Source organism: Janthinobacterium sp. GW823-FHT03B06, from assembly GCF_058796955.1.
This window is the reverse complement of the sequence record NZ_JBXAJE010000004.1, coordinates 469,369-527,039: the sequence shown is the minus strand read 5'-3', so window position 1 is coordinate 527,039 and position 57,671 is coordinate 469,369. Positions and strand designations below refer to the sequence as shown.

Below are 57,671 nucleotides of genomic sequence, written 5' to 3'. Positions count from 1 at the left end.
GGCCTTCGTGACGGATGTCAGCATCGGCTACGACATCAGCAAGCGCATCAACGTGACGGTGGGCGCCAACAATGTCTTCGACCAGAAGCCGGGTCAGGTGCCGCGCGAAGCGCGCAGCGCCGCCAGCCTGGCGCAGTACACGGGCGCGTATGACAACTCGGGACCGCTGGGCGTGCTGGGCGGCTATTACTACGCCCGCGCCACTGTCTCGTTCTGATTTTCCCATCCCTCTACCGATCATCAAGAACAGGAAATCCTATGTCTGAACACAATCAACACGCCGCCATCGATCTGGAATGGGCGAATCTCCTTTCGCCGCAGCGCCGCACGCTCTTGCGCGGCGGCGGCCTGGTGGCGGCGCTGGCCGCTTCCGGCCTGGCGGGGTCGGCCCTGGCGCAGGATGGCGCGGTAAAACGAGTCAATCCGCCACCCGGTAAAAGCCCATGGGGCGAGCATACGGATACGGCGCCCACGCCGCGCCCCGTCAGCGTGCGCCCCGGCGAGGAAACCTTGCCGGGCAAGCCGCGCGCCTACACGGATATCGAGAGTTATCACGCACATATCTACTTTGACGAAGACAGTTACCAGAAGGCGGCGCTGATACGCAAGTGGGCGGCCGAGCGCTTCCAGATCGAGCTGGGCGACTGGAATCTGGAGCCGCGCGGCCCCCACGTGACGCCGTCGTTTTACTTTGGCTTTACGAATGACCTGTTACCGGTGATCGTGCCGTGGCTGCAGCTCAACAGCCTGGGCCTGACGATATTGATCCACCCGAATACGGAAGATCCGCGCGCCGACCACCTGTATTACGCGCTGTGGGTGAACCGTTCGCAGCCCGTGAACGGCTATGCGATGAAGAAGCCGGGACCGGGCGAGCCAAGGGTCGAGCAAATCTTTGTCAATACGCGCCCGACGGTGAAAATCGAACGGGCATGAGCGAGACATAAAAGAAAACGCCACGCCAGTATGAACTGGCGTGGCGTTTCGATGGGTATGCCGTGTATCAGCCGTGTTTCTGGATGAATTCGCCGATCTTCGGGCAAATGATCTCGCGCCAGCGGCGGCCCGAGAAGATACCGTAGTGGCCGCATTTCGGCGCCACGAAGTCTTGCTGCATGTCGGCAGGGATGCCCGAACACAGATCATGCGCCGCCTGCGTCTGGCCGGCACCGGAAATGTCGTCCAGCTCGCCTTCCACGGTAAACAGCGCCACGTTCGTGATGTCTTGCGGACGCACCAGCTGGCCGCCCACTTTCCATGTGCCCTTCGGCAGGCTGAATTCCTGGAAAACCGTTTTAATGGTTTCCAAGTAGTACTCGGCCGGCATGTCCAGTACGGCGTTGTACTCGTTGTAGAACTGGCGGTGGCCTTCCGCCGGCTCGTCATCGCCCGTCACCAGGTGCATGTAGAACTCGCGGTGGCTTTGCGCGTGGCGGCCCGGGTTCATGGCGATGAAGCCGGCGTGCTGCAGAAAGCCCGGATACACCTTGCGGCCAAAGCCCGGGTAGTTCGGCGGCACCGCGTAGATCACGGTGTTTTCAAACCACGAGAATTTCTTTTCCGTCGCCAGGTTGTTTACTTGCGTCGGCGAGCGGCGCGGGTCGATCGGGCCGCCCATCATCGTCATGGTTTTCGGCATGTGCGGATCTTTTGCCGTCGCCATCAGCGAGATGGCGGCCAGCACGGGCACGGTCGGTTGACAGACGGAAATCACGTGCAAATCAGGCGCCAGCAGGCGGATGAATTCTTGCACATAATAAATGTAGTCATCGAGGTGGAACGGGCCTTCCGTCAGCGGTACCATGCGCGCGTCCGTCCAGTCGGTGATGTAGACATCGTGCTCGGCCAGCAAGCCGCGCACGGTATCGCGCAGCAGGGTCGAGTGGTGACCGGACAGGGGGGCAACCAGCAAAACTTTGGGCTGTTGCAAGCCAGTGGCTTCTTTTTTGAAGTGAATCAGGCGGCAAAACGGTTTTGTCACGACAACGTGTTCGCGGATGTCGACGCTCTCGCCTTGGACGAGAACGGATTTGATGTCGAATTGTGGTTTTTCGTAGTCTTTGCCAAGGCGGTACATCAGCTCGTAGCCGGCTGCGATGCGTTGCGAAAACGGGGTGTGGGCCAGAGGGGAAACCGGGTTGGTAAATAACTTGGAGGACATGTCTGCCCATTGCATCACCGGAGTGAGGAAAGAGCGTTGCAGTTCGTGCAGTTGGTAAAGCATATAGAGTCCTTGTTTGATTCCAAGCGCCAATATCGGCTCAAATATCATAATCCAATTTTACGATATTTGTTGAGGACAAAATGTGCTTTACCGCGCATAGGTCCACTGTTTGCGCATAGTTGTGACAGCGCGCCACAGTTACGTGGATAGAGCTGCAACGATGCTTTAAAAGCAAAAAAAGCAGCGTTTCCGCTGCTTTTTGTCTGTTTTTTTGCCGCCACGCCCCTGCGGGGAAGAATATCCATCCCCGCCGGAATTGCCGCCGCAGCTGCCGTGCGCTTAGCGCACCAGCATGTCGAGCTTGTCCTTGACGTCCTTGTATTGCTCCGCTTCCGGCAAGGCAGCCTTCGTCTTGGTGATCGAAGGCCAGTTACGGGCCAGATCGACGTTGATCTTGATGAAGGCTTGCTGGTCGCCCGGCACGTCCTCTTCCGCGAAAATCGCGTTCACCGGGCACTCTGCCACGCAGACGGCGCAGTCAATACATTCGTCCGGATCGATTGCCAGGAAGTTCGGGCCTTCCCGGAAACAATCTACCGGGCAGACATCGACGCAGTCGGTATAGCGACAGGCGATGCAGGATTCGGTGACAACGTGGGTCATAACAGTCCTATCAATTTGGGGGAGGTGCTGTAGCGCCTGCAGGAACCTCGGCGGCGCATACTAAAGCAAAGCATTGTATTTTAAGGCAATTCGCTATTTCTCACAAATCCCGCTTATATACAATACATATAAGCAAATTCATTTTTTGGCAGTGTCATTGCCGCGCAGAGCGGGCAATTCAGCGACTATCCGGGACGTTGCCATGAAGAACGCGGCAAGAACGCGACAGTCGCCCGATGCGGCAGGGAGCAGGGCGGGGGATGTGCTGGCTTGACGTGTGGTGTTTTTGTTTTACTCAAATCAAGATCGGCACAAATAAGTGCCGGAACACTCAGGCGCTGGCGCGTATTTGCGCCAGCAATTGCTGCCATCGTGCATTTTCAGCGCCGCCATCCTCGGCAAACGTGATGGTGCGCCGCGCGGTGGGCGCGTCGACGGTGATCTGCCAGCGGGGAATATCGGCGCCCACGTGTTCATCCGTGGCCTGCGGCTGCGTGAAAAAGCCGCTGCTGGCCAGTGCCGCTTCCAGCCTGGGGCCAGCGGGATGGGCTTGCGTATCGATCTCATACTGTTCGCTCAGGCCGGCAAAGCCGCCACTGCTGCGGGCTGAAATTTTCATGCTGCTCCTTGCTGTTGTGGGTGGTGTGGGCCGCGTCATGGCCTGCCGCTGGTGCGGCTGGCCTGAAGCGGACGCGCCGGTGCGCTGCCTTGCATGGGACTGTTTACCGGGGACCGTAACTGCGGCACCAGGCGGCCAGCGCTTCGCGCTCCGCTTCGAGCAACTGGTCCGATTCGCTGTATTCCGCATGGTTCATGGTACCGCAGCAGGCGCGCCGGTCTTGCACGGCGCCGTCTTCGTCGACGATATCGGGTGCAAACGTCATTTGCCCCTCCTCCGTCATGGCATTGGCCTTGAGCACTTCGCGCACGGTAAAGCTGTTGCGGATAAAGTCCAGGTAGGCGCCATTGCCGTCGGCCTGGGCGATCGTCAGCATGTGGCCGGCCACGTCGGCATAGGTGGCGGCCTGGTCCGGCGATGCCACCAGCGCGCGCAGGACCAGGCTGCGCAGGTAGTCGCCGCAGCGGTGCAGCACGGCCGCGTCGTCTTCCAGCTGGGGCTGGCGTTCGTGGGCAAAGATGTCGGCCAGGATGTCGTAGATGGCGCCCGTAAACACTTGCGAAATGGCGTGCACTTCCGTGCCCGCTTCCGACAATTTGATGTCATTGTCGGCATTGCGCAAGCCATTCGGCCGGCCCAGGGCCAGGCCGAACTGCTCGGCCAGGTCGGCCAGGAAGGTCTTGTCATGCAGGTCGGACTTCGTTTGCGCGATCACCGCTTCCACCTGGTCCAGCTGCGACAGGGCCAGGAAGATGGCCGTCAGGTCGCCAAACGATTCGTGCAAGCCGCCCGTTTGCGGCGGATTGTTGCTGAGCAGCCAATTCGGCTTGAGGCCATCGAGCACGGCGTGCCCCGTTTCATGCGAGACGATGTCGAGCGAGCGGCAGGTGTAGACGCGCTCGGTGGCGCCGCTGGGGATGAAGTCGCCGAACTTGAGTGCCTTGTCGCTGCGGCTGTAATACGCATTCATGACATTGGGCAAGCCATGCGGGAACACGCGCAGCGGGGCCGTGTTGCTGGCACTATTCCATTGCCAGGGCAGGGGCGGCGCCGTGTCGTTGCTGGCCAGCGCGCGCTGGTACATGGTGAGCGTCATGCGCACGATGGCAAACGTGTGCACGGCGTCGAACTGATCGGTATTGGGCGAGACGATGAAGTCGCCGAAGGCATTCGGGCTGACTTGCGCGATGCCCGGTTCGCCAAACGTGATGCGTGCGTCGCGCGGGCCTTGCAGGATCAGCCCGGGCAAAAAGGCTTTACGGGTGCCCAGGTCGCTGACGGACGGATCTTGCTTCCAGATCAGCACGCGTGAACCGACGGGCACGGCGGCCAGGTTGCGCACCGTTGCCTCCGTCAGGCGGGGCGGGCCCGGCTGCAGGGTCAGTTGCGCATTCTTGCGGTGCTGGCGGTAGGGCGCCGAGGGGGTAGGGACATAGCCGACGGGCAGGGACACGCATTTGGTCAGGACGGCTTCGACCGGCACGATGACTTTCTGGTCCATGGTAGTTCTCCAAGACACGCGCAACTGGAACTGGAATAGTCGTCCCGCTTGGGCGCATCCGGTTTGATTCCGCGCAAACGATGCGCGGGAAGGACGGGCTTTTTTGGCCGTCCGGCGCCCGCTGCGGCCGTGCCTGCCGCATGGCGGCTGGTATGATGCTGGCCGTATTGCCCCGTTTTTATAATAAAAGGATCGTTTGATGGCGGATATAAATATAGTTCAGCAACATAAGCTGACAGCAGCAAAGGCGCGCGAAGCGGCGCAGCAAGTGGCCGACAAGCTGGCCCAGGAATATGACCTGGCGTGCGCCTGGGATGGCGATGTGCTGCGCTTCGAGCGCAGCGGCGTCGATGGTTCGCTGACCCTGGAAAAAGAGCAGGCGCAACTGCAAATCAAGCTGGGTTTCATGCTCAGCGCCTTCGCCTCCACGATTGAAGGCAAGATTGCCGAGAAAATGCGCAAGGTGTTTACCGAAGCAGTTTGATGGCATTTGGCTCGCTTGTCTGGCGCCCTGTTTGGTGCTAGGGAGCGTGTCGCGGCGATGGGCGAAAAGACGATGAAAACATGTCGCTTTTCGCCTTTTTTACGTCCGACTGTACGCTGGCGAACATTGCTAGCACATTTCTATTTGGAAAGCCATTGGACTTTGATGGCTTTTTGCGTTATACTTGAGTCATATTTACAACAGCTACACCGCGTTTCACCTTCTGCTTCGCAGTACTCTCCGCTCGCTGAGTGGTGAATAATTCTTCGGGTTTTACACCCGCATCCAGTTTAAAAGTAGCTTGGTCGATTTTTTTTCGGTCAAATACATTTGGTGCCATGTATTTGCATGGCGCTAGCGTTGTTAAAAGTCCTGAACCACAGCCTCTTTTAGCACGCACACGGCACCCCGGCACCGGCTTTGGCCATCCGCTGGTCACACGCGTGTCACCCCCTGTTTCCTGTCGCTCCCGTGCGCATTGTGCGCCGTGGCGTAGCCGACGCAACAGGGTTTGCTGATTCCCGCCGCAAGCTAGCAGGCTTGCTGGGTTTCAATCCATTCGTCAAATCGAGGGAGAACCACATCGTGGCAAAACAAATCATTATCGACCATGTGTTCAAAGTGTTCGGCGACAAGCCAGAAGAAGCACTTGAACTCGTCCGTCAGGGCGCCAGCAAGCAGGACATCCTGGCCAAGACCGACTGCACCATCGGCGTCTTCGACGCCACCTTTACCATTGAAGCGGGCGAGATTTTCGTCATCATGGGCCTGTCCGGTTCGGGCAAGTCGACCCTGGTGCGCATGCTGAACCGCCTGATCGAGCCGACCGCCGGCCGCATCCTGATCGATGGCAACGACATCAATACCTTGCCGGACGCCCAGCTGCGCGCCCTGCGCCGCAAGGACATCAGCATGGTGTTCCAGTCGTTCGCGCTGCTGCCGCAAATTACCGTGCTCGACAACACTGCCTTCGGCATGGAACTGGCCGGCATGCCCAAGGCCGAGCGCCATGCGCTGGCCCAGCAAGCTTTGGAGCAGGTGGGTCTGGACGGCTACGGCGCCAGCTATCCCGACGAATTGTCGGGCGGCATGCAGCAGCGCGTGGGCCTGGCCCGTGCGCTGGCTTGCGATCCATCGATTTTGCTGATGGATGAAGCGTTTTCCGCGCTCGATCCGATTATCCGTACGGAAATGCAATCGGAACTGCTGCGTTTGCAGCAAATCAAGCGCCGCACCATCGTCTTCATTTCGCATGATCTCGACGAAGCCATGCGCATCGGCGACCGCGTCGCCATCATGAAAGATGGCCACGTGGTGCAGGTGGGCACGCCGGAAGAAATCCTGCGCAAACCGGCCAACGATTATGTGCGCAACTTCGTGCGCGGCGTCGATGCGGCGGCCGTCTTCAAGGCCAGCGATATTGCCCGCAAGAGCCAGATCGTCGTGTCGGAATCGCCGAGCCGCGGTTCGCGTGCCGCGCTGTCGATGCTGGAAGAGCAGGATCGCGCATTTGCCTATGTCGTCAATCCGCAGCGCAAGTTCCTCGGCGTCGTCTCGGCCGATTCGCTGCGCAGTGCGCTCGACGGCCATGTGGGCCCGCTGGGCCTGGCGCATGCCTATCTGCCCGACGTGCAGACCATCGATGCAGATGAGCCCGTCGCCGGCCTGTTCGGCCAGGTGGCGCAACTGCCTTACGCCGTCCCTGTGGTGGCCAATGACGGCAGCTTCCGCGGCGCCATCAGCAAGACGACCTTGCTGAAGTTCCTCGACCGCGACACGCCAGCCATAGCCGAACAACAACAGAAAGGACAAGCATGAACCCAAGCACCGTTTCCACAGTAGAACCTGTTGTTGAACAGGCCGCCCAGATCAATCCCTGGGCGCTGACGCCCCCGACCGACGCCAGCACCGCCTGGCTCGACGCCGCCGCGCCCGACGTACAGCCGGAACATGCGGGCGGCTTTCACCTGACGCAGATTTTCGACGGTTCGCTGCCGCTGGAAAGCTGGATCAACCAGGGCCTGGGCTGGGTCGTGGCCCATTTCCGCCCCTTCTTCCAGGCCGTGCGCGCGCCCATCGACAGCGTGCTGTCCGGCGTGGAAGGCGTGCTGCTGGCGGCCCCGTCGCTGACGGTGATCGCCATCATCGGCTTGCTGGCGTGGCAGTTCACGAGCCGCACCCTGGCCATCGGCACCGTGCTGGCGCTGCTGCTCGTGTCGATGCTGGGCATCTGGCCGGAAGCCATGACGACCCTGTCGCTGGTGTTGACGTCGCTGGCCTTCTGTCTGGCCATCGGTTTGCCGCTCGGTATTTTCCTTGCCAGCAGCGACCGCGCACAGAATATCCTGCGCCCCTTGCTCGATGCCATGCAGACGACGCCCGCCTTCGTTTACCTGGTGCCGGTGGTGATGCTGTTCGGTATCGGTAATGCGCCGGGCGTGATCGTCACGATCATCTTTGCCCTGCCGCCGCTGGTGCGCCTGACCAACCTCGGCATCCGCCAGGTGCGTCCCGACCTGATCGAAGCGGCCCGCGCCTACGGTGCCTCGCCGTGGCAGTTGTTGACCCGCGTGCAGTTTCCGCTGGCCATGCCGTCCATCATGGCCGGTATCAACCAGTCGCTGATGCTGTCGCTGTCGATGGTCGTGATCGCCTCGATGATCGCCGTGGGCGGCCTGGGCCAGATGGTATTGCGCGGCATCGGTCGCCTGGACATGGGCCTGGCAACGGTGGGGGGCCTCGGTATCGTGCTGCTGGCCATCACCCTGGACCGCCTGACGCAAGCGATGGGCCACCCACGCCGCGGCGTGCGCCACTGGTACCAGACGGGTCCTGCCGGTTTCGTGCTGCGCCTGGTGCGCGGCAACACGGAGAAAAATAATGTTGAACAGCAAGCAACGCTGGCCAACGCACAATAAGAAAGGATTTACATGCATCAAATTGACAATTTTAAAGTGACGCAAAAATCGCAACGCAAGTTCCAGCTGTTTTCCGCCCTGGCCATCGCCGCCATGGCCCTGACCACCAGCCTGGCCATGGCGCAGACGCCGGCGGCAGCTGCCGATGCGCTGCCCGGCAAGGGCGTCAAGGTGCAGCCGCTGCAAAGCTCTATCGCGGAAGAAACCTTCCAGACCATGCTGGTCGACAAGGCCCTGGAAAAGCTCGGCTACGAAGTGCAGCCGATCAAGGAAGTGGAATATCCGACCGCGCATATCGCCATCGCCAACGGCGACGCCACCTTCATGGCCGTGCACTGGGACCCGATGCACAAGGATTTCTATAACAATGCGGGCGGCGACGCCAAGTTGTTGCGCACGGGCCAGTATGCGGGTCCTGCGGCGCAAGGTTATCTGATCGACAAGGCGACTGCTGAGAAATACAACATCACGAATATCGACCAGTTGCGCGATCCCACCCTGGCCAAGCTGTTCGACCACGATGGCGACGGCAAGGCCGATTTGACGGGCTGCAACCCTGGCTGGGGCTGCGAAGCGCTGATCGAGAACCACATGGATGCGTACAAACTGCGCGAAACGGTAACGCACGTGCAGGGCAGCTATGCGGCCCTGATCGCCGACACCCTGGGCCGCTACAAGCGCGGCGAACCGATCCTGTACTACACGTGGACGCCGTACTGGGTCAGCGGCGTGCTGGTGCCGGGCAAGGACGTGGTCTGGCTGAAAGTGCCGTTCTCGGCCAATCCCGACAAGGTGAACACCCGCCTCGACGATGGCAGCGATTACGGCTTTGCCGTCAACACGGCGCGCATCGTATCGAACAAGGCCTGGGCGGAGAAAAATCCGGCCGCGGCCAAGCTGTTCGAAGTGATGCAATTGCCCGTGGCGGACATCAATGCGCAGAACGAGCGCATGCGTCGCGGCGAAAACACGCAAGCCGATATCGCGCGCCATACTGCCGGCTGGATCAAGTACCACCAGCAAAAGTTTGACGGCTGGATCGCGCAAGCGCTGGCGGCGGCAAAAAAGTAAATTACGGCTGATACAGGCGTAAAAAAAGTGGCTACCGATTTGGTAGCCACTTTTGCGTTAACGGCCTGTTTTGGTGGTTTTTGGTGAGTTTTTAGCCGTTTTCGGCCAGTTTCAGGTGCAAAATGGGGAAAGGCTTGCCAAAGGGGTCGCATTCCGAGCGGCTTTCCCCGATAAAACCCAGGTGGCGGTAAAAGCCGTGCGCTTGCGTGTTGTGCTCGTTGACGTCGACGGCCGTGGCGCCCAAGGCCGTGATGGCGTACTGGACCAGCGTGCGGCCGGCGCCGCTGCCGCGTTGATCGGGATGCACGAACAGCATCTCGATCTTGGCGTGCTCGACGCACAGGAAGGCATAGGCGGCGCCGTCATCGGCGCGCAGCACGTGCAGCAGGCGGTCGGCCGTCACCCTGGCCAGCTCATCGCGGACGAAGGACATGAGGAAAGCGATATCGCTGTCGGCGAGGAAATCGTGGGTGGCGCGTACGGACAAGTGCCAGACGTCGAACAAACGGGGCAGGTCGGCGGCATGGGCCAGGGAAATCGGTGATGGTGTCATGCGGAAATAATAACATTGCCCCGGGCTGTGCCGGGGCAGGGGGATGATCAGTCCTTCAAATCTTCGATCAGGTCGATGTATTGCTGCTGCGCATCTTCCTTCGACGTGCCGGCCAGGGCTGCCCAGGCGTCGAACTTGGCGCGGTTGACGAAGTCGGTCATGCCGGGGCGCTCGCCCGTGGCGTCGCCGCTCGACGCTTGCTTGAACAAGGCGTAGATTTTCAACAAGGTCATATTGTCCGGACGCTCGGACAGGGTCTTGGAATCGAGCTGCGCTTGGTCGAATTGCTCTTGTAAACTCATGATGGCTCCTGTGTGCTGATGGAATCGCTGGAAAAGTGCGGCAGGCGCGGCGGAGTGGCCACCGTGCGTGCTGCAGTGCCTGACATCATAGTGAAAAAAGCGCGCCGTGCATTAGAGGACACACTCAAAACAAAAGCGCCGCCGCTGCGTGAACAGGGGCGGCGCCAGGGACAGTCGCTCGAGCGCTGCGGAGTCGGTGCTTATACGCCCAGCAGTTCGACGTCGAAAATCAGGGTGGCGTTCGGTGGAATCACGCCGCCGGCGCCGCGGGCGCCATAGCCCAGTGCTGCCGGGATGATCAGCTGGCGCTTGCCGCCCACTTTCATGCCTTGCACGCCTTCGTCCCAGCCCTGGATGACGCGGCCTGCGCCCAGCGGGAATTCGAATGGGTCGTTGCGGTCCTTGCTCGAATCAAATTTCGAACCGGCGCTGCCGTCGTCGTTCTGCAGCCAGCCCGTGTAATGCACGACAACATTGTTGCCGGCTTGCGCTTCAGCGCCTTCGCCGACGACGGTATCGATGTATTGCAGGCCGGAAGCGGTAGTGGTGGTGGTCATGATAATCCTTGTGTAGGCGATGAAAGCTTCAGATTGTAGAGCAATGAGTTGCAAAGCGCCATTCCAGGCCCGGCGCAGGGGAAATAGGGGAATTACGGCGATGTGTGGCTGCCGCTTGCATTTAAGGGGGGAATTCACACAATAAATACAGTGTTCCACGTAAAATGCATGTTTTGTATTTAACAGTGATTTCTTCCATGTTCCGCAGTCTACGCCGCCTTGTTTTTTCCTCGCTGTGCCTGGTTTCCGCAATATCGACGGCGCAAGCCGAAGTGGTGGTGGTACTCAATTCCCGTGATGCTACGGTGCAACTGCTGGACCAGAAAACCTACGCCCCCCTGTCCACCTTTGCCGTCGGCAAGGAGCCGCACCATCTGATGGAGACGCCGGACGGCAAGTCGCTGATCGTCGCCAGTTCCGTCGGCAACGAACTGATCTTCCTCGACCCCGTGTCGGGCCAGATCCAGCGCCGCATCAGCAACATCCTCGACCCCTACCAGATCGGCTTTTCGCCGGACCAGAAGTGGTTCATCTCGAATTCGCTGCGCCTGGACCGCATCGACCTGTACCGCTACGACGGCAAGAACCTGACCCTGGCCAAGCGCATCGCGCTGCCGAAGCTGCCCAGCCACATGGCCTTCACGGCTGACAGCACCATGGCTTTCATTACACAGCAGGGCAGCAACCAGGTCAGCGCCATCGACCTGGCCACGCAGACGGTGAAATGGACCATGCCTGTCGGCCCGGCGCCGGCCGGCATCACGATGACGCCGGACGGTAAATATTTGCTGGTCGGCATCATGGGCAGCGATTACGTGGAAGTGATCGACTGGCGCACGCAAAAGACCGTCAAGCGCATCAAGGCGGGCGCCGGCACGCATAATTTCCGCGCGCTGGGCGATAATCGCATGACGTTCGTGTCGAACCGCGTGTCGAACACGATCAACATCATCGACCAGCAAACCCTGGAAAACGTGGGCACCATCAACGTGCCCGGTGGCCCGGACTGCATGGAAATCACGCCCGATGGCAAGACCATGTGGGTGACATTGCGCTGGATCAAGAAAGTGGCCGTGATCGATTTAACCACGCGCAAGGTGATCAAGACGATCCCCGTGGGCCGCTCGCCCCATGGCGTGTATTTCGCCACGCACTCGCCGCGCATGTGATGACGGGTGTGATGATGAAACGCCTGATTTCCGCGGGCCATGTGCCTGCCATGCTGCTGTGCGCCGGCACCATGCTGACGTCCGCGCATGCCGCCGTACCGGCCCCAGCAGCACCGGCGCCAGCCGCATCTTCGGCCCCGGCCGCCTGCAAGGGCACGATCTACATGACGTTCGACACGGGCAGCCAGTCGCAAGCGCAACTGATCGCCGACGTGCTGAACAAGCGCCATGTGAAGGCAACCTTCTTCCTGGCCAATGAAAAGACCACGCGCGGCGACTATTCGCTCGATCCCTCGTGGGCACCGTACTGGAAAGCCCGGGTCGCCGAAGGCCATGCGTTCGGCACGCATACGTTCGACCATGTGTACTGGAAGAAGGATCTGGCCAACGGCTTGATCCAGGTCAAGCCCCAGTTCGGCAAGGATGGCGGCAAGCTGGCGTCTTTCACCGATCAGCAGTTCTGCGAGGAATTGCGCCGCGTCGATACGCGCTTCCAGGAACTGACGGGCCGCAAGCTCGATCCGTTCTGGCGCGCGCCGGGCGGCTACACGTCGCCGCGCACCCTGGCGGCCGGCAGCGCTTGCGGCTACCAGCACGCGGGCTGGGCGCCGGCGGGGTATTCCGGCGATGAACTGCCCAGCGACAAGTATCCAAACGCCATGCTGCTGAAAAAGGCGCTGGCGAACTTGCGCAGCGGCGACATCTTCATTTCGCACATGGGCATCTGGTCGCGCAAGGAGCCGTGGGCGCCCGCCAACCTCGATGCCTTGATTTCCGGCCTGCAAGACAAGGGCTTCTGTTTTGCCACCCTGCGCGAGCATCCTGCCTACGCGCAGAAGAAGGGCCAGCCATGATGGCCGCCGACATCGTCAGTGTCGTCACCCCGGCGATCGACGCCGTGGTCGACGCTTTTGGCGTGGCGCAAGGCTGGCTGTTCCAGACCATCGTCAATCCCCTCGTCTACCACCTGGGCTTTGGCGAATTCACGGAAGAAGCGTTCGAGGGCACGGAATGGCTGCTGATCGGCCTGTGCGAACTGGTGCTGCTGTTCCTCGTGTTGCGGCCGCTCGAAGCCCTGATTCCCGCGCAAAAGATCACGGACCCGCGCGCCCGCTGGAACGACTTCATTTACACGGTGCTGCACCGCATCGGCCTGTTTTCCGTGCTGGTCTTCTTCACGCTCGATCCGCTGATGGATGCATTGGCAGGCGCCTTGCGTTTCGACAATATCCATCCATTGAATCTGGAGTCGCTGTTGCCCGGCATCAGTCCCTTGCTCAGTTTTATCATTTATTTTGTGATACTGGACTTCGTCGACTATTGCTACCACCGGGCCTCGCACCATTTCGGCTGGTGGTGGGGCTTGCACAGCCTGCATCACAGCCAGCAAAACATGAACTTGTGGAGCGATGACCGCAATCACTTGCTCGACGACTTTTTGCGCGACGTGGTGATGGCGCTGGTGGCGCTCGGCATCGGCGTGCCGCCGGGCCAGTACGTGCTGCTGGTGTCGGTTTCGCGCATCCTGCAAAGCTTGCAGCATGCGAATGTGAGGATACACTTCGGCCGCATCGGCGAGCGGCTGCTGATCTCGCCCCGTTTCCACCGCACGCACCATGCGATCGGCGTGGGGCATGAGTCGAAAGGCAAGGGCAGCATGGGTGGTTGCAACTTCGGCGTGGTCTTGCCGATTTGGGATATGCTGCTGGGCACCGCGAATTTCTCGGCCGGCTATGCGCGCACGGGCGTGCGCGACCAGCTGGCCCGTATCGACAGCCAGGGCGTGGGCCGGCCCGGGCGCAACTATGGCCGCGGCTTCTGGCAGCAGCAATGGCTGGGCCTGCGCCGCATGGTGGAATTTGCAAGAATCAAACGAAAAGGACGCCGTTGATGCGTAATGTGCTGAATTCGTATGGCCGTGCTTTCCTGTCGCAATTGCACGGCAGGATATTGCTGTTGAGCATAGCGCCGTTCATCCTGTCGCTGATCCTGTGGGGCGCCCTGCTGTATGTGGGCTTGCAGCCGCTGATCGACAGCCTGCATGCGCTGTTTACGCAATATGACTTCTTCCGCACCAGCGGCCAGGTGCTGGCCACCTTCGGCCTGGGCATGCTGAAAGCGGTGATCGTACCCCTGATCGCCATGTTCATGCTGCTGCCGCTGATGATCTTGACGGCGCTGATCTTCATGGGCCTGTTCGCCATGCCGGCCATCGGCCGGCATATCGGCGGGCGGCATTTTCCGCAGCTGGAAAAGAAGCATGGCGGCAGCCTGCTGGGCAGCGTCGCCACTTCGCTGGCGACGTTCCTGCTGTTCATCATCGTCTGGGTGCTCATGCTGCCCCTGTACGCGTTTCCGCCGGCCGCGCTGGCGGGCCAGGCCGTGCTGTGGGGCTGGCTGACCTACCGCGTGATGGCGTATGACGCCATGGCCGACTACGCCAGCGTGGAAGAGCGCCACGCCATCATGCGCGAGCAGCGCTGGCCCCTGCTGGCCATCGGCATGGTCTCCGGCGCGGCCGGCGCCGTGCCGGGCATGCTGTGGATGGGCGGCGTGATGTCGGTGGTGTTCTTCCCCTTCCTGGCGGCGTTCGCCATCTGGCTGTATGTCTTGATCTTTATTTTTACGGGTCTGTGGTTCCAGTATTACTGCCTGGAAGCACTGGCGCGTTTGCGGGGCGTACGCGGCATGACCGACGTGGCGCCGGCGGACGCTTGAGTATTTTCATCGAATTCTACGAGGGAGCTTCATGGCTATCGGATTGATCATCATCGGCGACGAAATCCTGTCGGGCAAGCGCACGGACCAGCATTTTCCGAAAGTCGTGAGCATGCTCAAGGCACGCGGCTTGCAGCTGAGTTGGGCGGAATACGTGGGCGACGAGCCGGCCCGCCTGGTCGCCTTGCTCCAGCGCAGCTTTGCCAGCGGCGACATCGTCTTCAGCTTTGGCGGCATCGGCGCCACGCCGGACGACCATACGCGCCAGGCGGCGGCCGATGCGCTGGGCTTGCCGCTGGTGCTGCATCCGCAGGGCAAGCTCAATATCCAGCAGCGGATCACGGAAATGGGCGAGGAGGCGGGCGTGCCGGCCGATTTGAACTCGCCGGAAAACCTGCACCGCCTGAAAATGGCGGAATTCGTGCAGGGCGCCGAGTTGATTCCGAATCCGTACAACAAGATTGCCGGCTTTGCCGTGCGCGAGCATTATTTCGTGCCGGGCTTTCCCGTCATGTCCTGGCCCATGATCGAATGGGTGCTCGATACGCATTACGCCCACCTGTTCAACCAGGTGCCGCACGCGGAACATGCCTTGCTCGTGTATGAAACGGCCGAATCCTTGCTCACGCCGCTGATGGTGCGCCTGGAAGCGGAGTTTCCGCTGATCAAGGTGTTCAGCCTGCCCAGCGTGGGCGATGCGCAGACGCGCCGGCATATCGAACTGGGCGTCAAGGGCGAGCCCGTGCAAGCGGCGGCTGCCTTTGCCGAGATGCGCGCCGCACTCGATACCTTGCAGGCGGAATACACCACCATCTGAGATGCCGCCAGCCCGGCGCCGGCGGCTTTTTCGCTGGCGTCCAGCCCGCCATGCATCTATGTACGCCAGCGTACGTTCCAAGACGTTGTTTTTTTGCGAAAATCTTCAATGAAGCAAGATTTTTGTGCGCGCTCGTCAGTCGTTTTCATGCCGATGTGGTGGAATGGTGAACAGGGGCCTTGCGTGTCGAACGCGCGGTCGCCTGCCTGTGCAGTAGCGTGTTTTTTTGATTCACCGGTATGGACATCATGTTAAGCAAGTTTTGTTGTGACCGGCCCTGGCTGGCCCTCGTCTTATCCTGCGCGGAGCGGCATCGTTGCCGCCTTTTCCGCGCCGTCCAAACCCAACCTTACCCCAGCATCCCATGAAAGACACAGGCGTCAATCTGGCCGCGCAAGAGCGGCCCCCCTCTGATCCAGCTCCCGAGGCGCCGCCGCCGGCGAGCCCGCCGAAGAAGCGCCGTTCGCGCATCTGGCCGATCTTTGCCATCATCGTGCTGGCGCTGATCGCCGGCGTGGCGTGGTTCGTCATGCGCGAAGTGCGCACGTCGGCCCTGCAGGCAGAGTTTTTCACGCGCCTGGACCGCCAGCTGGCGTTCAAGGTCGAGCCCGGCCCTGCACCGGCGGGCGCTATCCGCTATCCGCAGCACGGCCCGTATGACGAGCGGCTCGGCTATGCCAGCTTGCCCGACTTCATTACCAAACTCAATGCGCGCGACTACGCCGTCACGGCGCAGGCGCGCATGTCGCCGAAAATGGTGCAACTGGTCGACCGGGGCATCTTTGCCACCTATCACGAGAAAAACCGCGCGGGCCTGACCATCCTCGATTGCCGCGCCGCGCCGCTGTTCGCGGCCAGCTATCCCGAGCGCATGTTCGACGGCTTTGCCGAAGCGCCGCCCGCGCTCGTGCAAAGCCTGCTGTTCATCGAAAACCGCGAATTGCTCGACCCGGGCACGCCCAAGCGCAATCCCGCCGTGGAATGGGACCGTCTGAGCAAGGCGATCCTCGACAAGGCGCTGAACCTGTTCGGCGGCCACCGCGGTGGCGGCGGCAGTACGCTGGCCACGCAGATCGAAAAATACCGGCATTCGGAAGACGGGCGCACCAGTTCCATGCAGGACAAGCTGCTGCAGATGATTTCGGCCAGCCTGCGCTCGTACCAGGATGGCGAAAACACCATGGAAGCGCGGCGCAAGATCGTCGTCAATTACCTCAATACCGTGCCGCTGTCGGCAAAGAGCGGCTTTGGCGAAGTCAACGGCATCGGCGACGGCATGTGGGTCTGGTATGGCCGTCCGTTTGCCGAAGTGAAAACTTTGCTTAGTGGAAAAATGGACCAGCCAGGCAGCGCGCTGGCCTACAAGCAGGCGCTGAGCCTGCTGATCGCGCAGCGCCGTCCTTCCCATTATCTGGTGGCCGGCGGCGCCGACCTGGAAGAATTGACCAACAGCCATCTGCGTTTGCTGGCGCAGGCGGGCGTGATTTCGCCGCAGCTGCGCGATGCGGCCATCGCCGAGAAGCTGCGTCCGTCGACGGCGTCCGGCGTGCAATCGGAAGCATCGACCTCGTTCGTTACGCGCAAGGCCTCGAATGCCGTACGCAACCACCTGGCCACCATGCTCGGCGATCCGCGTTTGTACAACCTCGACCGCCTTGACCTGAAAGTGGTCAGCACGCTCGACGCGCAGGCGCAAAACGCCGTCACCAAGGTCTTGCGCGAGTTGCGCGACCCGGAAGTGGCGAAAGCGGCCGGCCTGACGGGCAAGGGCATGCTGGGCAATGGCGACCCCGCCAACGTGGTCTACAGTTTTACCTTGCTGCAAAAGGGCGAGCAGGCCAACTTGCTGCGCGTGCAAACGGATAACTTTGACCAGCCGCTCGACATCAACGAAGGCGCCAAGCTGGACCTCGGTTCCACGGCCAAGCTGCGCACCCTGGTCACGTACCTGGACATCATCGACCAGCTGCACCAGCGCTACAGCGGCATGGGCGCCGCCGAGCTGGGCAAGATTGCCGTCGATCCGAAGGACATGCTGTCGCAGTGGGCGATTGCTTACCTGAAACCTTTGCCTCTCGGCGAAGCGCGCAACCTGCCGGCCATGCTGGCGGCCGCCATGGAACGCAAATATTCGGGCAACCCGGGCGAAGGCTTCTTCACGGGCGGCGGCTTGCACCATTTCGGCAACTTCTCCAAGCTCGACGACAGCCGCATCATGACGGTGCAGCAGGCGCTGCGCCAGTCGACCAACCTGGTGTTCGTGCGCCTGATGCGCGACGTGGCCCGCTACTACATGTTCTCGCGCCCCGATTCTTCGGCCTCGCTGCTGGCGGACGCGGACGATCCGCGCCGTGCGCAGTACCTGAGCCGCTTTGCCGACAAGGAAGGGCGCGAATTCCTGCACCGCTTCTATCAGAAGTACCGCGGCAAGAGCGTTGACGAGCAGGAAAAGATTTTATTGGCCAGCATCCGCCCGACGCCCGTGCGCCTGGCGAATATCTTCCGCACCGTCAATCCGAAGGGCACGGTGGCGGAATTCGGCGATTTCCTCAACGCCAACCTGCCGTCGCAAAACGAAGTGCCGCCCGAGCGCGTCGCCAAGATGTACCAGCAGTACGCGATGGAAAACTGGTCGCTGGCCGACCGCGGCTACCTTGCCAATGTGCATCCGCTGGAACTGTGGATGGTGGCGTATCTGCGCCAGCATGAAGGTTCCACCCTGACGCAGATGGTGGCGGCCAGCGAAAAGGAACGCCAGGAAGTCTACAAATGGCTGTTCAACACGCACCGCAAGCATGCGCAGGACCGCCGCATCGCCAACTTGCTGGAAGTGGAAGGGTTCCTGGAAATCCACCGCCAGTGGAAGAAGATGGGCTACCCGTTTGATTCGCTGGTGCCGTCGTATGCGACCACCCTGGGCGCGTCGGCCGACCGGCCCGCTGCGCTGGCCGAATTGATGGGCATCATCATCAACGATGGCGTGCGCAAGCCGAGCGTGCGCATCGATTCCATGCATTTCGCCGCCAACACGCCGTACGACACCATGGTCAAGCGGGGCAGCAAGGTGGAGGCGGAGCAAGTGCTCTCGCCGGACGTGGCCAAGGCCGTGGCCAAGGCCATCCGCGAAGTCGTGTCGGACGGTACGGCGAAGCGGGCGAAGACGGCATTCGTCGGCGCCGACGGCGTGCCGATCCCGATGGGCGGCAAGACGGGCACGGGCGACCAGCGCTTCGACGTGTATGGCGCCGGCGGCCGCCTGATCGAGTCGCGCTATGTGAACCGCTCGGCCACGTTCGTCTTCAATATCGGCGAGCGCTTCTACGGCAGCATGACGGCGTATGTGCGGGGACCGGAATCGAAGAACTACGATTTCACCAGCGCCTTGCCCGTGCAACTGCTGGTGTCGCTGGCGCCGAGCTTGATGCCGCTGATCGAGCCGCCTGCGCCAGCCGAGGGTGTGGCCAGGCAGTGCACGAATTAACCGGCAGTATGCGGATTGAGCAAAACGCCAGCTTCCATGCTGGCGTTTTTTCTTGCTAGCCGGCAAACACGGCCGTTTTATCTTCCAGGCGCGCGTGATAGGCGGCGATGGCCGGATAATCGGGGTGCTGCATCGGAGCCATCAGCCAGCGCTTGACGGACAGGCCCAGCACGATATCGGCCAGGGTGAACGCTTCGCCGCAGACGAATGCGCCCGTACGCTGCAGCTGCTGTTCCAGCACGCCCATCATCTTGTTCCATCCGGCAATACCGGCCGCCAGCTGCGCCGCATCCTGGTGGGCCGGGCTGTGGCGCACCAGCGACATGAAGGCGTAGCGCCAGCTGTTGTTCAAATCGCCCATCTGCCAATCCATCCATTTTTCCACTTCCGCGCGGGCGCGTGGCGTGCTTGGAAGCAAGTCGTCGCGGCCCGCCTGGGCGCACAGGTAGCGGCAGATCGTGTTCGATTCCCACAGCACCAGGTCGCCATCGAGCAACACGGGCACCATGGCGTTCGGGTTCAGGGTCAGGAAAGCCGGGTCGTCGGTGGTGCGAAAGCCGCTGCCCCAGTCTTCGCGTTCGTAGGGCAGGTCGAGTTCTTCGCACGTCCACAGGACTTTGCGGACATTGATCGAGGCGGCTTTTCCAAGAATTTTCAGCATGCGGGGCTCCAGAGGGCAGGTGATCGATCTGCCACTGTAGCGGAAATGGCCACGCCGCGCATGTGAAAGTGCCTTGCATAGTTGAGGTTTTCTTGGCATCGTAGCCACCCATGAAACCTATGCGCCACCACATGTCCAAAATCCTCGCGTTCAGCCGCTTTTCCGTGCGCGATTTCCTCGCCACCGCCGGTCCCACCCTGCTGCTGGTCGGCGCATTCTGCGCGCTTGCTTACTGGCTGGTCGACCCGGCGCCGCCGCGCCAGGTGAGCCTGTCGACGGGACAGGACAATAGCGCGTACGAAGAGTTCGGCAAGAAATACGCGGCTACCCTGGCCAGGCACGGCATCAAGGTGACCTTGCAGCCATCGCTGGGTTCGCAGGAAAACCTGCAGCGCCTGAATGCGGGCAAGACCGATATCGCCTTCGTGCAAAGCGGCTCGACGGAACACGCCGATGCCGAGCGTCATGGCCTCATCTCCCTGGGCAGCCTGTTTACGGAACCCGTCTGGCTGTTCTTGCGCGAAGACAAGGCGGTCACGGAACTGACGCAATTGAAGGGCATGAAGATCAATCTGGGGCCGGAAGGCACGGGCGTGCCCAGCCTGTTCCGGCAGTTGCTGTCAGTGAATGGCGTGGAAGCGAGCGAGCTGACCGTGAGTGCCTTGCAAAACACGCCCGCCACGGTGGAGCTGCTGGAAGGGCGCATCGACGGCCTGGTGTTCAGCTCGGCGCCGGAAGCGCCGCTGATCCAGATGCTGCTGCAGACGCCGGGCATCAAGCTGTTTGATTTTTCGCAGGCGGAGGCGTACACGCGGCGCCTGCCTTTCCTCACGCATGTCGTCTTGCCGCGCGGCATAGTCGACCTGGGCAAAAACATCCCGGCGCAGGATTATCATCTGATCGCGCCGACCGCCACCCTGGTTGCGCGCGAAGACTTGCATCCGGCCCTCGTCGACCTGTTCGTGCAGGCGGCGGCAGGCATCCATGGCGGCACGGGCTGGTTCCAGCAGCAGGGGCAATTCCCGTCCGCGCGCTACACGGAAATTCCTGTCGCGCCCGAAGCGTTGAAATTCTACAAGGATGGCGCGCCCGTGCTGCAGCGCTATATGAGTTTCTGGCTGGCTAATTTCTTCGACCGCATGTGGGTGCTGGTGGTGGCGCTCGGTGCCTTGATATTGCCCTTGTCGCGCGTGGTGCCGCCCCTGTACGTGTGGCGCATCCGCTCGCGCGTGTACCGCTGGTACGGCCAGTTGCGCACGGTGGAGCAGGCGCTGGAAGACGTGCCGCCAGCGCAGCGCGCGCAAGTGTATGCGGAGCAATTGAAGCGGCTGGACCAGATCGAGGACATGGTCAACCAGATCTCGATTCCCCTGTCGTTTGCCGATGGCCTGTATGGCTTGCGCAGCCATATCAATTTCGTGCGCAAGCGCATATTGACCTTGATGGGCGAGCATCCCGAGGCAGGCGAGGCGGCCTGAGCGCTTAAGTCGCTTAAACGAGGGTGACCGACAGCTTGCGTCCAAGCAGCGCGGCGGCCCGCTCCAGCGTGGAGAGCGTCACGTCGCTGCCGGGGTCGAGCAGGCGGTCGAGCTGCGAGCGGCTCGTCTGCAACAGGTCCGCCATGCGCGTCTTCGACAGCGATTGCTCCTGCATCGCCTGCGTCAGTTGCCAGGCGATCACTTCCTTGATGGCGCGGGTTTGCGTTTGCTCAAAGATGCCTTCTTCCTTGAGGAAGTCGTCGAGGCTGCTGCCGAGATGGGGGGCGGTGGCGTTCATGTCAGTTCCTTGTAGCGTTTGCGGGCCAGCGCCAGGTCGTCTTCCGGCGTCGTCCGGGTTTTCTTGATAAAGCCGTGCAGCGCCACCAGGCAATCGCCGTGATGGCAGATCAGCACGCGCGCGATGCGGTTGCCGGGCAAGCTGCTGCGCACCTCCGACAAGCCGTGCCCGAGATGCCGGCACAGGGGCATGCCCACGGGCCAGCGCCATTGCGCATGCATCAAGTCTTGTCCGATCACATGGCGTTCCTCGATGGGGAGCGACTTGAGCCAGTCGCGCACGGGTTCGCCGCCATTGCCATTCGCGTAGAACAGCAGGGTAATCTGCCGCAAGCCGGAAGCATCCATGACGCACCTCTACGTTGTACTATATAAGGTACATTTCTTCAAGGAGAATTTGCGCCGCAGTTGAAAAAATCGGGCGCGCATGGATGGTTGTAGTCGATGACGGGCCATCGCGTGGCCCGCCAGATCAAACACGGTTCAGATAATTAAACGGCCAGTATCAAGCGGCCAGCGTCAGGCGCCCAGCCACGGCAGCCCGGCCTTGCACCAGCCGCCGATCTGCTTGCGGTGGCCGTCCGCATCCTTGTCGCCTTCAAACCCTTCAAGGATGTCGAAGCAGTTGATATAGCCGTGCTCGGTGGCCAGCTTGGCGGCATGGCGCGAACGCACGCCCGAGCGGCACAGGAACAGCAGCACCTCGTCTTTGCCGGCCTGGGCCGCCAGCTGCGCGAGGAAATCGGGATTCGGCACGCCGCCCGGGTAGGTGGCCCACTGCACCGCACCATGCTGGGTATCGGCGATGTCGACCCGGCCTACCCAGTCGCGCTCGGCGTTCGTGCGCACGTCGATGAGCTTGGCGGCTGCGTCCAGTTGCAGCAGCGCGTACGCTTCCTGCGGCGTCACGGCGCCGGCATACGGCGTACCTTCATTGGCCCGGCTGCGGGCGGTGGTCAGGATGTCGGCGGCGGTAGTCATGGCGTCCTCGATGAAAGTGGGCAGGTATGGTCAATTATAGTGCGCCATCCGCGCCCCGCAAACGGGAAACCACGGCGCCCGGCGCATGCACCACAACGAGGCATTTTTCAAGAATGCGCACAAAATGCACGATAATGGTGCGTTATTCGTTTTTTGCACTTGCATAGTGCATTCTTGATTTGATGCAAACTCAGCAGGAAAATCGCGGGCGGGAAAACTTTCATTGGGATAGCCGGTTTTTGCCTCTGGCGGCCAGGTCTCTTCTGGAGCTGGCATGGAATCTGCTATGATCCTTATGAGTTTTGGTGGCACGCAATGTTTGCTTCGCTTCATCAGCCCAGACGCACTAAGGTCGGCTCACCCCACATTCATTTAGGAGATACGCATGGCAATGACAGCCGCAGAAGTCTTGAAGATGGTAGAAGAAAACGAAGTCAAATTCGTTGATTTCCGCTTTGCTGATACCCGTGGTAAAGAGCAGCACGTGACGGTTCCCGTGTCGCACTTCGACATGGACAAATTCGAGTCGGGCCACGCCTTTGACGGTTCTTCGATCGCTGGCTGGAAAGGTATCGAAGCGTCCGACATGATCTTGCTGCCGGATCCAAACACGGCCAATATCGACCCGTTCATGGAAGAAACGACCCTGTTCATGCAGTGCGACGTGATCGAACCGTCGGACGGCAAGGGCTACGACCGCGACCCGCGCTCGATCGCGAAACGCGCCGAAGCCTACCTGAAATCGTCGGGCATGGGCGACACCGCCTACTTCGGCCCTGAGCCGGAATTCTTCATCTTCGACAGCGTGCGCTGGAAGATCGACATGTCGGGCTGCTTCGTCAAGATCGGTTCGGACGAAGGTTCCTGGTCGACCGGCAAGGATATCGAAGGCGGCAACAGCGGCCACCGTCCTACCGTCAAGGGCGGCTACTTCCCCGTGCCGCCAGTGGACAGCTTCCAGGACATGCGTTCGGAAATGTGCCTGATCCTGGAATCGCTGGGCATCCCGGTTGAGGTACATCATCACGAAGTGGCCGGCGCCGGTCAGAATGAAATCGGCACCAAGTTCTCGACCCTGGTCGAGCGCGCCGACTGGACGCAAAACCTGAAATACGTGGTGTGGAACGTGGCGCACAGCTATGGCAAGACCGCCACCTTCATGCCGAAACCTATCGTTGGCGACAACGGTTCGGGCATGCACGTGCATCAATCCGTATGGAAAGATGGCAAAAACCTGTTCGCTGGCGATGGCTATGCCGGCCTGTCCGATTTCGCCCTGTACTACATCGGCGGCATCATCAAGCACGCCAAGGCACTGAATGCGATCACCAACCCGGGCACCAACTCGTACAAGCGCCTGGTACCAGGCTACGAAGCGCCGGTGAAACTGGCGTACTCGGCGAAAAACCGTTCCGCCTCGATCCGTATCCCGCACGTGGCCAATCCAAAAGGCCGCCGCGTCGAAGCGCGCTTCCCGGATCCGCTGGCGAACCCGTACCTGTGCTTCGCCGCACTGCTGATGGCCGGCCTGGACGGCGTTGCCAACAAGATCCATCCGGGCGAAGCCGCCTCGAAAGATCTGTACCATCTGCCGCCGGAAGAAGACGCACTGATCCCTACCGTGTGCGCTTCGCTGGAAGAAGCACTGGAAGCCCTGGACAAGGACCGCGAGTTCCTGACCCGCGGCGGTGTGTTCAGCGATTCGATGATCGACGCTTACCTGGAACTGAAAATGCAGGACGTGCAGCGCATGCGCATGACCACGCATCCTGCCGAGTTCGACATGTACTACTCGCTGTAATGGCGCCACGCCGGCAACGTGCCGGTAGTGAATAAAAAAACGCGGGTGAGGCGATGGTCTTGCCCGCGTTTTTTGTTATGGCGCCACAGTGCCTTGTTGTATAGTCGGCCCAGAAACCATGCGGCATGTGCCGACAGGAGTAGAGATTGACCAAGCATTACAGAATGGCGCTGATGGCAGGATTGCTGGGCGCGGCGGCACAGGCGCACGGGCAGTTGTATGTGTGCGCCGATGCGCAAGGACACAAGACGTACACGGACAGGCGGGCTGGCGCGCATTGCCAGCTGCTCGATTTGCCGGGCGCCCTGACGGAGCCGCCACGCAAGACGGCGCCGCTGGCTGGCGCGCCTGCCCGGCCCGCCACACAGGCGGCGGCCACGGCGGCGCCTGCCGCCGGCGCGTTTCCCAAGGTCGATGGCGCCGAGCAGCGCGCGCGCGACCTGGACCGGCGCCAGATCCTGCAGGACGAATTGCGCAGCGAAGAGCAGAAACTGGCGGCGCAGCGCCTGGAATTTAACGGCGGGCAGCCCGAGCGCCAGGGCAATGAGCGCAACTATGCGAAATACCAGGAACGGGTGGCGCAGTTGAAGGACAACATCAGCCGCACGCAGCAAAATATAGACGCCCTGAAACGCGAGATCGCCAATATCCGATGAAGAGACCATGACAATAGACAATTTTTCCAGCCGTCCCGCCCATCTGGCTGGCCTTGATCTGCTCGCTTCGGCCGTGATCCTGCTCGACGGCGACGGCCGCATCAGCTATGCCAACGCGGCGGCGGAAAACCTGCTGGAAAGCTCATTAAAGGCGCTGTCGCGGCAAAAGCTGACGGCGCTGTTCCTCAATCCCGAGGAGCTGGCCGGCATCTGCGCGCAGGCGCTCGAACATAAATTTTCCGATTTGCGCCAGGACCTGAGCCTGGAACGCCTGGGGCGCGAGCCGCTGCGCGTGCACAGCATCGTCAGCGCCCTCGACGCACCGCGCGACGGCGTGCTGATCGAGCTGCGCGAAAACGTGCAGCAGCTGAAACTCGACCGCGAGGAGCGCATCCTCGACCAGAGCCAGGTCAACAAGGAGCTGATCCGCAACCTGGCGCATGAAATCAAGAACCCGCTGGGCGGCATCCGCGGCGCGGCCCAGCTGCTGGAGCTGGAATTGCCGGCCCTGCATCTGAGCGAGCTGCGCGAATACACGCAAGTCATCATCAAGGAGGCGGACCGCCTGCAGACGCTGGTCGACCGCCTGCTGGCGCCGCACCGCCGCCCGCACATCGTGGGCGACGTGAATATCCATGAAGTGTGCGAGCGCGTGCGCAGCCTGATCCTGGCCGAGTTTCCCAGCGGACTGACCATTTCGCGCGATTACGACGCTTCGATTCCCGAGTTTCGCGGCGACAAGGAGCAACTGATACAGACCGTGCTCAACATTGCGCATAACGCGGCGCAGGCGCTGGCCGAGTGCATCGAAGCGGGCGATGCGGAGCTGATTTTCAAGACGCGCGTGGCGCGCCAGGTGACCCTGGCCAAGGTCCGCTACAACCTGGCATTAGACTTGCATATCATTGACAATGGACCGGGCATCGCACCCCAGATCCGCGACCGGATTTTCTACCCGCTGGTGTCGGGCAGGGAAGGCGGTAGCGGACTGGGACTGACCTTGGCGCAAACCTTCGTGCAACAGCACCTGGGCGTGATCGAGTGCGAAAGCCGGCCTGGATACACCGATTTCAGGATCGTTCTCCCCTTGCCATAAGCGAGGCAGTATCCCACCCATGAAATCCATTGCGGGACGCACACACTAATGAAGCCAATCTGGATAGTTGACGACGACGAATCAATCCGCTGGGTGCTGGAAAAAGCCCTGGCGCGGGAAAATCTCGCCACCAAGAGTTTTGCCAATGCGCGCGACGCCATCGCCGCGCTGGAATTTGACACGCCGCAAGTGCTCGTGTCGGACATCCGCATGCCGGGCGCGTCCGGCCTGGAGTTGCTGCAAACGGTCAAGTCGCGCTTTCCCGGCTTGCCGGTCATCATTATTACCGCCTTTTCCGACCTCGATTCGGCCGTCGCGGCCTTCCAGGGCGGCGCCTTCGAATACCTGGCCAAGCCGTTTGACATCGACAAGGCCGTCGAGTTGATCCGCCGCGCGCTGGAAGAAAGCCTGCGCGAGACCAGCGTCGAATCGGGCCCGTCGGAAACGCCGGAAATCCTCGGCCAGGCGCCGGCCATGCAGGAAGTCTTCCGCGCCATCGGCCGTTTGTCGCAATCGAATGTGACGGTGCTCATCACGGGCGAATCCGGTTCCGGCAAGGAACTCGTGGCGCGCGCGCTGCACAAGCACAGCCCGCGCGCGGCGCAGCCCTTCATCGCCCTGAACACGGCGGCGATCCCGAAGGATTTGCTCGAGTCCGAACTGTTCGGCCATGAACGCGGGGCGTTTACGGGCGCGCAAACGACGCGCCGGGGCCGCTTCGAGCAGGCCGAGAACGGTACTTTGTTCCTCGATGAAATCGGCGACATGCCGTTCGACCTGCAGACGCGTTTGCTGCGCGTGCTGTCCGACGGGCATTTCTATCGCGTCGGCGGCCACCAGCCGATGAAGGCGAACGTGCGCGTCATTACGGCCACGCACCAGAACCTCGAGCAGCGCGTGCGCGACGGCCTGTTCCGTGAAGACTTGTATCACCGGCTGAACGTGATCCGCCTGCGCCTGCCCAGTTTGCGGGAGCGGCGCGAGGATATCCCCATTCTGGTGCGCCACTTCCTGGTGCAAAGCGCGCGCCAGCTGGGCGTGGAAGCCAAACGCATGAGCGAACCGACGATGCAGTTCCTCAGCAGCCTCGACTTGCCCGGCAATGTGCGCCAGCTGGAAAACCTGTGCAACTGGATCACCGTCATGGCGCCGGGCCAGACGGTGGAAATCAAGGACTTGCCGCTGGAATTGACGCAGGGGCAGGGCGATGGCGCCGCCACCGCCGCGGCGGGCGAGGCTGCGTCGCCAGCTGTTGCTCACCAGCCGGGCGGTCAGGTCTTCGAAGCGGCCGCGCCCGCCAACGGCGCGCCGCCGGGCTGGATCGGCTTGCTGGAATTGCAGGCGGCCGGCATGCTGGGCGCGGGACAGCAGGAAGTCATGGCCGTGCTGGGGCGGCAATTCGAATCGGCCCTGATCAAGACGGCGCTCAAGCATACGCACGGGCGCAAGAACGACGCCGCCGTGCGCCTGGGCATCGGCCGCAACACCATTACCCGCAAGATATCCGAACTGGGCATCGACGGCGCCAAGGACGATTGACGCCTTGCCGGACGGGGACTCTCCCGTCCGCTTTTTCTTGCGGTGTTCCTTGCACGCCACAACACCCACAGCAGGCGATAAGGTAAGCTGACGCCTGCCGGACTGTTTCGTCCGGTCTTCATTTGATTGTGGAACTGTATGCTCATAAACTGCGTGGCCTACCAGGATGGCAAAAAACTGGCCGACTTGCCGATCGACGATATCAGCGATTACGTCGAGCGCCCCGATTGCTTCGTCTGGGTGGCCCTGCTCGACGCCACGCCGGACGAGCTGAAACAGATGCAGCACGAGTTTTGCCTGCACGAACTGGCGGTGGAAGACGCGCAGCGCGGTCACCAGCGCCCGAAGATCGAGGAATACGGCGATTCCCTGTTTGCCGTGGTGAAAACCGTGGAAATGGTCGAGAATGAACTGGTGCTGGGCGAAGTCGATATCTTTGTCGGTGCCAATTACGTGCTTTCGTCGCGCAGCAACAGCTCGCAAGGTTTCCTCGGTGTCCGCGCGCGTGCCGAGCGCGAACCGCATCTGCTGCGCCAGGGCTCGGCTTTCGTGCTGTACGCGCTGATGGACGCGGTCGTCGACCGTTACTTTCCCGTGCTCGACGCGCTCGAATCGGAGCTGGAACTGATCGAGGACCGCATCTTCGACCGTGGCACCGAGCGCGACAATATCGAACGGCTGTATCAATTGAAACGCAAGGTCATGGTCTTGCGCCACGTGGTGGCGCCCCTGATGGAAGCGGTGGGCAAGCTGCACGGCGGGCGCGTGCCGCCGCTGTGCCACGATACCCAGGAGTATTTCCGCGACGTGCACGACCATTTGGCGCGCATCAACGGCACGCTCGACACTATCCGCGATACGATCAGCACGGCCATCCAGGTGAATCTGTCGATGGTGGCCATCGACGAGAGCGAAGTGAACAAGCAGTTGGCGGCCTGGGCGGCTATCTTTGCCGTGTTTACCGCATTTGCCGGCATCTGGGGCATGAACTTCAAGTTCATGCCGGAACTGGACTGGCATTATGGCTATCCGGCCGCCGTGGCAGTGATGAGCTGTGTCTGCGGTTATATGTATTACTTGTTCAAGCGTTCCGGCTGGCTATAAAAATTTCCTGCGTATCTGTATTATTAAACAATAGCCAGGGGTACAATCGCGGCAAGTCCCCTGACCAGGGCCTTTGCTGAGGATCGCCGCGCCGGCAGCTTTGCCTGCGCTTCCCGTGCCGCGCAGGAGCATTCATGAGTATTCCGTTGTTCGATGTGAATTCGCAAGAACCCCTGTTCGATCCCGAGCAGCGGCGCACCCTGGCGGAAGCGGCCCTGCGCTCGATCACCGCCTCGACGGCGCACGCCCGTGGCGACGACTTCCTGCGCATCCTCGTCAAGGACCTGGCCGAAGCGCTCGACGTGCACTATGTGATCGCCGGGCGGCTGGTGCGCATGGACGATGGCAGCGAAGGCATCCGCACCCTGGCCCTGTGGGGCGGCGATGGCTACCAGCCGAATATCGAATACAGCCTGCAGCACACGCCTTGTCAGGACGTGACTTGCCAGAGCATGTGTTTTCACGGCAGCGATATCCAGCGTCGCTTTCCACTCGATACCCTCCTGGTCGACATGCATGCGGAAAGCTATGTCGGCATGCCGCTGATCGATACCGATGGCAAGACCCTGGGCATCCTGTCGGCCATCGACACGCGTCCCATCGATGAAAACAAGCGCTTGCTGGCCTTGCTGCTGCTGTCGATCTTCTCGGCGCGCGGCGCGGCCGAGCTGCAGCACCAGGAGCGCACCCAACAGCTGGAAGAAATCGTGCGCGTGCGCACCGAGTCGCTGCTGGCGGCGCAGGCCAATCTGATCGAGCAGGAACAGATGGCGGCCCTCGGCTCGCTGGTGGCGGGCGTGTCGCATGAAGTCAACACGCCCATCGGCGTGGCGCTGACAGCCGCGTCGAGCATGGGCAGCTATGCCGACCAGCTGGTGCAGCTGCTGGGCGGCGCCAAGGTCAGCCGCACCGAACTGATCGACATTGCCGAATCCCTGAAAGGCGCGGCGGCCTTGATCGAGCGCAACCTGGCGCGTGCCGCCGACCTGATCGGCAATTTCAAGCAGCTGGCCGTGGACCAGGTCAGCGAATACGTGGCGGACCTGGCGCTGCACGATTATGTGCATGGCCTGGTGTCGGCGCACAGCCCGGAACTGCGCAAGGCGGCGCTCGGTGTGGAACTCGATATCGCGCCCGATTGCCAGGTACGCCTGGCGGCCGGCAAGCTGTCGCAGATCCTCTCGAACCTGCTGATGAACAGCGCCCGCCATGGCTATCCGCAAGGCGGCCCGGGGCGCATCACGATCCGCGCGCGCATCGAGGAGGAGGGGGAAGACGCCGCCGGGCGCTGGCTGCTGCTGGACTTCTCCGATGACGGTATCGGCCTGGCGCCGGCCGTACGCGAACACATGTTTGAACCGTTCTTCACCACCAAGCGGGGCCAGGGCGGCTCCGGCCTGGGCATGCACATCGTCTACACCATCGTGCAGCAACTGGGCGGCCAGGTGTGCGCGATCGACTGCACTCCCGGCTGTCATATACAAATCAGGCTGCCGCTGGCCAGCTGATGCCGCATGGCATCGCGGCTAGCCGCGAGCGCGCCTTATCCCTTGTCGCCCCTGCTTTTCATATGTTGTATGTACGCCATACGCATGTTGAGTTCTGTTGACACTCATATTCTTGCCGTGATTCTATGTAGTTGTCTAGTTGACTTTTAGTTGCCTAGTTCCATTTCTGTACACGTGTCCCAGCGAACTTCACGGCGCCTGATCCGGTGCCGTGCGAGGCGTTTCCTTTAGATGAACGAGTGTAATCCGGGTAACAAATCCGGAGTCATATATAACCGTACAAATGAAAAAGGGTTCACCATGCTTAAAGAAACCGTCATCTCTCGTGCAGTTCGCATCGTCTGCGCCGGTGGTATGGCAGCGGCCTTGTCCGTTGCCTCGCAGTCTGCGGTAGCACAAGATGCGCAGGGCGCCGATGCGCAAATCCAGCGCGTTGAAGTCACCGGTTCGTCGATCAAGCGTATCGCTGCCGAAGGCGCCTTGCCGGTCACCGTGCTGACCGCCGAAGCCATCCGCACATCGGGCGCCACTTCGGTCACCGATCTGGTCAAGAAGCTCTCTTCCGCCCAGGGTGCCACGAGCGAAAGTTCCTCGGTTGGGGGAAGCACCTTCGGTTTCTCCGGTATTTCCGTGCATAACGTGGGGGAGACGCGTACGCTCGTCTTGCTGAACGGCAAGCGCCTGGCCCAGTTCGGCGGCCAGACGCTGACGGGTTTCGCCGCTGGCTTCGACTTGAATTCGATCCCTATCTCGGCCATCGAGCGTGTGGAACTGCTGACCGATGGCGCCTCCGCCCTCTACGGTGCCGATGCGATCGCCGGCGTGGTCAACTTCATTACCAAGCACGATACGACGATCGGTGATGTGTCCATCGGCTACTCCGCACCAAAAAACGGTGCGCGTGAGAAACGCCTCAGCGCCACGAAGGGCTTTGGCAACCTGGACGAAGATGGCTACAACGTGGTGCTGACCTTTGGCCACGACGAGCGCGACAAGCTCGCTTCCGTCGACCGCAAGTTCGCCAGCACGGGCAAGGTGCAATTCTCGGCCAATGGCAAGCGCTATCAGAAGCAACAGTTTTCGGCCAGCCCGATTCCGGCCAATGCCACCGATGACAATGGCCAGCTGATCAGCCCTTACCAGAAGGCCAACGGCTCCTGCCCGGACAAGACGTTCCGCGTGATCGAACCGTATAACGACGGCAGCGGCCTGGTCGATGACTACTGCGGCTACGACTTCACCAAGGACCTGGAAATCTATCCGGAGCGCAAGCGTGACAACTTCATGGCATCGGGCACCTTCAAGATCGCCGGCCAGGAAGTGTATGCGGACGTATTGCTGTCACGCACGAAACAAACTTCGCGTATCGCCCCCGTGCCTGGGGCGATCGCCGTCGATGCAGGCACGCCGCTGCATGACAAGTATTTAGTGCCAGCTGGTATTACCGGCGACAGCACGGCTTTTTACCGGCTGTTCGACATGGGGCAGCGTACCTCGAAAGATACGGCCGATTTTGCCAGTGTGGTGGTCGGCACGCGCGGCATTCTGGCCGGTTGGGACTATAACGCTGCTTATAATTTTTCGGAAAGCCGCGTAAAAGGCAGTATTTCCGGCTATCCTGGCGCCATTGCTGTCAATAATCTCACATCGAGCGGCTTGCTCGATCCCTTCGTTGGCCCTGGCAAGCAGTCCACTGCGGCACAGGAAGCCATCAAGGCTGCCGCGTACACCGGTTACTGGGATGGCGGCACTTCGCGCCTGCAAACGATTAACCTGAATGGCTCGACGGAACTGCGCCGACTGCCTGGCGGCGCGATGATGCTGGGTATGGGAGTCAACATCAATCGCGAAGAATTCTCCGCGAAGCCAAGTCCGTTTGCGCAAGGCATCCTGGCCGACCCCGTGAAGGGCACCTTGTGCGGCGGCACGACAGGACTGGAGTGCGACCAGCGCTTCGGCGATGCGGCCAGCAGCCAGCCGTACAGCGCCAGCCGTACGTCGAAGGGCATTTTTGGCGAAGTCATCGCGCCTGTGCTGAAAGAGCTGGAATTGGGTGCGGCCTTGCGTTTCGATGAATTCTCGGACTTCGGTGGCGCCACCACGGCCAAGGCCAGTTTTAAATGGACGCCGGCACCCACCTTGCTGATCCGCGGCTCTGTCGGCAACGGTTTCCACGCACCGACAGTGCCGCAAGTCAACGCCCTGCAGCGCGGCTATGGTGTCACCAGCGAGAAGTACACGTGCACGCCGGCACTGCAGGCGATCGCCACGCGTCTGAACGCACAATGCCAGCCAGGCAATCGCCAGTACGACCAGCTGGCCGGCGGCAACCGCGAGTTGCAGCCTGAGAAATCGAAACAGGCGACCATCGGCTTCCGTTACGAGCCGATCAGCGCCATTACCCTGGGCGCCGACCTGTGGCATGTGCAGATCCGCGATTCCTTCGGTCAATTGACCGAACAGCTGGTATTCGGCAATCCGTCCAACTTCCCGAAATCCTGGGGCGTCAACAAGGACGTGGGCACGGGTACCACCTACCTGGCCTTCCTGGCGGACAACCAGAATCTGGGCAAGTCGTTTGCCACCGGTGTCGATATCGATATCAGCGCCCGTTACCGTTCCGGCATTGGCCTGTTCACGTCGCAGCTGAACGCGACGCAAATGCTGCGCGAGGATGTGCAGCTGGAACGCGGCGGCAAGTATTATTCGGCGCTGGGCAACTTCGCCGATCTGGGGACGGTGACTTTCCGCACGCGCGGCCAGTGGACGAATACCCTGAAAACGGGCAACTGGGCCAACTCGCTGACGGTCAACTTCCTGTCCGGCTACAAGGATCAGGAAACGTCGGTCGACGTGCTTGACGCTTCGGGCGCCGTGACGGGCCAGGAAAAGATCCGCATGCAGGTGGGTTTCTATTCGACGCTCGACTGGCAAACGGTGTGGACGCCGAGCAAGAGCTGGGTCCTCACCGCAGGCGTGCTGAACCTGACCGACAAGAGTCCGCCATTCGTGCCATCGACGTCCGGCGCCAACCGCGGCCAGCAATTCGGCTATGACGACCGCTATTACGATCCGCGCGGCCGCACCGGCTACCTGAATGCCTCGTACAAGTTTTAAAGAGCGGGAGCAGGCATAAAAAAACCGGCACTGTGAACGCAGTGCCGGTTTTTTTTTCGTCCCGCCTGCAGTATGGGGAGGGCGCGGCCTAGCGGCGCGCCGCCATCGACAGCGCCACCGCCTCGGCCACCTTGATGCCATCGACGGCCGCCGACAGGATGCCACCCGCATAGCCGGCGCCTTCGCCTGCGGGGAAGAGGCCCCGTGTATTCAGGCTTTGGAAGTCGTCGTCGCGGCGCTTGATGCGGATCGGCGACGAGGTGCGCGTTTCAACACCCGTCAGCACGGCGTCGGCCTTGTAATAGCCCTTGATCTGCTTGTTGAACGCCGGGAAGGCTTCGCGCAGGGCCGTGATCGCGTATTCGGGCAAGGAGGGCGCCAGGTCCGTCAGATGCACTGCCGGCTTGTACGACGGTACCACGCTGCCGAATTCCGTCGAGGCGCGGCCAGCCACGAAGTCGCCGACCAATTGTCCAGGGGCATCGTAGTTGCCGCCGCCCAAGGCAAATGCGCGCTCCTCCAGCTCGCGCTGCAGGGCAATGCCGGCCAGCGGGTCGCCCGGGTAGTCGGCCGGCGTGATGCCGACGACGATGGCGCTGTTGGCGTTGCGCTCGTTGCGCGAGTACTGGCTCATGCCGTTCGTCACCAGGCGGCCCGGTTCCGAGGCGGCGGCCACCACCGTGCCGCCCGGGCACATGCAGAAGCTGTAGACGGAGCGGCCATTGCTGGCGTGATGCACGAGCTTGTAGTCGGCCGCGCCCAGGATAGGGTGGCCGGCGCTGGGGCCGAAGCGGCAGCTGTCGATCAACGATTGCGGGTGTTCCACGCGGAAGCCGATCGAGAACGGTTTCGCTTCGATGTACACGCCGCGGCGGTGCAGCATCTCGAAGGTGTCGCGCGCGCTGTGGCCGATGGCCAGCACGACGTGGTTGCTGGCGATGGTTTCGCCATTGTCCAGCACCACGCCGCGCACCTGACCGCCATCGCTGCCCGGCTCGATGTCGAGATCGACCACTTTGCTGCTGAAGCGGTATTCGCCGCCCAGCCGTTCGATATTCGCGCGCATTTCTTCCACCATCTTGACCAGGCGGAAGGTGCCGATGTGCGGCTTGCTCACGTACATGATTTCTTCGGGCGCGCCGGCCTTGACGAATTCCGTCAGCACCTTGCGGCCGTAGTGCTTGGGATCCTTGATCTGGCTGTACAGTTTGCCGTCCGAGAAGGTGCCGGCGCCGCCTTCGCCGAACTGCACGTTCGATTCCGGGTTCAGTTCGCGCTTGCGCCAGAAACCGAAGGTGTCGACCGTGCGCTCGCGCACCTGCTTGCCCCGTTCCAGGATGAGGGGGCGCAAGCCCATCTGTGCCAGGATCAGCGCCACGAACAGGCCGCAGGGGCCCGTGCCGATGACGATGGGGCGCGGTTCATTGGTATGGCCGGCCAGCTGTTCGCCGCCGGCGACGAATTTATAGTCGGTATCGGGCGCGGGCATCAGGTGGATATCGTGGCCCAGGCGCGCCAGCACGGCCGCTTCATTCTTGACGTCCACGTGCAGCGAGTAAATCAACACCACGGCGCTGCGCTTGCGCGCGTCATAGCTGCGCTTGAAGACGGTAAAGCCGAGCAGCTCATCCGCGGCAATGCCGAGGCGCGCCAGAATGGCGGCGGGCAGGGCCGCTTCGTCGTGTTCGAGGGGGAGTTTTACTTCGTTGAGTCGCAACATGGTGTGTATTTTTAAAAATTGCCGGGCTCCGTATCTAGCGGAGAGTGTGCGGTGCCGCGTGACGGCATCCGGGCGCTATTTTACCTCCACATCGTTCACTGCTTCGTTTACCCGGACTTTTTTCGGGGGGGGAACAGGCGGCAGTGCCGTCTGTTCGCATGGTCGCCACCGTGCCGTGGCGCGATATGGCGGCGTTTCCTGGCTGCTACAAACTGGTGCAAAATCGGCGCGTTGCTGGTGCATCCGCCGCCCCTTGTTGGGGCGTGCAAATCGGGGCCAAATTTTCCCCGTAATTTGTGTTGCTTTTTTGTTGTGGCTGCTTGATTTTGTTGACGCCTTGCCATTGCGTGTGATTTGATAGTGTTTTGTTTCTTGCAGGTGCAATTCTGTATCTTTGCTTCGCACGCATTGAAGGAAATGAGCAGCGCTGACTCTTGCCGCTGTCGTGTCATCAATGGAATGCAGGATTTATTTTTGAGATGATGACGAGATATTTTTTTATATGGAACTGTCCTGAAAAAATCTGATTGATTTATTGCGGGATGGATGTGCAATATATTCGGCGTCGTCCCGTAAAATAATTTCGTCTTGCGCGTCATTTATTTTTCGGGCTTTTTATATTCATCTTTTTTTAGAAACAACTCTTCCTGCAGCATTCTGCTGCCATTGGTGCAAAGCCACTGTTTGCAGGCATTCCAAGTAAATTTGATTATCGTCCGCGAGTGTTTTCATTCAGCCTGGATGCGCTTCTGCTCGTCTATTTTTTGTATAAATTGAAGTGTTGCGCCAACAGAACAGTTTTTCTAATTTTATTGACCAGTCCGTTTCAATATGTTTCGATGTGTCATTCTGTTTATTTTGCGTATGCAAAGTGGATCGAGAGGATGCCTTGTATGAAGGGATTACAAGGTGATGAGAGTAAAAAGCGTTCAAAAACGCATAAGTGTGAGTGATAAACTCCTTTACCAAAGCAGTAATACTGCGCTCATAAATAAATAGGGAATGACATGTTGAGAAAAACTGTAATAGCACGTGCATTAACGATCGCTTTCAGCGCATCGGTATTGAGCGCTGCGATTGTTCCAACGGTAATGGCACAGTCGAATGCCACGGGCAATATCATCGGCAAGATCGCGCCGGATGCCAGCGCATCGGTGCAGATCGTCGGTGCTGACAATGGCTTCAAACGGACCATTTCGCCCGATGCAAGCGGTACTTTCCGCATCACCTCCCTGCCAGTTGGCAACTACAAGGTGACCCTGCTGAAAGGCTCTTCCGTCGTCAGCTCGCAGGATGTGGAAGTGCGCATCGGCCAGGAAAGCGAAGTGGCGCTGCAGCAGGTGCAAACCGTGAACGTGACGAGCCGCCGCCGCGCGATCGATGTCACCAGTTCCAACTCCGGTTCTTCCTTCAATTCGCGCGAACTGGCTACCCTGCCATTGGCGCCTACGGTTGCCAACATCGTGCAATTGGCTGGCGGCACCACGCGCGCCGACTCGCGCTACGGCAACAACGCCGCCAGCTTCGGCGGCTCCAGCGCGTCGGAAAATGCGGCGTACATCAACGGTTTCCCCGTCACCAACAGCCTGTATCAGGTTGGTTACTCTTCCTTGCCTTTCGGCTCGATTGCTGAAGCGCAAATCATCACCGGCGGCTACGGCGCCGAATTCGGACGTTCGACGGGTGGCGTGGTCAACATCACCACCAAGAGCGGTACGAATAACTGGGAATTCGGCGCCGGCTTTACCTACGCGCCTGATTCGCTGCGCGGCAAGGCCAAGAACATCATGTTCCCGAATACGGGCGCCAATCCCAAGACGGATGGCAAGATCTACAACTACCGCGAAGGCGACAAGCTGACCGAGAAGGTCTATAACGCCTATGTCAGCGGCCCGCTGATCAAGGACAAGCTGTTCATCTATCTGGGTGGCGAATTTACCAAGATGGACCGCGAAACGGCGCGTCTGGCATCGACCAGCCAGGTGAACAACCAGACCGGCTGGCTGGTGCAGAAATCCGATGTGCCGCGTTATATCGCCAAGATCGACTGGAATATCACCGACAACAACCGCCTCGAATACACGCACATTTCGGACGAGTCGAATGTCAACGATCAATACTACGGCTTCAACTACGACACCAAACAGCGCGGCTATGTGCAGAACGGCGGCGCCAGATTCAAGAACTATTCGGCAGGCGTGCTGTTCCTCAACGCCACCGGTGCCGCGCTGGCGGCAGCCCAGGGCTCGAACATCGACATCCTCAAGCTGACCAGCTATGTGACCGACGATCTGACCGTGCAAGCCCTGGTTGGCCAGGCGAAGACGCAACGCGAGCAAAATCCGTTCGGCTACATTCCAGGCTTGCGTCCAATCGTCGTTAGTTCTCCAGAGTTTAAGGTACCAGGCCTGAATTATTCGCCTAGCCAAGTGCAGGGTTTCAGCTCGGCCCTGCTGCGCGACGGCGCGCAAGACACCAACCGCGGTTATCGCCTGGATCTGGAATACAAACTGGCCAAGCAGCATACGATACGCGGCGGTCTTGACCACAACAAGATCAATGCCCTGAACGGTACGGAAGCGGCTGGCGGTGGTACCTGGACGTATCTGAAAACCGATCCGAACACCGTATTGTCTGGCCACAATATCTCGCCGGCAGCTGGCGGCGGTTATGGCACCCAAGGTTACTACGTGCGTGAAAACCTGCAGCGCGGCGGCTCCACCCCGACCGTCGAGCAGTCGGCGCAATACATCGAGGACCGCTATCAGGCCACCGAAAATCTGGTCGTGACCCTGGGCTTGCGCAATGAGTCGTTCAAGAACATGAACGGTATCGGCGAAACCTTCGTGGAACAGAAAAACATGCTGGCACCGCGCCTGAATGCGGCCTGGAATGTGTATGGCGACGGTTCCCTGAAAGTCTTCGGTACGGCTGGCCGCTACTTCATGCAATTGCCGGCCAACATGGCCGTACGTTTTGCCGGCGCTTCGCTGAACACCGACCGCTTCTACACCTACACGGGCGTCAACCCGACCACGGGCGCACCGCTGGGCTTGAACCCGATCAGCAATGTCGTGTCGGCTAACAATGAATTTGGCCAGGAAAAACGCGCCAATGAGCTGGCTTCGACCAACTTGAAGGCCCACTTCCAGGACGAGATCAACCTGGGCTTCGAGAAGGCGCTGACGCCTGACTTCAACGGCGGTATCAAGTTCACCTATCGCAAGCTGAAAAACACGATCGATGACTACTCGGATCCACGCGCCATTTCGGCCAAGCTGACAGGCGCTGAAAAAGAGTACTTCGACGATCATGGCTGGAACGGCGCCCTGTTCAATCCAGGCAAGGACAACACCTTCATGATCCCGGTGGGACCAAACGGTGCACAGCGCGCGGTGACGATTACGGCTGCCGATGCCGGCTTCCCGGAAAAAGCCAAGCGTACCTATACGGCGCTGGAATTCATGCTCGAACATCCGATGCGCAATGGCTGGTACGGCAAGATGAACTACACCTGGTCGCGCAGCGAAGGCAATCAGGAAGGTCAGACCAAGTCGGATAACGGCCAGGCCGACGTGGGCTTCAGCTCGGGATGGGACTTCCCTGAGACGATGATCAACGGCAGCGGCTTGTTGCCGAACAACCGTACGCACCAGTTGAAAACCTATGGCTACTATGAGTTCACGAGCCAGTTCGGCGTCGGCGGCAACTTGCTGGTGGCAACGGGCCGTCCTATGTCGCGTACTTGCAATATCCCAGCGTCCATGGATCAACAGGGCTTGGGCTTGTCGCAATACGGTTCGATCTTCTTCCTGTGCCCAACCGGCCCGAACGGCCGTGGCGCTTACGGCACGCTGCCAACGGAAATGCGCCTGGACTTGAACTTCATCTACAAGCCAGAGCAGATCAAGGGCATCGTGTTTAAAGTCGACGTGCTGAACGCAACCAACCGTCAAGTGGCGCAATCGATCGACGAGGCTTACAACACCAGCGCCGCTGGTACTGCCGTCAGCACGACCGCCGGCATGGTCAACTCCTACTCGAGCCCGCGCACCGTGCGCTTGTCGGCCCAGTACAGCCACAAGTTCTGATGTGATTCCCTCCTTGCCGGTTGACAGTCGTCAGCCGGCGGAGACGGGGATGCACGGACGGACGGATACAGCAAAGGCATCATCAGTCATGCCAGTAAAATGCCCCGCAAGCTGCAAAGCTTGCGGGGCATTTGTTTTGGCGGCACGCTCGGTGCCTGATCGTCGTACGCTGGCTTACATCCCGCCCCACAAGGCACCCAAGGTGGCCAGCGCCGTCAGGCCCGCCGTTTCCGTGCGCAGGATGCGCGGCCCCATAGCCAGGCCGATGGCGCCGGCGGCCAGGGCCGCCTTTTCTTCCGCTTCCGAAAATCCCCCTTCCGGCCCCACCATCACGGTGATCGCCTGCGGCGGCTGGTGACGCGCCCAGTCGGCCAGCGACTGCTCCGAACGCGGCGTCAGGATGATGCGTTTATGTAAATCCTGCTGGCTGCTCCAGCTATTAAAATCCTGCAATGGCGCCAGCTGCGCCAGGCGGTTGCGCCCGCATTGTTCCGATGCGGACACGATGATCGCTTGCCAATGGGCCAGTTTTTTCTCCGCCCGCTCCGCGGACAGGCGCACGACGCAGCGTTGCGCCGCCAGCGGCACGATGCCGGCCGCGCCCAGTTCGATGGCTTTTTCGATGATCCAGTCCATTTTGGACGCTTCCGGCAGCGCTTGTGCCAGGGTCACGGCGTAGGGCAGTTCCGCTTCGCGCGCCGTGTGGGACTTCAGTTCGGCGCTGGCGCGTTTTTTCTCGACGTTGCACAAGACAGCCGTGTACTCGCCGCCCTCGCCGTTGAAGACGGTGATGGCCTCGCCCGGCATAAGGCGCACCACATGGACGTGGTGGGCGACGGCGTCGGGCAGAGCGATGGTGGCGCCTATGGCGAGTGGCTGGGGACAGAAAAAACGCGGCATGCAACATCCTGGCGGAGAGAAACAATGGGAGGTGCCGCGCCGCGCGCGGGTGGGGCGCGCGCGGCAGCGACTCGAGAGTGCAATTTTAGTGCCGCTGCGCGCGGCCGGGTGAAATTCTTGCCGCTGGGCCTGCGCGGCGCATCCGGGACGGGAAATTGCGTGGAGATAACAAGCTGACTAAAACGAAATGTTGTTTTTTGATTTCATAAATCATTGCATTATTGACAGTGATACTTTTGGCGTGGTTTGATGACTATACAAGTTGTGTTGAACGACATCAATTGTTTCCAGCAATGTCGTCCGTGATGTGATTCGGTATGGCATGGGGAGACGCCGCACGTTTCAATGCCCGGGCCTATGACCCCGGGCGCGTTGCGGCCAGCTTAAATTGGTTGGACAAGCATGCCACTGTAGCGGGAGGGGCCTTGCAGTTTTTCGCAAGACCATGAGAGATTTAAGTGATTATAAAAATACAAACTAATCGCTTATCAAGTGATATCAGGGATCATGAAAAGGAATAAGTTATGATGTTTCGCGAAAAAAAGAGTGTGCAGGTGGTGAGATTGGCATTGGCCGCGTTCGCCGGCGTCGCAACGATGAGCGTGCATGCGCAGGAAGCGATCGATGCGCCGGTGCCTAAGGTGCAGCGCGTCGAAATCACCGGTTCGAGTATCAAACGCATCGAAGCCGAAGGTATTTCCCCGATCACCGTGATGACGCGCGAGTCGATTGCCCGTTCGGGCGCGACGTCGGTGCTGGATCTGATGCGCAACCTGACTTCTGCGGGCGGTAACGGCGGTGAGCTGGCGACATCGAGTTCCTTCCGAAACGGCGCCACCAGCGTCTCGCTGCGCGGTCTGCCGACCCTGATTCTGTTGAACGGCTATCGCCTGCCGGCGTCCGGTTCGGACGATTATAGCGGCCAGACCTCGGTCGATCTGAACGCCATTCCGCTGTCGGCCATCGAGCGCATCGATGTGCTCAAGGACGGCGCCTCGGCCATCTACGGCACCGATGCCGTCGGCGGCGTCATCAACTTCATCCTGCGCAAGGATTACCAGGGCTTGACCCTCGACGCCAGCACCGGTTCGACCACCTATGGCGACGGGCAAAACCATAAGGTGTCCGTGTCCGGCGGTTTCGGCGACCGTGACGCACAGAAATTCAACGTGACGTATTCGGCCTCTTACGAAAAAACCAAGGCTATCCACGGCGTCGACCGCGATTGGGCGAACAGTACCGATTTCACCGGCCACAATGGCGGCCTGTATCAGGGTGGCGTGTACGGCGCCAAGGGCCGCGATCCCGGCACCATATCGCTGGGCGGTTCGCAGCGCATGCCCGATCCGGAGTGCGACGCGGCCCACAGCAAGCCCTATCCGGATGCGCCGGAATGGGTGGCTGCGCCGAATCGCAGCTCCTGCATGTATTCCGCCGCTGAGTCGATAGACCTGGTGCGCCCGTCCACACGCTACGGCGGGGCGGTCACGGCGAACTGGGATTTGACGCCGGATGTGTCGCTGTTCGCCAATCTGTTTTACAACCACTTCGACACGCGCGTCCAAGGTTCGCCGGCCTGGATCCAAAATGCCGACCGCTCCGGCGTGCTGCGTGTGGCGGCGAACAATCCCTTCAATACCTACGGCGTGCCGGTCAATATCCGCCGCCTCTTCCCTGCCGCCGAGGGTGGTACGGGCACCAATGTTGACACCACCTGGCTGGTTGGCGGCGCCACCGGCCGCGCAGCCAACTGGGATTGGACCGTGTCTGTGGGCCACAGCCAGGAGAAGGGCGAAACGCGCGTGTACGGCTCCTTCATGCACGACAAATTGCAGAGTTACCTGGCGCAGGGCAAGTTCAACCCCTTCGGCGGCAACCATAATTCGGAGCAGATCATCAACGAACTGACGGCCGACCAGTACACCAAGACCAAGTCCTCGACGGACTTTGCCAAGGTGACCGCTTCCAGCGAATTTGGCCAACTGCCCGGCGGCAAGATCGGTGTGGCCGTAGGTGCCGAGTACAAGCGCGAGAAGCTCAGCTACGATCCGTCGCAGGCTTGGCGCGATGGCGCGATCGGCATCTATTCGACCCTGCGCGGCATCGACGGCTCTGAGTCGCTCGGCGCCGTGTTCGGCGAGTTGGCCCTGCCGCTGCTGAAAAACCTGGAAGCGCAGGCGGCCGTCCGCTATGATCGCTACCAGTTGGCTGGCGGTACCACCAACCCGAAGCTTGGCCTGCGCTGGACCGCCTTGCCGACCTTGATGTTCCGCACCAGCTACAGCACCGGTTTCCGCGCGCCGACACTGTCGCAGCGCTTTAACGAAGGCCGCGGCGGTTTCGTCGCGACCAAGGATCCGAAGCGTTGCATCGTGGGTGACGCGTATTTTGACACCGCTTGCAGCGGTTCGGCGCTGTCTCTGCTGTCCGGCACGAAGGATTTGAAGCCCGAAAAATCGAAGCAGTTCAACCTGGGCGTGGTCGCCGAACCGATCAAGAACCTGACGCTGGGTTTAACCTACTGGAATATCAAGTGGAACGATCGCGTCGAGAATCTTGACAACGAAACCGTGTTGGCGGGCGAGGATGGTCAGTACAAGGACGCCGTCACGCGCTATGCCGTCACGGCGGAAGACCAAGAGAAGTATAACGCGCTGAGCGCCGCCCAGCGCGCGACGCTGGGTCCGTTGGTAGGTCGCCTGAAGCAGCTGCAGGTTGGCCTGATCAACCGCAGCAAGGTCGTCACCGACGGTCTGGATGTCGAAGCGTCGTACACGCTGCGCACGGCCGAGATGGGGCGTTTCAAGGTGTTCGGCGAGGCGAGCTACACGCTGTCCTACAACCGCACGCTGCTGCCTGATGATCCGGCGATCAATTGCCCCAACAACACGGCTTGCGAGGCAGGTGAATACGGCTATCCTAAGCTGCTGGCCAAGCTGGGTGTCAACTGGGACCGCGGTGCTTGGGCGGCGACGACGAGCGCCAACTTCACTTCGCATTACCACGTGGACCGGACACCGTCGGCGACGATCAACCTTTACTACGACGAGTACGCGAACGGCCTGATGATCCCGAGCGCGACCCTGGTTGACGCCTCGCTGTCCTACAGCGGCTTCAAGAACCTGGTGCTGCGTGGTGGCGTCAATAACGTGTTCGACCGTGCTCCGGCATTCGATCCATCGTCGAACATCGGCTACGACACCGCCTACGGCAATCCGCGTGGCCGCTACATCTACATGTCGGCGTCGTACTCCTTCAAATAACGTGAGGGTGGACTGACGGGTGGGGCGGGCCGATTTGCGGCGCGCCCCGCAGCGGCGTACGTCGCGAAAAACCGGGCCTGGCCCGGTTTTTTTTCGCCCCTGCCGGGCGCAAGCGGCACAAGCGGCGGCGGCGGCGTTGCGCGGTTTGATTTTTCCCCTTGCTGGTCTGGTAAAATACATAGCTCTGACTGCGCCCAGCTGCGCTGCAAACGAATTTAAACTCCGCGACTGACCCACACCACCATGACAACTACGCTCCCGACTACCAAAATGGCCAATGCGATCCGCGCACTGGCAATGGACGCTGTACAAAAGGCCAATTCCGGCCATCCAGGCATGCCGATGGGCATGGCCGAGATCGCAGTTGCCCTGTGGAGTGGTCACTATCGCCACAATCCCGCGAACCCGAAATGGCAAAACCGCGACCGTTTCCTGTTGTCGAACGGCCACGGCTCGATGCTGCACTACGCGCTGCTGCACCTGACGGGCTACGACCTGTCGATGGATGACATCAAGGCCTTCCGCCAGATGCATTCGAAAACCCCGGGCCACCCGGAAGTCGATATCACGCCCGGCGTGGAAACGACCACCGGCCCGCTGGGCCAGGGCATCGCCAACGCCGTCGGCATGGCCCTGTCGGAGCAATTGCTGGCCGCTGAATTCAACAAGCCTGGCCACGACATCGTCAACCACTACACCTACGCTTTCGTCGGTGATGGCTGCCTGATGGAAGGTATTTCGCACGAAGTGTGCGCGCTGGCCGGCACCCTGGGCCTGAACAAACTGATCGCCCTGTACGATGACAACGGCATTTCCATCGACGGCAAGGTCGAAGGCTGGTTCACGGACGACACCCCGGCCCGTTTCGAAGCGTACGGCTGGAATGTCATCCGCGCCGTCGACGGTCACGATGTGGCCGCCGTCGCTGCCGCCATCGCCGCCGCCAAGACCGCATCGAAGCCAACCCTGATCTGCTGCAAGACCATCATCGGCAAGGGTTCGCCGAACCTGCAAGGCGGCGACAAGGTCCACGGCGCCGCGCTGGGCGACAAGGAAATCGCTGCCGTGCGCGAATACATCGGCTGGGATGCTGCCCCGTTCGAAATGCCGGCCGACGTGTACGCCGCGTGGGACGCCAAGAAGCAGGGCGCCCTGCTGGAAGCGGACTGGAACGAGCGCTTTGCCGCCTACAGCCGCGAATTCCCGCAGCAAGCCGCTGAACTGACCCGCCGCATGCAAGGCGAACTGCCACAGGCATTCGAAGCGGCCCTGAGCGCCGCCATCGCGTCCTGCGTCGAGAAAAAAGAAAACATCGCTACCCGCAAGGCCAGCCAGAACGCCATCCAGGCACTGGCTTCGTCGCTGCCGGAATTCCTCGGCGGCTCGGCCGACCTGACCGGTTCGAACCTGACCAACTGGAAAGAGTGCGTGGCCGTGCGTTCGGGCCAGCCTGGCAACCACATCAACTACGGCGTGCGCGAATTCGGCATGAGCGCCATCATGAACGGCATCACCCTGCACGGCGGCTACATCCCGTTCGGCGCCACGTTCCTGACGTTCTCCGACTACAGCCGCAATGCGCTGCGCATGGCTGCCCTGATGAAACTGCGTTCGATCTTCGTGTTTACCCACGATTCGATCGGCCTGGGCGAAGACGGCCCGACGCACCAATCGGTCGAGCACGTCTCGTCGATGCGTCTGATCCCGAACCTGGACAACTGGCGTCCATGCGACACCGTCGAGTCGGCTGCCGCCTGGGGCGCCGCCGTGCGCCGCAAGGACGGTCCGTCGACCCTGATCTTCTCGCGCCAGAACCTGCCGTACCAGGAACGTAGCGCCGAACAGATCGAGAACATCTTCCGCGGCGGCTATGTGCTCAACGACGTGCTTGAGCCCAAGGCGATCCTGATCGCCACCGGTTCCGAAGTGGAACTGGCCGTGGCCGCCGCCAGCGCGCTGGCCTCGGAAGGCATCAACGTGCGCGTCGTGTCGATGCCGTCGACCGACGTCTACGACCGCCAGGACGCCGCCTACAAGGCCAGCGTGCTGACGAAAGGCGTGCCGCGCGTGGCCATCGAAGCGGGCGTGACCAGCTTCTGGTACAAATACGTGGGCCTGGAAGGCGCCGTGGTCGGTATCGACACGTTCGGCGAATCGGCGCCGGCTGGCGTGCTGTTCAAGCACTTCGGCTTCACGGTCGAGAACGTCGTCGCCAAGGTGAAAGCCGTTATCGCTGGCTAATATTGATTTTTAACGGTCCTGGCGATGTTGTCGCCAGGGGCGTGCATGTACCTTCTTTTTTAATCAGGAGCAGAGTATGACGATCAAAGTTGCAATCAATGGCTACGGCCGCATCGGCCGTAATGTGTTGCGCGCTTTCTACGAAGGCGGCAAGAAACAGGATATCCAGATCGTTGCCATCAACGACCTGGGCGATGCCAAATCGAACGCCCACCTGACCCGCTACGACACTGCGCACGGCAAGTTCCCGGGCACGGTCACCGTCGAAGGCGACAACATGATCGTCAATGGCGATCCGATCCGCGTATTCGCACAGCGCAATCCTGCTGAAATTCCATGGGGCGAGCTGGGCGTGGACGTCGTGCTGGAATGCACGGGCTTCTTCACCACCAAAGAGAAGGCTTCGGCTCACTTGAAGGGCGGCGCGAAAAAAGTCATCATTTCGGCACCAGGCGGCAAGGACGTCGATGCGACCGTCGTGTTCGGCGTGAACCACTCGGTACTGAAATCGACCGACACCGTCATCTCGAACGCTTCGTGCACCACCAACTGCCTGGCACCGCTGGTCAAGCCATTGAACGACGCCATCGGCATCGAAACGGGCCTGATGACCACCGTGCACGCCTACACCAACGACCAGGTGCTGTCCGACGTGATGCATGAAGATCTGCGCCGCGCCCGTTCGGCCACCATGAGCATGATCCCGACCAAGACGGGCGCCGCCGCCGCCGTGGGCCTGGTGCTGCCTGAGCTGAATGGCAAGCTGGACGGCTTCGCCATCCGCGTGCCGACCATCAACGTGTCGCTGGTCGACCTGTCCTTCATCGCCAAGCGCGACACCACCGTGGAAGAAGTCAACGCGCTGATGAAAGCCGCGTCGGAAGGCGCCCTGGAAGGCATCCTGACCTACCAGACCGAACCGCTGGTCTCGATCGACTTCAACCACAACCCGGCTTCGTCGAACTTCGATTCGACCCTGACCAAGGTGTCGGGCCGTCTGGTGAAAGTATCGTCGTGGTACGACAATGAGTGGGGTTTCTCGAATCGCATGCTCGACACCACCGTCGCACTGATGTCGGCCAAGTAATTTTGTGACCGCATAAGAAAAAACGCCCTTCGGGGCGTTTTTTTATTCATGGCTGTGCGAATAAAAACGGCGCCGGTAGAAGCGCCACAAGACGCGCAAGTCGCGCAGCACGGGCACGCCCGATAGCAGGGTCAGCACGCCGGCGAGCAGGATGGTGGCGGCGGGAAAGCCGATGTGCTTGAAGGCCAGTGCGCCGCTGACGCCGCCGATGAAGAAGCAGCTGATCAGCAGGCTGTGTGTCCTGAGCTTGCCCCGGTTGACCTTGACCATGCGGTCCGGCAGGTGGCGCCGGTTGTAATACGCCATCTTGCCCAGTTCGATGCCGATGTCGGTGGACAGCCCCGTCACATGCGTGGTGCGGATGACGGCGCCCGAAATCTTGGTGATGATGGCGTTCTGCAAGCCCATGACAAAGCACAGCAGCAAGATGGTGACGGGGCCCAGCACGTCGGGCATGGCGGCCAGGTAATTGCCCGTCAGGCCGAACAGCAGCAACAGCGCCGCTTCCAGCAGCAGGCTGGCGGCAAACTGGCTGTGCAGCCGGCGCCGCTTGCCCCAGTTCACCATGATGGCCGTGACGGCCGCGCCGCTGACAAAGGCCAGCCAGGCGCCCAGCGCGGCCAGGGCTACCGTGACGTTGCCCAGCGCCAGGTCGTCCGCCATGCCCGAGACGATGCCCGTCATGTGCGAGGTATAGCCGCCGATGGCAAGAAAGCCGCCCGCGTTGACGGCGCCGGCCACCAGCGCCAGCACGCAGCCCAGCTGCAGATTGGCTTGCGTATCGCGCGCCGATCCGCTCAGACGGGACAGGTAATGGAGCGGCATGCGGGCGCGTTTTCCTCTTGCCGTGGCTTATTTATAGATGCCGGAACCGACGATCATATTGTCGACCCGTTCGATGTAGCCGGATTTTTGTTCGACCACCTTGGTCAGCGGATTGGGCCACTTGAAGTCCACCCAGCCGCGTCCGGCCGGCGTGCTGGCCGTGGCGATCAGCGACTTGATGACGGCCTTGCCTTCATTGTCCTTCAGGTCGATCAGGTTCTTGCCGACCATCTTGGGATTGTTGCCGTGCGCCAGGGTGACGCCATTCATGTCGTACACATAAATGTACAGGTCGCGGTCATGGAAGCTGGTGTTGGCGGGATCGGCAATGGCGGCAAAGGCCTTTTCCTTGCCGTCGGCCTTGATCATGGCCACGGCGCGCTTGGTCATGGCGATGGCTTCATCCGCGCTGCCTCTGGGGGCGGCCCATGCCGTTGCCGGCATGGCGCAGAGGATGAAACTGGCAACGAGGGCGTGGATGCCCGTTTTTACACTTGCCGTTTTTACACTTGTCTTCATACGCTGTCTCCTGGTATGGGCAACCCCGGCGCGGCCTGTTGTACGGCACCACTGGGAAGTGGAGTTGCCTGTACGTATCATACGCCGGCGCCGGGCTTATGCAATCGTTGCGGGAAAGATCGTGTGCCACAGGCGCATCACGTTGTCCGCATGCACGCGCACCCGCTCCGGTTCCACCCGGGCCAGGTCCTGCCCTTGCAGGCGCAGCTGATGCTGCAGCTTGCGCAGCGTGCGGTAGGCGTCGGCAACCGAAGCGGCCAGGCTGGCGTCGATCAGGCCCAGCTCGCCGCACAGGCGCAGCAGGGCGATATTGCCCGAGTTGGCCGTCAGCTGCGGATACTGCGCCGCATGCTGCAGCACCAGGTATTGCACCATGAACTCGATGTCGATCATGCCGCCCGGATCCTGTTTCAGATCAAAGCTGCCGGGACGGGGCGGATGCGCATCGAGCATCTTCTTGCGCATGGCCACCACTTCGCCCTTGAGCGGACCGTTTTCCGGACGTTCCTTGCGCAGGATCGTGTCGCGGATGCGCTCGAAATGCTTGCCGATGCTGACGTCGCCCGCGCAAAAGCGCGCGCGCGTGAGCGCCTGGTGTTCCCACACCCAGGCCGCGCTGCTCTGGTAGCGCTCGAACGCCTGCACGCTGGACACCAGCATGCCCGAGGCGCCGTCGGGGCGCAGGGCGATGTCGATGTCGAACAGGATGCCGGCCGAAGTGTGCGAGGTCATCCAGGTGATGAAACGCTGCGCCAGCTTGGCGTACAGGCCGGGCGCTTCCTGGTCGTCGTCGTCGAACAGGAAGATGACGTCAAGGTCGGAGACATAGCCCAGTTCCTTGCCGCCCAGCTTGCCATACGCGATGACGGCGAATTTCGGCACCTCGCGGTGGCGCGCAGGTAACGTTTGCCACACGGCTTGCACGGTGGCGGCGACGATGATGTCGGCCAGCTGCGACAGGTAATCGGCCAGCTTTTCCACGCTCAGGTCGCCCGCCAGGTCTTGCGCCAGGCACTGGAACAGCTGCGCGTGGTGCATTTCGCGCAGGATATCCATCTGCCGCTCCGTGTCGCCGGGGGCGTCGTCGAGCTGGCGCTGCAGGTCCAGCGCCAGCGCGGCCGGATCGGGCACCGTGTTGCGGATGCGTTCATCGAGCAGCTCGTCGAGCAGGATCGGGTGCTGCGTGAGGAAGGTGGCGGCCCAGCCGCTGGCGCACACCATGCGCACCACGCGCTCGAGCGTGTGCGGGTACTCTGTCAGCAATGACAGATAGGCCGAGCGGCGCGCAATGGCTTCCAGGAAATCGAGCAGCCGGCCTAGGGTGGCCAGCTGGCTGGCATTGCCGTTGGACACGGAGCAATCGGTGATCAGGGGCAGGGCGGAATTGACGAGGGCCACCAGACGCGTGCGGCTCGCTTCGGGCAGGGATTGCAGCCGGGGCGCCTGCCACGTGGCCAGCAAACGGCGCGCGCAAGCTGCCGGTTCATGGAAGCCCATGGCGGCGAAGCGCGCTTCGATGGCTTCCTGCTGGTCGGACGCGGCGCAGTCGTTCGACGTCTGCGGGTCGATGCCCGTGTCGGCCGGCGGCGTGCCGCTGCTCTTGTCGCTGAACATTTCGTCGAACTGGCCGGCGACAAACACGCGGTGCGCTTCCAGCTGGGCCAGCAGGGTAGCGACGTCGGGCAGGCCCATCATCTGCGCCACCACCAGGCGGTCGGCGTCATTCGCGGGCAGGGTGTGTGTCTGTGCATCGTCAAGATACTGCAGCCGGTGTTCGAGGTTGCGCAGGAAAGTGTAGGAACCAAGCAACTGTTCCACGATGGCCGGTTCCAGCAAGCCCTTGTCCGCCACCGTGCGCAGGGTGGCGCGCGTGGAGCGCTCGCGCAGCTCGGCGTCGCGCCCACCGCGTATCAATTGGAATACTTGCGCGAGGAATTCGATTTCGCGGATACCGCCACGGCCCAGCTTGACGTTGTTGCTGCGGTCCGGATGCAGCCGTTCCTGGCGGTTGACCTCGGCGCGGATCTGGCCGTGCATGGTGCGGATGGCGTCGATGACGCCGAAATCGAGGTAGCGGCGGAAGACGAAGGGCCGCACGATGGCGTCGAGCGCGGCGATGTCCTCGGGCTTGCCCGTCACGGCGCGCGCCTTGACCCAGGCATAGCGTTCCCATTCGCGGCCCTGCACGATCAGGTATTGCTCCACCATGCCCAGGCTGGCGGCCAGCGGACCCGAGTTGCCGTTCGGACGCAAGGCCATGTCCACGCGGAAAGTAAATCCGTCCTGTGTGATCTCGGCCAGGGCGGCGATCAGTTTCTTGCCCATGCGAATGAAAAACTCGTGGTTGGACAGGCTGCGCTGGCCCGGCAAGGTCGCTTGCGTGTCGCCATCTTCCGGATACACAAAGATCAGGTCGATATCCGACGAGACGTTGAGCTCGCCGCCGCCCTGCTTGCCCATCGCCAGCACCATCAAAGCCTGTTCCTCGCCCGACTCCTCGCCGACAGGCATGCCGTGCAGGGCTACCATTTCGTCCATGATGGCGTCCACATGCGTGCGGATGGCGAAATCGGCAAAGCCCGTCATGGCCGTGACGACTTCATGCAAGTCGGCCTGACCGCCAAGATCGCGCGCGATCAGACCGCAGACGAGCAGATTGCGCAGGCGGCGCATGGCCCGCTCGGGCGGCAGCGGCGGCATGGCGGCGTTCGATTGCTCGGCCAGCGCGGCGGCAAAGTCAAGCCCGTCCAGCGGCGCGCGCACCAGTTGCGCTACCTGCGCGGCGCGCTCGGGGGCGGCGTCCAGCCAGCGCTGGTAGAAACGGGAGGCGGAGATCAAAGGCTGTGTGCTCATGGTATCGGTAAGGGTCTCGTGGATGCTGCGTGCATGTTCTTGTTTAACTTGGCGGCGAACGGCGGGGGATGCGGTAAAATTGTGCCGCCGGCCCAATACCGCCGGTAGTGCGTGCTCTTCCGAACGATGGTAAGGGAGGCTTTGCTCAGACGCAAGCGCAAGGATGCAGGCGCGCACCACGAATGCAGACGATTTTTGCCATTATTTGACGCCGGGCCAGTTTATTAGCTTATTGATGCAAAAACCGCCAGAAGCAAGCGTGACAGAGCATGTGCCCTTGGCCCTGCGCTGGCAGCGGCTGCGTGCCGCCTATCGCCTGGCCAACCTGGCCACCCACCATGTGCTGGGTTTTACCATCAAACTGGTGCTGCTCGCGTATTTCGCCTTCGCCGTGCTGTTTTTATTCCTGCGCTACGCGATCCTGCCGAATATCGATTATTACAAAGGCGATATCGAGCGGGCAGCCAGCCGCGCGCTGGGCAACCCTGTCAGCATCGCGCGTATTTATGCCTCCTGGCATGGCGTGCGGCCCAATCTCTTCTTCGGCGACGTGACCCTGCGCGACCAGGCGGGCCGCCAGGCGCTCAGCCTGCCGAGCATATCGGCTACCGTGTCGTGGTGGAGCGTGCTCGGTTCCGTGCGCTTCACCACCCTGGAAATCACGCGGCCCGACGTGGACGTACGGCGCAGCAAGGATGGCAAGCTGTATGTGGCCGGGGTGTTGATCGACAGCACGCAAGGCAGCGATGGCAAGGGCGCCGACTGGCTGCTGTCGCAGCATGACATCATCATTCGCGACGGCAAGGTGCGCTGGACGGACGAAGCGCGCGGCACGCCGGAGCTGGCTTTGTCGCAGGTCAATCTGCTGCTGCGCAACCGCTGGCGCAGCCACAGGCTGGGCTTGCAGGCCACGCCGCCCGCCAGCCTGGCCGCGCCCATCGATGTGCGCGCTCACTTCACGCATCCGCCTTTCAGCACGCGCATCTCCGATGTATCGATGTGGAAGGGCGAGCTGTACGCGGACCTGAAAAACGCCGACCTGGCCGCCTGGCGCCGCTACCTCGACTATCCATTCGAACTGAGCCAGGGCAAGGGCGCGCTGCGCGCCTGGTTGAGCCTGGATCACGCGCGCCTGGCCGGCTTCACGGCCGATGTGGGCTTGACGGATGTGCAGGCGCAGCTGGGCGAGCATATCGCGCCGCTCGACCTGCTGTCGGTCAGCGGACGCATTTCGGCCAAAGAAGAGCTGTCGGCGCAGGTGCCCGACGGCAAGCCCACCTTTGGCGCGAATGGCCATCAGGTGGAATTGACGAATTTCGCGGTGGAAACCCGCGATGGCCTCAGCCTGCCGCCCACGACCTTGTCCGAGCGTTTCATCGCTGCCACGAAGCGCAAGCCGGCGCGCACGGAAATCACGGCCAAGTCGCTCGATTTGCAAACCCTGGCCGCACTGGCCGACAAGCTGCCGCTGGGCGAGCAGCAGCGCCAGCGCCTCGACGCCCTGGCGCCGCGCGGGCGGCTGCAGGATTTTTCAGCGCAATGGGAAGGAGAGATGGGCACCCCCGCCAGCTACCGTCTGCGCGGCAAGCTCATCGATCTGGGCCTGAATGCGCAGCCGGCGCGCCTGGCCGTGGCGAAGACGGCGACCAGCCCCGCGCAGGCCGCCGCACCGGCTATTCCCGGTTTCGAACATTTGACTGGCAGTATCGACGCCAGCGACAAGGGCGGCAAGGTCGATATCGATGCACGGGGATTGGTATTGCAATTGGCCTCCTATTTGAGTGAGCCGGCCTTGCCGTTCGAACAGTTCGAAATGGAGGCGCGCTGGGCTTTCCAAGCAGACAATATGCTACAAGTCGACCTGGACAGGCTTGATCTTAATCAACAAGGCATGCGAGTCGCCCTGCATGGTTCGCATCGGATGCCGCTCGACGGCAAGAACCTGGGCCAGGTCGACTTGGCGGGCACCATCGATAATTTCGAGATCAACACCATCGGCCGCTACCTGCCGCTGCAAACGCCCGAGCACCTGCGCCACTGGCTGACGGGGGCGCTGGAAGGCGGCATGGCGCACGATGTCAGTCTGCGCCTGCGCGGCGAACTCGAGCATTTTCCCTTCAAGGCCGATACACCCGCCCAGCGGAATGCCGCCCAGCGCAATCGCGGCGACTTCCGTATTGCCGGCAAGATCGAGAATGGCAAGCTGAACTATGCGCCCGGCGAATTTGCCGAAAGCGGCCCGCTGGCGGGCAAGGCGCCCCTGTGGCCGCAGGCGGAAAAGATCAAGGGCAGTTTTGTGTTCGAGCGGGCGCGCATGGAAATTCGCGGCGACACGGCCACCACGGGCGGCGTGGCCTTGACGAATGTCAAAGCCGTGATCCCCGACCTGACCGTCTTCGACACCTTGCTTGACATTGAAGGCAATGCGGCTGGACCGATGCAGGAATTCCTCAAGTACGTGACGGCCAGCCCCGTGCTGGGCTGGATCGAGCATTTCACGGACGAAACGACGGCGACGGGCAACGCCAGGCTGGCCCTCAAACTGCACTTGCCGATCGAGCGCATGCTCGAGTCGACCGTGCAGGGCAGCTTGCAGCTGGCGGGCAACGACGTGGTGCTGTTCCACGACATGCCGCCCGTGCTGGGCACGCAGGGCAAGATCGAGTTCAACGAAAAGGGCGTCAACCTCAATGGCTTGAATGGCAGCCTGCTGGGCGGGCCGCTGGCCATCTCGGGCGGCACGCAGGCGGACAGTTCGATTCAAGTGAAAATCGCCGGCAACATGACCATCGACGGCTTGCGCAAGACCTATCCGGCGCCCGTGCTGCAGCGCCTGGCGAAACATTTGAATGGCGGCGCGCGCTACAACGGCTTGATTACGGCGCGCGACCACCAGGTGGTGGTCAATGTCGAGTCGCCGCTGACGGGCCTGGGCCTGGATTTCCCCGCTCCCCTGAAAAAGCCGGCCGGCGACAGCCTGCCCGTGAAATTCACCCTGACGGGCAATGCGGCCAACGGCGCGGGCCTGCGCACGGATGATATCCGCATCGCGCTCGGCTCCGGCATCGCTGCCCGCTACCAGCGCCAGAAGCAGGGCAAGGACGCCTGGCGCCTGGTGCGTGGCGGCATCGGCGTGAACGTGCCGGCGCCCGAGCCCGATAGCGGCATGATGCTTAACGTCAACATGAAAACCCTGGACGTGGACAGCTGGATCGCCGTCGGCAGCGAGATCGCCGGCAGCGCCCCGGCGTCCGGCGACAGCGGCGCCGCCGACGATGCGCCCGATATCGCGCAATATGTGGTGCCGGACATGATGGCGGCCCGTGCCAGCGAACTGATGCTGGGCGAGCGCAAGCTGGAAAACGTCGTGGTCGGCGCCACGCATCAAAAGGATGTGTGGCAAGCCAATATCGACGCAAAACAAGTGTCGGGCTATGTGACGTGGCTGGAAACGCCGTCCGGTCTGGGCAAGATGACGGCGCGCCTGTCGTCGCTGATCATTCCGGAGTCGGCTGCCAACGACGTCAAGAATTTGCTGGAAGGAAAGAGTGGCGCCCAGTCGATCCCCTCGCTCGATATCGTTGCCGAGCAATTTGAACTGTTCAACAAGAAGATCGGCCGGCTGGAGTTGCAGGCCTATAACACGATGGCGGCGGGCGGGCGCGAGTGGCGCGTGGGTAAGCTGCAACTGTCGAACCCCGATGGCGCGCTGAGCGGCAGTGGAAAATGGGTCATCAAGGACGGACAAAGCACGACCAGCCTGCGTTTCGGCCTCGATATCGTCGATGCGGGCAAGCTGCTCGACCGCTTCGGCTTTGCCGACACGGTGCGCCGCGGCAAGGGCCGTCTGAGCGGCGATATCGCCTGGAATGGCTTGCCGTATTCGCTAGACATTCCCACCTTGTCGGGACAGATCGAGATGAAGGTGGAATCGGGCCAGTTCCTCAAACAGGACCCGGGCGCGGCCAAGCTGCTGGGCGTACTCAGCCTGCAAGCCTTGCCCCGCCTGCTGAAACTCGATTTCCACGACGTGTTTTCCGAAGGCCTGGCCTTCGACGGCATCACGGCCAACGCCAGCATCAAGCGCGGCGTGGTGACCACCGACAATCTCAAGATGCATGGCGTGGCGGCCACCGTGCTGATGGATGGCACGGCCGATATCGCCAATGAAACGACGAATTTGCACGTGGTGGTGATCCCCGAATTTAACCTGGGAACGGGACCGCTCGTGTACGCGCTGGCCGTCAATCCCGTCATCGGCCTGGGCAGTTTCCTGGCGCAATTGTTCCTGCGCGCGCCCGTGATGAAGGCACTCACCTACCATATGCAGATCGCCGGCCCGTGGAAATCGCCCGTCGTGACCAAGCTCGATGGTGGTAAATTGGAACCTGTCGCCATGCCCGCAGCGGCGGCGAACGATGCCGTGGCGAAATAAGTGCCATTCGGCAAGGTCGAATGTACAAGAGGTGAAATGATGCATACAGTTGCAGCAGTACAAATGATTTCTTCGCCTTCCGTGGAAGACAACCTGGCTACGGCGCGGCGCCTGGTGGCGCAGGCCGCCGCCGGTGGCGCGCAACTGGTGGTGCTGCCCGAATACTGGGCCATCATGGGCAAGCAGGAAACGGACAAGCTGGCCCATGCGGAACAGCCAGGCCACGGCCCCATCCAGGATGGCATGGCGCAGATGGCGCGCCAGCACGGCATCTGGCTGATCGGCGGCACCTTGCCCCTGATTTCCGGCGAGGAGGGCAAGGTTTTGAACACCACGCTGGTGTACGACCCGCAAGGCGAGCCGGCCGGCCGCTACGACAAGATCCACCTGTTCGGTTTTACGCGCGGCACCGAGTCGTACAATGAATCGCGCACCATCGTGCCGGGCGCGCAGGTGCGCGCTATCGAGACGCCGTTCGGCCGCGTCGGCCTGTCCATCTGCTATGACCTGCGCTTTCCCGAACTGTACCGCGCCATGGGCGATTGCGCGCTGATCGTCGTGCCGGCCGCGTTTACCCATACGACGGGCAGCGCCCACTGGGAAGTGCTGCTGCGCGCGCGCGCCATCGAAAACCAGTGCTATGTGCTGGCCTCGGCGCAGGGTGGCCTGCATCCGAACGGCCGCCGCACCTGGGGCCACAGCATGCTGATCGACCCGTGGGGCGAAGTGATCGCCGTGCTGCCGGAAGGCGAGGGCGTGGTCAGCGGCGAGATCGACCTGGTGTTTTTGGCCGGCGTGCGCGAGTCCCTGCCCGCGCTAACCCATCGGACGATGTAAATTGAATGTTGAGAAAAGATAGCCATGATTCCATTTGACCCCAATCTGTCCAGCCTGGCCGTGGCGCGCGATATCCTGCTCACGCCCTTCGGCCTGGACGAAGACAAGCTGCTCAAAGCCCTGGGCACGATGTTTACGCACAAGGTCGACTATGCCGACCTGTATTTCCAGTCGACCAAGAGCGAAGGCTGGAGCCTGGAAGAGGGCATCGTCAAGACGGGCAGCTTTTCCATCGACCAGGGCGTGGGCGTACGTGCCGTGTCCGGCGACAAGACGGCGTTTGCGTACTCCGATGACATTTCCGAGCGGGCCCTGCTGGAAGCGGCAGCGGCCACGCGCACGATTGCGCGCGCGGGCGCCGGCAAAATCAAGATCGCGGGCCGGATGCAGCCGCAGGGCGGACGCTCGCTGTACCTGCCCAACGATCCGCTCGCCTCGCTCGATGCTACGGCCAAGGTGCAGCTGCTCGAGCGCGTGGAAAAGATGGCGCGGGCGAAAGACCCCCGGGTGGTGCAAGTGATGGCGGGCCTGGCCGGCGAGTACGACGTGGTGCTGGTGCTGCGCAGCGACGGCGTGCTGGCGGCCGACATCCGCCCGCTGGTGCGCGTGTCGCTGACTGTGATCGCGGAACAGAACGGCCGCCGCGAAACGGGCTCGGCCGGCGGCGGCGGGCGCTTCAGCTACGACTATTTCAGCGATGCCGTGCTGGAGCAATATGCCAGCGATGCCGTCAATTCGGCGCTGGTGAACCTGGAAGCGCGCCCCGCGCCCGCCGGGCCCATGACCATCGTGCTGGGACCGGGCTGGCCCGGCATCTTGCTGCACGAAGCGATCGGCCACGGCCTGGAAGGCGATTTCAACCGCAAGGGTTCGTCCGCGTTTTCGGGACGCATCGGCGAGCGTGTGGCGGCCAAGGGCGTCACCGTGGTCGATGACGGCACCCTGGCCGGCCGGCGCGGTTCACTCAATATCGACGACGAGGGCAATCCCACGCAGTGCACGACCCTGATCGAAGACGGCATCCTGAAGGGTTACATCCAGGACACGATGAACGCGCGCCTGATGAAGATGCCCGTGACGGGCAACGCGCGCCGCGAATCGTTCGCCCACCTGCCCATGCCGCGCATGACGAATACGTATATGCTGGGTGGCGACAAGGACCCGGGCGAGATCCTCGCTTCCGTGAAAAACGGCTTGTATGCCGTCAACTTCGGCGGTGGCCAGGTCGACATCACGAATGGCAAGTTCGTCTTCTCGGCCAGCGAAGCGTACATGATCGAAAACGGCAAGCTCAGCTATCCGGTGAAGGGCGCCACCCTGATCGGCAACGGCCCGGACGTGCTCAACCGCGTCTCCATGATCGGCAACGACATGCGCCTCGACTCGGGCGTGGGCGTGTGCGGCAAGGAAGGGCAAAGCGTGCCCGTGGGCGTGGGGCAGCCGACCTTGCGCCTCGACGGCATCACGGTCGGCGGCACGGCCTGATTTTTCTGGACACTGCGCGGCCAACACGGTTGTCGGATTACGCCCTCCGGGCTAATCCGGCCTACTTTTCCGAGATGGCGCTCGCGTAGCTCGGGTTAGCGCAAGGCGCGTAACCCGACACCATTGCCGGCCGCGTCAACACGGTTGTCGGATGACGCGT

The 57,671-nt window shown here is 61.6% G+C and carries 46 protein-coding genes (1 of these 46 running past the window's edge); 27 read left to right on the top strand and 19 right to left on the bottom strand.

Features of this window, described 5'->3' with window-relative positions; all coding sequences use genetic code 11:
- Both AC1RBA_RS16975 and AC1RBA_RS16970 read left to right on the top strand, forming a co-directional pair.
- Window positions 1-217, top strand: the 3' portion of a protein-coding gene (locus AC1RBA_RS16975; RefSeq protein ID WP_492419236.1) for a TonB-dependent receptor plug domain-containing protein. Its footprint begins 2,315 nt before the window's first position; only the last 217 of its 2,532 coding nucleotides appear in the window; the start codon falls outside the window, past its left edge; its stop codon occupies window positions 215-217.
- Between the two features lie 41 nt (window positions 218-258).
- On the top strand, window positions 259-936 hold the full coding sequence (locus AC1RBA_RS16970) for a DOPA 4,5-dioxygenase family protein (RefSeq protein WP_070312773.1): 678 nt from the start codon (window positions 259-261) through the stop codon (window positions 934-936).
- 67 nt (window positions 937-1,003) lie between these two features.
- On the opposite strand, the gene AC1RBA_RS16965 is transcribed toward AC1RBA_RS16970, so the two are convergent.
- The 4 genes from AC1RBA_RS16965 to AC1RBA_RS16950 all read right to left on the bottom strand — a co-directional run bounded on the left by AC1RBA_RS16965 (window position 1,004) and on the right by AC1RBA_RS16950 (window position 4,947).
- The gene (locus AC1RBA_RS16965; protein WP_070291132.1) at window positions 1,004-2,224 is read right to left on the bottom strand and encodes a polyhydroxyalkanoate depolymerase; all 1,221 of its coding nucleotides are present in this window, start codon (window positions 2,222-2,224) and stop codon (window positions 1,004-1,006) included.
- 279 nt (window positions 2,225-2,503) lie between these two features.
- Complete coding sequence (gene fdxA / locus AC1RBA_RS16960) at window positions 2,504-2,827, bottom strand: ferredoxin FdxA (RefSeq protein ID WP_010395176.1); 324 nt, start codon at window positions 2,825-2,827, stop codon at window positions 2,504-2,506.
- A gap of 331 nt (window positions 2,828-3,158) precedes the next feature.
- Window positions 3,159-3,446, bottom strand: coding sequence for a protealysin inhibitor emfourin (locus AC1RBA_RS16955; RefSeq protein ID WP_492419234.1), 288 nt, complete (start codon window positions 3,444-3,446; stop codon window positions 3,159-3,161).
- 103 nt (window positions 3,447-3,549) lie between these two features.
- Window positions 3,550-4,947 carry a gluzincin family metallopeptidase gene (locus tag AC1RBA_RS16950; protein WP_070219271.1) on the bottom strand — a complete coding sequence of 466 codons (1,398 nt, stop codon included), beginning with the start codon at window positions 4,945-4,947 and terminating at the stop codon, window positions 3,550-3,552.
- A gap of 199 nt (window positions 4,948-5,146) precedes the next feature.
- Between AC1RBA_RS16950 and AC1RBA_RS16945 the strand changes: the two genes are divergently transcribed.
- On the top strand, window positions 5,147-5,431 hold the full coding sequence (locus tag AC1RBA_RS16945; protein ID WP_070219270.1) for a polyhydroxyalkanoic acid system family protein: 285 nt from the start codon (window positions 5,147-5,149) through the stop codon (window positions 5,429-5,431).
- A gap of 178 nt (window positions 5,432-5,609) precedes the next feature.
- Here the strand turns inward: AC1RBA_RS16945 and AC1RBA_RS16940 are convergent, their stop codons facing one another.
- Window positions 5,610-5,771 (bottom strand): hypothetical protein, encoded by a 162-nt coding sequence (locus AC1RBA_RS16940; RefSeq protein WP_162995550.1) that lies wholly within the window; start codon window positions 5,769-5,771, stop codon window positions 5,610-5,612.
- A 245-nt stretch (window positions 5,772-6,016) separates the two neighbouring features.
- Between AC1RBA_RS16940 and proV the strand changes: the two genes are divergently transcribed.
- From proV to proX, 3 genes are read left to right on the top strand one after another with little or no spacing between them, the layout of a single operon-like run.
- Window positions 6,017-7,249, top strand: coding sequence for a glycine betaine/L-proline ABC transporter ATP-binding protein ProV (gene proV / locus AC1RBA_RS16935; RefSeq protein ID WP_070219346.1), 1,233 nt, complete (start codon window positions 6,017-6,019; stop codon window positions 7,247-7,249).
- Entirely contained in the window at window positions 7,246-8,349 is a 1,104-nt protein-coding gene (proW, locus tag AC1RBA_RS16930; RefSeq protein ID WP_492419232.1) for a glycine betaine/L-proline ABC transporter permease ProW, read from the top strand. Before proV ends, proW begins: the two co-directional genes overlap by 4 nt.
- Window positions 8,350-8,361: 12 nt before the next feature.
- Window positions 8,362-9,420 (top strand): glycine betaine/L-proline ABC transporter substrate-binding protein ProX, encoded by a 1,059-nt coding sequence (gene proX, locus AC1RBA_RS16925; protein ID WP_492419230.1) that lies wholly within the window; start codon window positions 8,362-8,364, stop codon window positions 9,418-9,420.
- Between the two features lie 91 nt (window positions 9,421-9,511).
- On the opposite strand, the gene AC1RBA_RS16920 is transcribed toward proX, so the two are convergent.
- The 3 genes from AC1RBA_RS16920 to AC1RBA_RS16910 form a co-directional block, all read right to left on the bottom strand.
- The gene (locus AC1RBA_RS16920) at window positions 9,512-9,973 is read right to left on the bottom strand and encodes a GNAT family N-acetyltransferase (protein WP_492419228.1); all 462 of its coding nucleotides are present in this window, start codon (window positions 9,971-9,973) and stop codon (window positions 9,512-9,514) included.
- A 47-nt stretch (window positions 9,974-10,020) separates the two neighbouring features.
- Window positions 10,021-10,275 (bottom strand): acyl-CoA-binding protein, encoded by a 255-nt coding sequence (locus AC1RBA_RS16915; RefSeq protein ID WP_070219266.1) that lies wholly within the window; start codon window positions 10,273-10,275, stop codon window positions 10,021-10,023.
- Between the two features lie 200 nt (window positions 10,276-10,475).
- Entirely contained in the window at window positions 10,476-10,832 is a 357-nt protein-coding gene (locus tag AC1RBA_RS16910; protein WP_034760263.1) for an FKBP-type peptidyl-prolyl cis-trans isomerase, read from the bottom strand.
- 197 nt (window positions 10,833-11,029) lie between these two features.
- On the opposite strand from AC1RBA_RS16910, the gene AC1RBA_RS16905 reads away from it, so the two are divergent.
- The 6 genes from AC1RBA_RS16905 (at window position 11,030) to AC1RBA_RS16880 (ending at window position 19,017) form a co-directional block, all read left to right on the top strand.
- A complete protein-coding gene (locus tag AC1RBA_RS16905; protein ID WP_070291134.1) occupies window positions 11,030-12,001 on the top strand; it encodes a YVTN family beta-propeller repeat protein in 972 nt (323 codons plus the stop codon).
- Window positions 12,002-12,051: 50 nt separating this feature from the next.
- A complete protein-coding gene (locus AC1RBA_RS16900; RefSeq protein ID WP_492419307.1) occupies window positions 12,052-12,855 on the top strand; it encodes a polysaccharide deacetylase family protein in 804 nt (267 codons plus the stop codon).
- Window positions 12,852-13,892, top strand: a complete 1,041-nt coding sequence (locus tag AC1RBA_RS16895) for a sterol desaturase family protein (protein ID WP_492419226.1) — start codon at window positions 12,852-12,854, stop codon at window positions 13,890-13,892. Before AC1RBA_RS16900 ends, AC1RBA_RS16895 begins: the two co-directional genes overlap by 4 nt.
- Window positions 13,892-14,719, top strand: coding sequence for an EI24 domain-containing protein (locus AC1RBA_RS16890; RefSeq protein WP_492419224.1), 828 nt, complete (start codon window positions 13,892-13,894; stop codon window positions 14,717-14,719). Before AC1RBA_RS16895 ends, AC1RBA_RS16890 begins: the two co-directional genes overlap by 1 nt.
- Window positions 14,720-14,750: 31 nt before the next feature.
- Window positions 14,751-15,536, top strand: coding sequence for a competence/damage-inducible protein A (locus AC1RBA_RS16885; RefSeq protein WP_492419222.1), 786 nt, complete (start codon window positions 14,751-14,753; stop codon window positions 15,534-15,536).
- A gap of 364 nt (window positions 15,537-15,900) precedes the next feature.
- Window positions 15,901-19,017, top strand: a complete 3,117-nt coding sequence (locus tag AC1RBA_RS16880; protein ID WP_492419220.1) for a transglycosylase domain-containing protein — start codon at window positions 15,901-15,903, stop codon at window positions 19,015-19,017.
- A gap of 55 nt (window positions 19,018-19,072) precedes the next feature.
- On the opposite strand, the gene AC1RBA_RS16875 is transcribed toward AC1RBA_RS16880, so the two are convergent.
- Entirely contained in the window at window positions 19,073-19,678 is a 606-nt protein-coding gene (locus AC1RBA_RS16875) for a glutathione S-transferase family protein (protein WP_492419218.1), read from the bottom strand.
- 131 nt (window positions 19,679-19,809) lie between these two features.
- On the opposite strand from AC1RBA_RS16875, the gene AC1RBA_RS16870 reads away from it, so the two are divergent.
- On the top strand, window positions 19,810-21,156 hold the full coding sequence (locus AC1RBA_RS16870; RefSeq protein ID WP_492419216.1) for a TAXI family TRAP transporter solute-binding subunit: 1,347 nt from the start codon (window positions 19,810-19,812) through the stop codon (window positions 21,154-21,156).
- Window positions 21,157-21,169: 13 nt separating this feature from the next.
- On the opposite strand, the gene AC1RBA_RS16865 is transcribed toward AC1RBA_RS16870, so the two are convergent.
- The 4 genes from AC1RBA_RS16865 to AC1RBA_RS16850 all read right to left on the bottom strand — a co-directional run bounded on the left by AC1RBA_RS16865 (window position 21,170) and on the right by AC1RBA_RS16850 (window position 22,710).
- Window positions 21,170-21,454: a helix-turn-helix domain-containing protein gene (locus AC1RBA_RS16865; protein ID WP_070291138.1), complete on the bottom strand. Its 285-nt coding sequence runs from the start codon at window positions 21,452-21,454 to the stop codon at window positions 21,170-21,172.
- Complete coding sequence (locus AC1RBA_RS16860; protein ID WP_070291139.1) at window positions 21,451-21,801, bottom strand: type II toxin-antitoxin system RelE/ParE family toxin; 351 nt, start codon at window positions 21,799-21,801, stop codon at window positions 21,451-21,453. Before AC1RBA_RS16860 ends, AC1RBA_RS16865 begins: the two co-directional genes overlap by 4 nt.
- A gap of 171 nt (window positions 21,802-21,972) precedes the next feature.
- Window positions 21,973-22,434 carry a rhodanese-like domain-containing protein gene (locus AC1RBA_RS16855; RefSeq protein ID WP_070219342.1) on the bottom strand — a complete coding sequence of 154 codons (462 nt, stop codon included), beginning with the start codon at window positions 22,432-22,434 and terminating at the stop codon, window positions 21,973-21,975.
- Between the two features lie 30 nt (window positions 22,435-22,464).
- Window positions 22,465-22,710, bottom strand: a complete 246-nt coding sequence (locus AC1RBA_RS16850) for a hypothetical protein (protein WP_492419214.1) — start codon at window positions 22,708-22,710, stop codon at window positions 22,465-22,467.
- A gap of 109 nt (window positions 22,711-22,819) precedes the next feature.
- Here AC1RBA_RS16850 and glnA point away from each other — a divergent pair, with 109 nt between their 5' ends.
- From glnA to AC1RBA_RS16815, 7 genes are all read left to right on the top strand, one after another.
- Window positions 22,820-24,235 carry a type I glutamate--ammonia ligase gene (glnA, locus tag AC1RBA_RS16845; RefSeq protein ID WP_070219258.1) on the top strand — a complete coding sequence of 472 codons (1,416 nt, stop codon included), beginning with the start codon at window positions 22,820-22,822 and terminating at the stop codon, window positions 24,233-24,235.
- A gap of 146 nt (window positions 24,236-24,381) precedes the next feature.
- The gene (locus AC1RBA_RS16840; RefSeq protein WP_306798520.1) at window positions 24,382-24,891 is read left to right on the top strand and encodes a DUF4124 domain-containing protein; all 510 of its coding nucleotides are present in this window, start codon (window positions 24,382-24,384) and stop codon (window positions 24,889-24,891) included.
- Window positions 24,892-24,898: 7 nt separating this feature from the next.
- Window positions 24,899-25,987 carry a nitrogen regulation protein NR(II) gene (gene glnL, locus AC1RBA_RS16835; protein ID WP_492419212.1) on the top strand — a complete coding sequence of 363 codons (1,089 nt, stop codon included), beginning with the start codon at window positions 24,899-24,901 and terminating at the stop codon, window positions 25,985-25,987.
- 48 nt (window positions 25,988-26,035) lie between these two features.
- Window positions 26,036-27,526: a nitrogen regulation protein NR(I) gene (ntrC, locus tag AC1RBA_RS16830; protein WP_492419210.1), complete on the top strand. Its 1,491-nt coding sequence runs from the start codon at window positions 26,036-26,038 to the stop codon at window positions 27,524-27,526.
- Between the two features lie 138 nt (window positions 27,527-27,664).
- Window positions 27,665-28,630 (top strand): magnesium/cobalt transporter CorA, encoded by a 966-nt coding sequence (gene corA / locus AC1RBA_RS16825; protein ID WP_034760218.1) that lies wholly within the window; start codon window positions 27,665-27,667, stop codon window positions 28,628-28,630.
- A 134-nt stretch (window positions 28,631-28,764) separates the two neighbouring features.
- A complete protein-coding gene (locus AC1RBA_RS16820) occupies window positions 28,765-30,138 on the top strand; it encodes an ATP-binding protein (RefSeq protein ID WP_070219255.1) in 1,374 nt (457 codons plus the stop codon).
- Window positions 30,139-30,438: 300 nt separating this feature from the next.
- A complete protein-coding gene (locus tag AC1RBA_RS16815; protein WP_230506618.1) occupies window positions 30,439-33,255 on the top strand; it encodes a TonB-dependent receptor plug domain-containing protein in 2,817 nt (938 codons plus the stop codon).
- An 88-nt stretch (window positions 33,256-33,343) separates the two neighbouring features.
- Here AC1RBA_RS16815 and AC1RBA_RS16810 read toward each other — a convergent pair whose 3' ends face one another.
- Window positions 33,344-34,975 carry an NAD(P)/FAD-dependent oxidoreductase gene (locus AC1RBA_RS16810; RefSeq protein WP_070312781.1) on the bottom strand — a complete coding sequence of 544 codons (1,632 nt, stop codon included), beginning with the start codon at window positions 34,973-34,975 and terminating at the stop codon, window positions 33,344-33,346.
- A 107-nt stretch (window positions 34,976-35,082) separates the two neighbouring features.
- Window positions 35,083-35,574 (bottom strand): hypothetical protein, encoded by a 492-nt coding sequence (locus AC1RBA_RS16805; protein WP_492419208.1) that lies wholly within the window; start codon window positions 35,572-35,574, stop codon window positions 35,083-35,085.
- Between the two features lie 492 nt (window positions 35,575-36,066).
- On the opposite strand from AC1RBA_RS16805, the gene AC1RBA_RS16800 reads away from it, so the two are divergent.
- On the top strand, window positions 36,067-39,066 hold the full coding sequence (locus AC1RBA_RS16800) for a TonB-dependent receptor (RefSeq protein ID WP_083287270.1): 3,000 nt from the start codon (window positions 36,067-36,069) through the stop codon (window positions 39,064-39,066).
- A 174-nt stretch (window positions 39,067-39,240) separates the two neighbouring features.
- Here AC1RBA_RS16800 and AC1RBA_RS16795 read toward each other — a convergent pair whose 3' ends face one another.
- Entirely contained in the window at window positions 39,241-39,966 is a 726-nt protein-coding gene (locus AC1RBA_RS16795) for a 16S rRNA (uracil(1498)-N(3))-methyltransferase (RefSeq protein ID WP_070291144.1), read from the bottom strand.
- A 524-nt stretch (window positions 39,967-40,490) separates the two neighbouring features.
- On the opposite strand from AC1RBA_RS16795, the gene AC1RBA_RS16790 reads away from it, so the two are divergent.
- The 3 genes from AC1RBA_RS16790 (at window position 40,491) to gap (ending at window position 46,557) form a co-directional block, all read left to right on the top strand.
- The gene (locus tag AC1RBA_RS16790; protein WP_070312783.1) at window positions 40,491-43,229 is read left to right on the top strand and encodes a TonB-dependent receptor; all 2,739 of its coding nucleotides are present in this window, start codon (window positions 40,491-40,493) and stop codon (window positions 43,227-43,229) included.
- Between the two features lie 243 nt (window positions 43,230-43,472).
- Window positions 43,473-45,470 (top strand): transketolase, encoded by a 1,998-nt coding sequence (gene tkt / locus AC1RBA_RS16785; RefSeq protein WP_230506615.1) that lies wholly within the window; start codon window positions 43,473-43,475, stop codon window positions 45,468-45,470.
- A gap of 76 nt (window positions 45,471-45,546) precedes the next feature.
- A complete protein-coding gene (gene gap, locus AC1RBA_RS16780; protein WP_010395244.1) occupies window positions 45,547-46,557 on the top strand; it encodes a type I glyceraldehyde-3-phosphate dehydrogenase in 1,011 nt (336 codons plus the stop codon).
- A gap of 42 nt (window positions 46,558-46,599) precedes the next feature.
- Here the strand turns inward: gap and AC1RBA_RS16775 are convergent, their stop codons facing one another.
- The 3 genes from AC1RBA_RS16775 to glnE all read right to left on the bottom strand — a co-directional run bounded on the left by AC1RBA_RS16775 (window position 46,600) and on the right by glnE (window position 50,754).
- Complete coding sequence (locus AC1RBA_RS16775; protein ID WP_070219248.1) at window positions 46,600-47,382, bottom strand: YoaK family protein; 783 nt, start codon at window positions 47,380-47,382, stop codon at window positions 46,600-46,602.
- Window positions 47,383-47,409: 27 nt separating this feature from the next.
- Window positions 47,410-47,901: a cache domain-containing protein gene (locus tag AC1RBA_RS16770; RefSeq protein WP_083287269.1), complete on the bottom strand. Its 492-nt coding sequence runs from the start codon at window positions 47,899-47,901 to the stop codon at window positions 47,410-47,412.
- A 96-nt stretch (window positions 47,902-47,997) separates the two neighbouring features.
- Entirely contained in the window at window positions 47,998-50,754 is a 2,757-nt protein-coding gene (glnE, locus tag AC1RBA_RS16765; RefSeq protein ID WP_492419204.1) for a bifunctional [glutamate--ammonia ligase]-adenylyl-L-tyrosine phosphorylase/[glutamate--ammonia-ligase] adenylyltransferase, read from the bottom strand.
- Between the two features lie 259 nt (window positions 50,755-51,013).
- On the opposite strand from glnE, the gene AC1RBA_RS16760 reads away from it, so the two are divergent.
- The 3 genes from AC1RBA_RS16760 to tldD are packed head-to-tail and all read left to right on the top strand — an operon-like array spanning window position 51,014 to window position 57,511.
- The gene (locus tag AC1RBA_RS16760; protein ID WP_492419203.1) at window positions 51,014-55,189 is read left to right on the top strand and encodes a YhdP family protein; all 4,176 of its coding nucleotides are present in this window, start codon (window positions 51,014-51,016) and stop codon (window positions 55,187-55,189) included.
- A gap of 36 nt (window positions 55,190-55,225) precedes the next feature.
- The gene (locus AC1RBA_RS16755; RefSeq protein WP_070219245.1) at window positions 55,226-56,026 is read left to right on the top strand and encodes a carbon-nitrogen hydrolase family protein; all 801 of its coding nucleotides are present in this window, start codon (window positions 55,226-55,228) and stop codon (window positions 56,024-56,026) included.
- A gap of 24 nt (window positions 56,027-56,050) precedes the next feature.
- The gene (gene tldD, locus AC1RBA_RS16750; protein ID WP_492419201.1) at window positions 56,051-57,511 is read left to right on the top strand and encodes a metalloprotease TldD; all 1,461 of its coding nucleotides are present in this window, start codon (window positions 56,051-56,053) and stop codon (window positions 57,509-57,511) included.
- The last annotated feature ends 160 nt before the right edge of the window (window positions 57,512-57,671 follow it).

Bases quoted from the DNA above. Each gene is read 5' to 3' on its own strand.
- AC1RBA_RS16920 (WP_492419228.1), bottom strand. From the start codon at position 9,973: ATGACACCATCACCGATTTCCCTGGCCCATGCCGCCGACCTGCCCCGT.
- AC1RBA_RS16855 (WP_070219342.1), bottom strand. From the start codon at position 22,434: ATGACTACCGCCGCCGACATCCTGACCACCGCCCGCAGCCGGGCCAAT.
- AC1RBA_RS16915 (WP_070219266.1), bottom strand. From the start codon at position 10,275: ATGAGTTTACAAGAGCAATTCGACCAAGCGCAGCTCGATTCCAAGACC.
- AC1RBA_RS16955 (WP_492419234.1), bottom strand. From the start codon at position 3,446: ATGAAAATTTCAGCCCGCAGCAGTGGCGGCTTTGCCGGCCTGAGCGAA.
- corA (WP_034760218.1), top strand. From the start codon at position 27,665: ATGCTCATAAACTGCGTGGCCTACCAGGATGGCAAAAAACTGGCCGAC.
- AC1RBA_RS16870 (WP_492419216.1), top strand. From the start codon at position 19,810: ATGTCCAAAATCCTCGCGTTCAGCCGCTTTTCCGTGCGCGATTTCCTC.
- AC1RBA_RS16810 (WP_070312781.1), bottom strand. From the start codon at position 34,975: ATGTTGCGACTCAACGAAGTAAAACTCCCCCTCGAACACGACGAAGCG.
- gap (WP_010395244.1), top strand. From the start codon at position 45,547: ATGACGATCAAAGTTGCAATCAATGGCTACGGCCGCATCGGCCGTAAT.
- AC1RBA_RS16755 (WP_070219245.1), top strand. From the start codon at position 55,226: ATGATGCATACAGTTGCAGCAGTACAAATGATTTCTTCGCCTTCCGTG.
- AC1RBA_RS16900 (WP_492419307.1), top strand. From the start codon at position 12,052: ATGCTGCTGTGCGCCGGCACCATGCTGACGTCCGCGCATGCCGCCGTA.
- proX (WP_492419230.1), top strand. From the start codon at position 8,362: ATGCATCAAATTGACAATTTTAAAGTGACGCAAAAATCGCAACGCAAG.
- tkt (WP_230506615.1), top strand. From the start codon at position 43,473: ATGACAACTACGCTCCCGACTACCAAAATGGCCAATGCGATCCGCGCA.
- AC1RBA_RS16800 (WP_083287270.1), top strand. From the start codon at position 36,067: ATGGCACAGTCGAATGCCACGGGCAATATCATCGGCAAGATCGCGCCG.
- AC1RBA_RS16790 (WP_070312783.1), top strand. From the start codon at position 40,491: ATGATGTTTCGCGAAAAAAAGAGTGTGCAGGTGGTGAGATTGGCATTG.
- proW (WP_492419232.1), top strand. From the start codon at position 7,246: ATGAACCCAAGCACCGTTTCCACAGTAGAACCTGTTGTTGAACAGGCC.
- AC1RBA_RS16860 (WP_070291139.1), bottom strand. From the start codon at position 21,801: ATGGATGCTTCCGGCTTGCGGCAGATTACCCTGCTGTTCTACGCGAAT.
- glnE (WP_492419204.1), bottom strand. From the start codon at position 50,754: ATGAGCACACAGCCTTTGATCTCCGCCTCCCGTTTCTACCAGCGCTGG.
- AC1RBA_RS16820 (WP_070219255.1), top strand. From the start codon at position 28,765: ATGAGTATTCCGTTGTTCGATGTGAATTCGCAAGAACCCCTGTTCGAT.
- tldD (WP_492419201.1), top strand. From the start codon at position 56,051: ATGATTCCATTTGACCCCAATCTGTCCAGCCTGGCCGTGGCGCGCGAT.
- AC1RBA_RS16905 (WP_070291134.1), top strand. From the start codon at position 11,030: ATGTTCCGCAGTCTACGCCGCCTTGTTTTTTCCTCGCTGTGCCTGGTT.
- AC1RBA_RS16875 (WP_492419218.1), bottom strand. From the start codon at position 19,678: ATGCTGAAAATTCTTGGAAAAGCCGCCTCGATCAATGTCCGCAAAGTC.
- AC1RBA_RS16950 (WP_070219271.1), bottom strand. From the start codon at position 4,947: ATGGACCAGAAAGTCATCGTGCCGGTCGAAGCCGTCCTGACCAAATGC.
- glnA (WP_070219258.1), top strand. From the start codon at position 22,820: ATGGCAATGACAGCCGCAGAAGTCTTGAAGATGGTAGAAGAAAACGAA.
- fdxA (WP_010395176.1), bottom strand. From the start codon at position 2,827: ATGACCCACGTTGTCACCGAATCCTGCATCGCCTGTCGCTATACCGAC.
- AC1RBA_RS16775 (WP_070219248.1), bottom strand. From the start codon at position 47,382: ATGCCGCTCCATTACCTGTCCCGTCTGAGCGGATCGGCGCGCGATACG.
- AC1RBA_RS16850 (WP_492419214.1), bottom strand. From the start codon at position 22,710: ATGCCAGCTCCAGAAGAGACCTGGCCGCCAGAGGCAAAAACCGGCTAT.
- AC1RBA_RS16945 (WP_070219270.1), top strand. From the start codon at position 5,147: ATGGCGGATATAAATATAGTTCAGCAACATAAGCTGACAGCAGCAAAG.
- AC1RBA_RS16885 (WP_492419222.1), top strand. From the start codon at position 14,751: ATGGCTATCGGATTGATCATCATCGGCGACGAAATCCTGTCGGGCAAG.
- ntrC (WP_492419210.1), top strand. From the start codon at position 26,036: ATGAAGCCAATCTGGATAGTTGACGACGACGAATCAATCCGCTGGGTG.
- AC1RBA_RS16940 (WP_162995550.1), bottom strand. From the start codon at position 5,771: ATGGCACCAAATGTATTTGACCGAAAAAAAATCGACCAAGCTACTTTT.
- glnL (WP_492419212.1), top strand. From the start codon at position 24,899: ATGACAATAGACAATTTTTCCAGCCGTCCCGCCCATCTGGCTGGCCTT.
- AC1RBA_RS16770 (WP_083287269.1), bottom strand. From the start codon at position 47,901: ATGAAGACAAGTGTAAAAACGGCAAGTGTAAAAACGGGCATCCACGCC.
- AC1RBA_RS16805 (WP_492419208.1), bottom strand. From the start codon at position 35,574: ATGACGCGCAAGACGAAATTATTTTACGGGACGACGCCGAATATATTG.
- AC1RBA_RS16890 (WP_492419224.1), top strand. From the start codon at position 13,892: ATGCGTAATGTGCTGAATTCGTATGGCCGTGCTTTCCTGTCGCAATTG.
- AC1RBA_RS16795 (WP_070291144.1), bottom strand. From the start codon at position 39,966: ATGCCGCGTTTTTTCTGTCCCCAGCCACTCGCCATAGGCGCCACCATC.
- AC1RBA_RS16965 (WP_070291132.1), bottom strand. From the start codon at position 2,224: ATGCTTTACCAACTGCACGAACTGCAACGCTCTTTCCTCACTCCGGTG.
- AC1RBA_RS16970 (WP_070312773.1), top strand. From the start codon at position 259: ATGTCTGAACACAATCAACACGCCGCCATCGATCTGGAATGGGCGAAT.
- AC1RBA_RS16865 (WP_070291138.1), bottom strand. From the start codon at position 21,454: ATGAACGCCACCGCCCCCCATCTCGGCAGCAGCCTCGACGACTTCCTC.
- AC1RBA_RS16815 (WP_230506618.1), top strand. From the start codon at position 30,439: ATGCTTAAAGAAACCGTCATCTCTCGTGCAGTTCGCATCGTCTGCGCC.
- AC1RBA_RS16880 (WP_492419220.1), top strand. From the start codon at position 15,901: ATGAAAGACACAGGCGTCAATCTGGCCGCGCAAGAGCGGCCCCCCTCT.
- AC1RBA_RS16910 (WP_034760263.1), bottom strand. From the start codon at position 10,832: ATGACCACCACCACTACCGCTTCCGGCCTGCAATACATCGATACCGTC.
- AC1RBA_RS16895 (WP_492419226.1), top strand. From the start codon at position 12,852: ATGATGGCCGCCGACATCGTCAGTGTCGTCACCCCGGCGATCGACGCC.